At 70.9% G+C, this 56599-nt stretch carries 48 protein-coding genes (1 of these 48 cut by a window edge); 21 read left to right on the plus strand and 27 right to left on the minus strand.

Going from position 1 to position 56599, the window contains the following annotated elements; genetic code table 11:
* Positions 1-472: 472 nt before the first annotated feature.
* Positions 473-1729, minus strand: coding sequence for a tyrosine--tRNA ligase (tyrS, locus tag ACGFJ7_RS14305; RefSeq protein WP_392642427.1), 1257 nt, complete (start codon positions 1727-1729; stop codon positions 473-475).
* Positions 1730-1806: 77 nt separating this feature from the next.
* On the opposite strand from tyrS, the gene ACGFJ7_RS14310 reads away from it, so the two are divergent.
* The gene (locus tag ACGFJ7_RS14310; RefSeq protein ID WP_360238925.1) at positions 1807-2556 is read left to right on the plus strand and encodes a UDP-galactose-lipid carrier transferase; all 750 of its coding nucleotides are present in this window, start codon (positions 1807-1809) and stop codon (positions 2554-2556) included.
* Here ACGFJ7_RS14310 and ACGFJ7_RS14315 read toward each other — a convergent pair.
* Entirely contained in the window at positions 2544-3440 is an 897-nt protein-coding gene (locus tag ACGFJ7_RS14315) for a LysR family transcriptional regulator (protein WP_392642428.1), read from the minus strand. The genes ACGFJ7_RS14310 and ACGFJ7_RS14315 overlap by 13 nt on opposite strands.
* Positions 3441-3507: 67 nt before the next feature.
* On the opposite strand from ACGFJ7_RS14315, the gene ACGFJ7_RS14320 reads away from it, so the two are divergent.
* Positions 3508-4878 (plus strand): MFS transporter, encoded by a 1371-nt coding sequence (locus ACGFJ7_RS14320; protein WP_392642429.1) that lies wholly within the window; start codon positions 3508-3510, stop codon positions 4876-4878.
* On the opposite strand, the gene ACGFJ7_RS14325 is transcribed toward ACGFJ7_RS14320, so the two are convergent.
* From ACGFJ7_RS14325 to ACGFJ7_RS14335, 3 genes are read right to left on the minus strand one after another with little or no spacing between them, the layout of a single operon-like run.
* Positions 4860-5513 (minus strand): nucleoside monophosphate kinase, encoded by a 654-nt coding sequence (locus tag ACGFJ7_RS14325; RefSeq protein WP_360238934.1) that lies wholly within the window; start codon positions 5511-5513, stop codon positions 4860-4862. The two genes, ACGFJ7_RS14320 and ACGFJ7_RS14325, sit on opposite strands and share 19 nt — an antisense overlap.
* Before the next feature lies 1 nt (position 5514).
* Positions 5515-6120, minus strand: coding sequence for a hypothetical protein (locus ACGFJ7_RS14330; protein WP_360238937.1), 606 nt, complete (start codon positions 6118-6120; stop codon positions 5515-5517).
* Positions 6121-6144: 24 nt separating this feature from the next.
* Positions 6145-6621 carry a type II toxin-antitoxin system PemK/MazF family toxin gene (locus tag ACGFJ7_RS14335; protein ID WP_392642730.1) on the minus strand — a complete coding sequence of 159 codons (477 nt, stop codon included), beginning with the start codon at positions 6619-6621 and terminating at the stop codon, positions 6145-6147.
* Between the two features lie 31 nt (positions 6622-6652).
* Between ACGFJ7_RS14335 and ACGFJ7_RS14340 the strand changes: the two genes are divergently transcribed.
* Positions 6653-7237 (plus strand): nucleotidyltransferase domain-containing protein, encoded by a 585-nt coding sequence (locus ACGFJ7_RS14340; protein WP_360238944.1) that lies wholly within the window; start codon positions 6653-6655, stop codon positions 7235-7237.
* Here ACGFJ7_RS14340 and ACGFJ7_RS14345 read toward each other — a convergent pair.
* The 3 genes from ACGFJ7_RS14345 to ACGFJ7_RS14355 all read right to left on the minus strand — a co-directional run bounded on the left by ACGFJ7_RS14345 (position 7234) and on the right by ACGFJ7_RS14355 (position 9172).
* Positions 7234-7998 (minus strand): CAP domain-containing protein, encoded by a 765-nt coding sequence (locus ACGFJ7_RS14345; RefSeq protein WP_392642430.1) that lies wholly within the window; start codon positions 7996-7998, stop codon positions 7234-7236. The two genes, ACGFJ7_RS14340 and ACGFJ7_RS14345, sit on opposite strands and share 4 nt — an antisense overlap.
* A 102-nt stretch (positions 7999-8100) precedes the next feature.
* Positions 8101-8304: a DUF397 domain-containing protein gene (locus ACGFJ7_RS14350; RefSeq protein ID WP_360238950.1), complete on the minus strand. Its 204-nt coding sequence runs from the start codon at positions 8302-8304 to the stop codon at positions 8101-8103.
* On the minus strand, positions 8297-9172 hold the full coding sequence (locus ACGFJ7_RS14355; RefSeq protein WP_392642431.1) for a helix-turn-helix domain-containing protein: 876 nt from the start codon (positions 9170-9172) through the stop codon (positions 8297-8299). Before ACGFJ7_RS14355 ends, ACGFJ7_RS14350 begins: the two co-directional genes overlap by 8 nt.
* Positions 9173-9326: 154 nt before the next feature.
* On the opposite strand from ACGFJ7_RS14355, the gene ACGFJ7_RS14360 reads away from it, so the two are divergent.
* The 4 genes from ACGFJ7_RS14360 to ACGFJ7_RS14375 all read left to right on the plus strand — a co-directional run bounded on the left by ACGFJ7_RS14360 (position 9327) and on the right by ACGFJ7_RS14375 (position 11847).
* Entirely contained in the window at positions 9327-9557 is a 231-nt protein-coding gene (locus ACGFJ7_RS14360; RefSeq protein ID WP_392642432.1) for a hypothetical protein, read from the plus strand.
* Positions 9558-9561: 4 nt separating this feature from the next.
* Positions 9562-10365 (plus strand): SAM-dependent methyltransferase, encoded by an 804-nt coding sequence (locus ACGFJ7_RS14365; protein WP_392642433.1) that lies wholly within the window; start codon positions 9562-9564, stop codon positions 10363-10365.
* Between the two features lie 112 nt (positions 10366-10477).
* Positions 10478-11089 carry a DNA-3-methyladenine glycosylase gene (locus tag ACGFJ7_RS14370; protein ID WP_360238962.1) on the plus strand — a complete coding sequence of 204 codons (612 nt, stop codon included), beginning with the start codon at positions 10478-10480 and terminating at the stop codon, positions 11087-11089.
* Positions 11086-11847: a dihydrofolate reductase family protein gene (locus ACGFJ7_RS14375; protein WP_360238965.1), complete on the plus strand. Its 762-nt coding sequence runs from the start codon at positions 11086-11088 to the stop codon at positions 11845-11847. Before ACGFJ7_RS14370 ends, ACGFJ7_RS14375 begins: the two co-directional genes overlap by 4 nt.
* Here ACGFJ7_RS14375 and ACGFJ7_RS14380 read toward each other — a convergent pair.
* Complete coding sequence (locus tag ACGFJ7_RS14380; protein ID WP_360238968.1) at positions 11797-12264, minus strand: hypothetical protein; 468 nt, start codon at positions 12262-12264, stop codon at positions 11797-11799. The two genes, ACGFJ7_RS14375 and ACGFJ7_RS14380, sit on opposite strands and share 51 nt — an antisense overlap.
* A 92-nt stretch (positions 12265-12356) precedes the next feature.
* Between ACGFJ7_RS14380 and ACGFJ7_RS14385 the strand changes: the two genes are divergently transcribed.
* Entirely contained in the window at positions 12357-12911 is a 555-nt protein-coding gene (locus ACGFJ7_RS14385; RefSeq protein WP_360238971.1) for a hypothetical protein, read from the plus strand.
* 60 nt (positions 12912-12971) lie between these two features.
* Positions 12972-13640 carry an MBL fold metallo-hydrolase gene (locus tag ACGFJ7_RS14390; protein WP_360238974.1) on the plus strand — a complete coding sequence of 223 codons (669 nt, stop codon included), beginning with the start codon at positions 12972-12974 and terminating at the stop codon, positions 13638-13640.
* Between the two features lie 2 nt (positions 13641-13642).
* Here ACGFJ7_RS14390 and ACGFJ7_RS14395 read toward each other — a convergent pair whose 3' ends face one another.
* A complete protein-coding gene (locus tag ACGFJ7_RS14395; RefSeq protein WP_392642434.1) occupies positions 13643-16339 on the minus strand; it encodes a LuxR C-terminal-related transcriptional regulator in 2697 nt (898 codons plus the stop codon).
* Positions 16332-18932, minus strand: a complete 2601-nt coding sequence (locus tag ACGFJ7_RS14400) for an AAA family ATPase (protein ID WP_392642435.1) — start codon at positions 18930-18932, stop codon at positions 16332-16334. The genes ACGFJ7_RS14395 and ACGFJ7_RS14400 overlap by 8 nt, the downstream gene beginning before the upstream one ends.
* A gap of 150 nt (positions 18933-19082) precedes the next feature.
* Here ACGFJ7_RS14400 and ACGFJ7_RS14405 point away from each other — a divergent pair, with 150 nt between their 5' ends.
* Positions 19083-21323 (plus strand): ATP-binding protein, encoded by a 2241-nt coding sequence (locus ACGFJ7_RS14405; RefSeq protein ID WP_392642436.1) that lies wholly within the window; start codon positions 19083-19085, stop codon positions 21321-21323.
* Here ACGFJ7_RS14405 and ACGFJ7_RS14410 read toward each other — a convergent pair.
* From ACGFJ7_RS14410 to ACGFJ7_RS14425, 4 genes are all read right to left on the minus strand, one after another.
* A complete protein-coding gene (locus ACGFJ7_RS14410; protein ID WP_360238984.1) occupies positions 21320-21730 on the minus strand; it encodes a MarR family transcriptional regulator in 411 nt (136 codons plus the stop codon). The genes ACGFJ7_RS14405 and ACGFJ7_RS14410 overlap by 4 nt on opposite strands.
* Before the next feature lie 115 nt (positions 21731-21845).
* On the minus strand, positions 21846-22577 hold the full coding sequence (locus tag ACGFJ7_RS14415) for a hypothetical protein (protein WP_392642437.1): 732 nt from the start codon (positions 22575-22577) through the stop codon (positions 21846-21848).
* Positions 22574-23095: a SigE family RNA polymerase sigma factor gene (locus tag ACGFJ7_RS14420; RefSeq protein WP_360238990.1), complete on the minus strand. Its 522-nt coding sequence runs from the start codon at positions 23093-23095 to the stop codon at positions 22574-22576. Before ACGFJ7_RS14420 ends, ACGFJ7_RS14415 begins: the two co-directional genes overlap by 4 nt.
* Before the next feature lie 63 nt (positions 23096-23158).
* Positions 23159-25006, minus strand: coding sequence for an ATP-binding protein (locus ACGFJ7_RS14425; RefSeq protein ID WP_360238993.1), 1848 nt, complete (start codon positions 25004-25006; stop codon positions 23159-23161).
* A gap of 103 nt (positions 25007-25109) precedes the next feature.
* Here ACGFJ7_RS14425 and ACGFJ7_RS14430 point away from each other — a divergent pair, with 103 nt between their 5' ends.
* From ACGFJ7_RS14430 to ACGFJ7_RS14445, 4 genes are all read left to right on the plus strand, one after another.
* Complete coding sequence (locus ACGFJ7_RS14430) at positions 25110-26510, plus strand: MFS transporter (protein ID WP_360238996.1); 1401 nt, start codon at positions 25110-25112, stop codon at positions 26508-26510.
* A gap of 124 nt (positions 26511-26634) precedes the next feature.
* Positions 26635-28530, plus strand: coding sequence for a GTP-binding protein (locus ACGFJ7_RS14435; RefSeq protein ID WP_392642438.1), 1896 nt, complete (start codon positions 26635-26637; stop codon positions 28528-28530).
* Positions 28531-28569: 39 nt separating this feature from the next.
* Positions 28570-29163: a TetR/AcrR family transcriptional regulator gene (locus ACGFJ7_RS14440; RefSeq protein ID WP_360239002.1), complete on the plus strand. Its 594-nt coding sequence runs from the start codon at positions 28570-28572 to the stop codon at positions 29161-29163.
* Between the two features lie 117 nt (positions 29164-29280).
* On the plus strand, positions 29281-30777 hold the full coding sequence (locus tag ACGFJ7_RS14445; protein WP_392642439.1) for an MFS transporter: 1497 nt from the start codon (positions 29281-29283) through the stop codon (positions 30775-30777).
* A gap of 375 nt (positions 30778-31152) precedes the next feature.
* On the opposite strand, the gene ACGFJ7_RS14450 is transcribed toward ACGFJ7_RS14445, so the two are convergent.
* The 6 genes from ACGFJ7_RS14450 to ACGFJ7_RS14475 all read right to left on the minus strand — a co-directional run bounded on the left by ACGFJ7_RS14450 (position 31153) and on the right by ACGFJ7_RS14475 (position 36478).
* Positions 31153-33000 (minus strand): RecQ family ATP-dependent DNA helicase, encoded by a 1848-nt coding sequence (locus ACGFJ7_RS14450; protein ID WP_392642440.1) that lies wholly within the window; start codon positions 32998-33000, stop codon positions 31153-31155.
* Between the two features lie 73 nt (positions 33001-33073).
* Positions 33074-34051, minus strand: a complete 978-nt coding sequence (locus ACGFJ7_RS14455; protein ID WP_360239011.1) for a permease prefix domain 1-containing protein — start codon at positions 34049-34051, stop codon at positions 33074-33076.
* On the minus strand, positions 34048-34398 hold the full coding sequence (locus ACGFJ7_RS14460) for a PadR family transcriptional regulator (protein ID WP_360239014.1): 351 nt from the start codon (positions 34396-34398) through the stop codon (positions 34048-34050). Before ACGFJ7_RS14460 ends, ACGFJ7_RS14455 begins: the two co-directional genes overlap by 4 nt.
* Before the next feature lie 112 nt (positions 34399-34510).
* Positions 34511-34924, minus strand: coding sequence for a CBS domain-containing protein (locus ACGFJ7_RS14465; protein WP_360239017.1), 414 nt, complete (start codon positions 34922-34924; stop codon positions 34511-34513).
* Positions 34925-34965: 41 nt separating this feature from the next.
* Positions 34966-35778 (minus strand): NAD(P)H-hydrate dehydratase, encoded by an 813-nt coding sequence (locus tag ACGFJ7_RS14470; protein WP_392642441.1) that lies wholly within the window; start codon positions 35776-35778, stop codon positions 34966-34968.
* Positions 35753-36478 carry a histidine phosphatase family protein gene (locus ACGFJ7_RS14475; RefSeq protein ID WP_392642442.1) on the minus strand — a complete coding sequence of 242 codons (726 nt, stop codon included), beginning with the start codon at positions 36476-36478 and terminating at the stop codon, positions 35753-35755. Before ACGFJ7_RS14475 ends, ACGFJ7_RS14470 begins: the two co-directional genes overlap by 26 nt.
* 116 nt (positions 36479-36594) lie before the next feature.
* Between ACGFJ7_RS14475 and ACGFJ7_RS14480 the strand changes: the two genes are divergently transcribed.
* Complete coding sequence (locus tag ACGFJ7_RS14480) at positions 36595-37527, plus strand: sulfite exporter TauE/SafE family protein (protein WP_392642443.1); 933 nt, start codon at positions 36595-36597, stop codon at positions 37525-37527.
* Here the strand turns inward: ACGFJ7_RS14480 and pulA are convergent.
* Genes pulA through ACGFJ7_RS14505 form a run of 5 tightly spaced genes read right to left on the minus strand, consistent with a single transcriptional unit; the run spans position 37484 to position 48207 of the window.
* The gene (gene pulA, locus ACGFJ7_RS14485; protein ID WP_392642444.1) at positions 37484-42814 is read right to left on the minus strand and encodes a pullulanase-type alpha-1,6-glucosidase; all 5331 of its coding nucleotides are present in this window, start codon (positions 42812-42814) and stop codon (positions 37484-37486) included. The two genes, ACGFJ7_RS14480 and pulA, sit on opposite strands and share 44 nt — an antisense overlap.
* Positions 42815-42824: 10 nt before the next feature.
* The gene (locus tag ACGFJ7_RS14490; RefSeq protein WP_392642445.1) at positions 42825-44576 is read right to left on the minus strand and encodes a glycoside hydrolase family 13 protein; all 1752 of its coding nucleotides are present in this window, start codon (positions 44574-44576) and stop codon (positions 42825-42827) included.
* Positions 44573-45415, minus strand: coding sequence for an ABC transporter permease subunit (locus ACGFJ7_RS14495; RefSeq protein ID WP_360239035.1), 843 nt, complete (start codon positions 45413-45415; stop codon positions 44573-44575). The genes ACGFJ7_RS14490 and ACGFJ7_RS14495 overlap by 4 nt, the downstream gene beginning before the upstream one ends.
* On the minus strand, positions 45412-46992 hold the full coding sequence (locus ACGFJ7_RS14500) for an ABC transporter permease subunit (protein WP_392642446.1): 1581 nt from the start codon (positions 46990-46992) through the stop codon (positions 45412-45414). The genes ACGFJ7_RS14495 and ACGFJ7_RS14500 overlap by 4 nt, the downstream gene beginning before the upstream one ends.
* Complete coding sequence (locus ACGFJ7_RS14505) at positions 46993-48207, minus strand: extracellular solute-binding protein (protein ID WP_392642447.1); 1215 nt, start codon at positions 48205-48207, stop codon at positions 46993-46995.
* A 217-nt stretch (positions 48208-48424) separates the two neighbouring features.
* Between ACGFJ7_RS14505 and ACGFJ7_RS14510 the strand changes: the two genes are divergently transcribed.
* Positions 48425-49474 (plus strand): LacI family DNA-binding transcriptional regulator, encoded by a 1050-nt coding sequence (locus ACGFJ7_RS14510; RefSeq protein ID WP_392642448.1) that lies wholly within the window; start codon positions 48425-48427, stop codon positions 49472-49474.
* Between the two features lie 323 nt (positions 49475-49797).
* Entirely contained in the window at positions 49798-50094 is a 297-nt protein-coding gene (locus ACGFJ7_RS14515) for a hypothetical protein (protein WP_392642449.1), read from the plus strand.
* Here ACGFJ7_RS14515 and ACGFJ7_RS14520 read toward each other — a convergent pair.
* A complete protein-coding gene (locus tag ACGFJ7_RS14520) occupies positions 50091-51101 on the minus strand; it encodes a GNAT family N-acetyltransferase (RefSeq protein ID WP_392642450.1) in 1011 nt (336 codons plus the stop codon). The genes ACGFJ7_RS14515 and ACGFJ7_RS14520 overlap by 4 nt on opposite strands.
* Positions 51102-51246: 145 nt before the next feature.
* Here ACGFJ7_RS14520 and ACGFJ7_RS14525 point away from each other — a divergent pair, with 145 nt between their 5' ends.
* The 4 genes in view from ACGFJ7_RS14525 to ACGFJ7_RS14540 are tightly spaced (at most 7 nt apart) and all read left to right on the plus strand, a layout consistent with a single transcriptional unit that may run on beyond the window.
* The gene (locus ACGFJ7_RS14525) at positions 51247-52017 is read left to right on the plus strand and encodes a polysaccharide deacetylase family protein (protein ID WP_392642451.1); all 771 of its coding nucleotides are present in this window, start codon (positions 51247-51249) and stop codon (positions 52015-52017) included.
* Entirely contained in the window at positions 52010-53152 is a 1143-nt protein-coding gene (locus ACGFJ7_RS14530) for an aminotransferase class I/II-fold pyridoxal phosphate-dependent enzyme (RefSeq protein ID WP_392642452.1), read from the plus strand. Before ACGFJ7_RS14525 ends, ACGFJ7_RS14530 begins: the two co-directional genes overlap by 8 nt.
* Positions 53153-53159: 7 nt before the next feature.
* Complete coding sequence (locus ACGFJ7_RS14535) at positions 53160-54359, plus strand: glycosyltransferase family 4 protein (RefSeq protein WP_392642453.1); 1200 nt, start codon at positions 53160-53162, stop codon at positions 54357-54359.
* A 1-nt stretch (position 54360) separates the two neighbouring features.
* Positions 54361-56599, plus strand: the 5' portion of a protein-coding gene (locus ACGFJ7_RS14540) for a polysaccharide biosynthesis tyrosine autokinase (protein ID WP_392642454.1). It continues 59 nt past the right edge of the window; only the first 2239 of its 2298 coding nucleotides appear in the window; it begins with the start codon at positions 54361-54363; its stop codon lies off the right edge, out of view.

Below are 56599 nucleotides of genomic sequence, written 5' to 3' on the forward strand. Positions count from 1 at the left end.
ACAAAATCTTTGGAAAAGCGTCCCGGCAACAAAAAGTGTTGCCAAAGGAATCTCCCACCGACTCTCCGCAAAGAGAAGCCGGCCGGGGTATTACTAATTGGCACTGGCTTATCAAGCACCCTGTTGAGTTCTCAAAGAACAACCGCTACCCGGTTAACCACCCCGGGGCACTCGCTCAACTTTACTCTCGCTTTTCCGCTTCGTCAACTCCCGGAAATTTCCCGGTAATCGACCAAACAAATCGCTCGAGCCCCAAGAAATTAGCACGGCTATTCGCCGAGCGAATTTCAGGGGTTCCGTCAGGACGGCCGCTCCGGGCCCCGTGTGGGTCCCGCTCGCTCGCCCGTCTCCCTGGCGGCTTGGAAAACATTACAGGCGTCTGAACCCGGATGCCAAATCGGCCCCCTGCGAGCCCGATCACAGGAGGCCGATCATGGAGAAGCTAAAGGTCAGAGCCGGTTTGCCGAGGGGGTCATCCCTCGTACGAGACCCCCGCGAACGACCTCTTCCCCCGGCGAAGCACGAGGAACCGCCCGTGCAACAGCGAGGAAACGGCCGGCACGGCCTCGCCATCGGTGATCCGCTCGTTGTTCACGTACGCACCACCCTCGTTGATCGTCCGCCGCGCCTCGTTGGCCGAGGCCACCAGACCCGACTCCTTCAGCAACGTGGTGAAGGACGGCAGCTCACCCCGGAACGTCTGCAACCCCGCCTCGGAGAGCGCCGCCTCCAACGTCGACGGCGCCAGCTCCTCCAGCGACCCCCGCCCGAACAGCGCCTGACTGGCCGCCACCGCCTGCCGCGCCTCCTCCTCGCCGTGCACGAGGGAGGTGATCTCCAGAGCGAGCGCTCGCTGGGCCAGGCGCGCCTGCGGTTTCTCGGCCGTCGCCTTTTCCAGTTCCTCGAGCTCTTCACGGCTCTTGAAGCTGAAGTAGCGCAGGTAGTTGTTGACGTCGCGGTCGTCCGAGTTGATCCAGAACTGGTAGAACGCGTACGGCGTGGTCATCTCGGGGTCGAGCCAGACCGCCCCGCCCTCGGTCTTGCCGAATTTGGTGCCGTCGGCCTTCAGAACCAGGGGCGTCACGAACGCGTGCACCGGGCCGGCGCCGCGCCGGCGTACGAAATCGACTCCGGCCGTGATGTTTCCCCACTGATCGGAGCCGCCGAATTGCAGTGCGCAATCGTGGCGGACGTGCAGTTGGTAGAAGTCGTTGGACTGGAGCAGCTGGTACGCGAACTCGGTGAAGCTGATGCCGCTCTCGAGCCTGTTCTTCACGACGTCGCGGGCGAGCATCTTGTTGATGGGGAAATGCTTGCCGACGTCGCGCAGGAATTCGATGACCGAGGTCGGCCCGGTCCAGTCGAGGTTGTTGACCAGGGTTGCCGCGTTGTCACCCTCGTACGTCACGAAGGGCGAGAGCTGCGCGCGGATGCGCTCCACCCAGCCCTGCACGACCTCGGGCGGGTTGAGGGTGCGCTCGCTGGACTCGCGCGGGTCGCCGATCTGGCCGGTGGCCCCGCCGACCAGCAGCAGCGGCCGGTGGCCGGCCTGCTGGAGCCGGCGCGCGGTCATGACCTGCATGAGGTGACCGACGTGCAGGGACGCGGCGGTGGGGTCGAAGCCCACATAGAACGTGATGGACCCGCCGGTCAGTGCTGCGGCCAGGGCGGCCGGGTCGGTCGAGTCCTGTATCAGTCCACGCCACGTCAGGTCGTCTACGAGAGTCACCTCGGCATTGTCCCTCACTCGGCGGGCGCGATCACACTGGGTTTCCTCGGCGGAGCGGCACGGGTAGAACACAAGGAATGAGTCGCCTGGGTAGCGGTGCGCCGCCGATCGAGATCTCCAAGAAGAAGGCTGTGGCCCGGCTGGAGGAGGCGCAGCAGCGCCTGTTGCGGCTGCGCCTGATCCTGGGCGGCCAGATCGGCGAGAAGCGGATCGGGCCGCCGCTGACCTGTGTCTTCGAGGGGTGGGACGCGTCCGGTAAGGGCGGCGCCATCAAGCGGCTCGTCGCTCCGCTCGACCCCCGGTTCGTGCGGGTCTCGCAGTTCGCCGCGCCGACGTACGACGAGAAGCGCCACCATTTCCTCTGGCGTTTCTGGCCGAAGCTGCCGGGCTGGGGCGGCATGGCGGTCTTCGACCGGTCCTGGTACGGCCGGGTGCTGGTCGAGCGGGTCGAGGGTTTCGCCACCAAGGAGCAGTGGAAACGGGCGTACAACGAAATCGTGGAATTCGAACGGACCCTGACCGCCGAGGGCATGATCATGGTCAAGTTCTGGATGCACGTGTCGGCCGACGAGCAGGCGCGCCGGTTCGAGGACCGGGCGAACGATCCGTTGCGGCAGTGGAAGCTGACCGATGAGGACTGGCGCAACCGCGAGAAGCGTCCCGCCTACGAGGCCGCGATCGGCGAAATGCTCGAGCGCTGCGATCCGACGTGGGCCCCCTGGCACGTCATTCAGGGCGACGACAAGCATTACGCCCGGTTCGCCGTGGTCGAGACGGTGTGTGAGGCCATCGAGGCCGAGCTCACCAAGCGTGGTCACAAGTTCTGATCAAAGGTTTCCCGTACGCGGTCACGCAGCCACCCATGTGCCCCGTCCGCGTCGTAGCGCTGGTGCCAGGACATGCTGATCTCGATCGACGGCAGTTCCATCGGCGGATCGAGTGCGACCAGTCCCAGCGCCGCGACGGTGGGCCCGCCGAGCCGCCACGGCATGAGGCCCACCAGGTCGGTGCCGGCGACCACGAACATGGCGGCGGAGAACGTGGGCACGGCCATGGCCACCGTGCGGCGCAGCCCGTGCGCGGCCAGGTCGTCGTCGATCGGCCCGGTGAGGTGGCCCCGGCGTGACGCGCTGACGTGCTGGGCCGCCGCGAACCGCTCCCGGGTCAGCGGGCCCGCGGCGAGCGGGTGCCCGGGCCGGACGACGGCCACCACGTGGTCGGTGAGCAGCGGTTCGACCCGGATCTCGGGGAGCGTACGGTCGGCCACCCCGATGTCCAGGTCGGCGACGCCGTCCCGCAGCTCGAACCCCTCGGTTCCGGATCCCTCGGCCAGGAACCGCAGCGCCACCTTCGGCGCCTCCGCCCGCACGCGGGCCAGCAGCGCGGGGCCGACCGAGATCGCCACGTCCGAGGCGAGCAGCGTGAACGTGCGCTCCAGCGACGACGGGTCGGGCGCTCCGGGCGGGGTGAAGACGGCCTGGGCCCGTTCGACGAGCGCGTGCACCTCCGTACGGATGGCCTGGGCTCTCGGGGTGGGAACCATCGACCGGCCGGAGCGCACCAGGATCGGGTCGCCGGTGGCGGCCCGGATCCGCCCGAGCGCTCGGCTGGTCGCCGGCTCGCTGAGATGAAGCCGACGGGCGGCCCCGCCGACGCTGCCCTCCTCGAGCAGCGCGTCCAGCGCGACCAGCAGGTTCAGATCGAACTGCATCAGACGCAACTCTCTCTTGTGAAGCTTGCATTTGACGTTAGATTAGGCGCTTCCTAGCGTCGAATCCATGGTCAAGAACAAGACGCTGCTGCTCATGTGCGCGGCCGCGGTGACGTTGCAGGCGCTGGTCGCCGGGATCAACCTGGCGCTGCCACAGCTCGCCGCGAGCGATCTGCACCCCTCCGGCGGTCAGCTGGTGTGGATCGTCGACACGTACGTCATCGTCTTCGCCGCGCTGCTGATCCCGGCCGGCGCGCTCGGCGACCGTTTCGGGCGCAAGGGGGTGCTGATCGCCGGCCTGGTGCTGTTCGCCGTGGCGAACATGGTCAGCGCGCTCGCCCCGAACGTGGCCGTGCTCGAGACCGGCCGCGCCCTGGCCGGCGTCGCGGCCGCGCTCGCGCAACCGGCCACCCTCGCCCTGCTCGTCAACGCGACCGAGCCGCGGCGCCGCCCGCAGGCGATCGCCGTCTGGACGGCGGCCATGGGGATGGGCGGCATGGCCGGCAACCTGGTCGCCGGGGTGGTGCTGCGGTGGGCCGGCTGGAGCTGGCTCTTCGCGCTCTTCGTGCCGGTGGCGCTGCTGCTGGCGGCCGGGGTCGCCGCCTTCGTGCCCAGGGCGCCGCGACACCACGCGAGCCTCGACCCGGCCGGTACCGCGCTGCTCACCGGCGGGGTGTTCGCACTGCTCTTCGGCATCATCGAGGGGCCCGGGCGCGGGTGGGGCGACGTGGCCGTGCTGGGCGGGTTCGGCCTCGGGCTGCTTCTGATCACGGTCTTCATCGCGTACGCCGCAAGGGCCTCCGACCCTCTGCTCGACCCGCGGGTGTTCCGGATTCCGACGGTTCGGGCGGGCGCCCTCGGGGTGGGGTTCGGGTTCCTGGTGCTTTTCGGGCTGTTCTACGTCAACGCGCAGTTCCTGCAGGACGTGAAGGGCTACTCGGTGCTGGTGACCGGGTTGGCGATCGCGCCGCTGGCGGTCGGCATGGGCCTGGTGACGCGGCGGGCGGTGCCGCTGGCCGAGAGGTTCGGCGCGCGGTGGATCGTCGGGGCCGGGCTCGGGATGATCGCGCTCGGGCTCGGGGCGCTGTCAACGGCGACGGCTTCGACGCCGTACGGGATCTACGCGCTGTACCTGCTGGTGACGGCGGCCGGCATGGGTCTGTGCACGCCGGCGCTCACCCACGGCATCATGACCGGGCTCCCGCACGCCCGGGCCGGCCTCGGCGCGGGCGTCAACTCGTCGGCCCGGGAGATCGGCGCCGCGCTCGGGGTGGCGATCATCGGCACGGTGCTCAACTCGCACCACGCGCTGCGGTCCACGGCCGACTTCACGGCCGGCATGCACTTCGGGTATCGCCTGCTGGCGGGCGGTCTGGTGATCGCCGCGGCGGCCGTCGTGGCCATGTGGCGCCCGGCGCCTCAGCTCGCCGCCTTGTAGTCGGGCAGCCCCAGCGCATCGCGGATCCGCTGCTGCACCTCGTCGGCCGACGGGCTCGCGTCGATGTCGTGGACGAACTCCTTGCGCCGGAACAGCTCGAGGACCGGCCGGGTCTTCTCGTTGTAGTCGCGCAGGCGGGCGTCGAGGGCCTCGGGCGTGTCGTCGGCGCGGGTGATCAGCTCGTGGCCGCAGATGTCGCACCGGCCCTCGACCTGGGGCCGGTCGGCGATCAGGTTGTAGTCCATGCCGCAGTTCGGGCACAGCCGGCGGCTGAGCACCCGGCGGCGGACCTCGTCCTCGGCCAGCTCGAGATGGATCACCCCGTCGATGTCGAAGCTCTCCATGAAGAACTCGGCCTGCCGGCCGTTGCGCGGGAAGCCGTCGATGACGAAGCCGTAGTTCCAGTCGTGCCCGTCCAGGCGCTCGCGCACGATCTTCTCGACCAGGTCGTCGCCGACCAGGTCGCCCGCGTTCATCGTGCGCCGCACCTGGGCGCCGATCTTGGTGTGGTTCTTGACGTGCCAGCGGAAGATGTCACCGACCGCGATGTGCACGAGGTCGAGGTCGTCGCAGAGCAGCTGCGACTGGGTGCCCTTGCCGCTGCCCTGCACTCCCATGATCACGTACTTGCGCATGTCAGCCCTCTCCGTCGGCGGCGCCGATTCGCAGCGGTCCCGGCGCGGGCCGCCCGGTCAGCGTGGTGGGGTCGATGCTCCAGGCACGGGCGACCGAAAGCACGTCCTTCTCCCCCACCAGGACGGTCGTGTCCTCGGTCAGCTCGCCGGGCAGGCCGGCCTCGCGCTCGGCCGGGTCGGGATCGCCGTGCCAGGAGGTGACCTCGCCGGTCTGCCCCACATACCCGAAAGCGCGGATCAGCTCACCCTCGGCGGCGCGCTGCCACCGGTGCAGCTCGGTGACCCGGTGGGTGGCGAAGAACTGCACCTCGGTACCGAGCTCGGCCGAGAGGGCGATGACGTCGACCGGAGTGCCGGGGCGGATCAGCCAACGGCCGGCCACCAGCACCCACGCGGTGTCGCGGGCGCCCGGCAGCGGCGGCGTCACGGCGACCCGGTCGTCGGTCAGGTGGGCCAGGTCGATGCCGTCGCGCCACGGCACCGAGCCGAGGTCGCGCAGGCCGAGCGCGTCGATGACCCGGCCCGGGTCACGGTCGGCGCCCGGCTCGCTGCGGACGGCCAGCCATGCCTGCTTGCCACCGAAACCGACCATTACGTCCTTCTGCATGGCGTCAACGCTATCCGGCTCGCCTCAGCGCCACCCGTAGTCCTGGCGCAGCTTCGCCGCGACCCGGTCGAAACGGGTGCGGTCGAGCACGGCGCCCTCGCGGCGGATGCCGTCGTGGTCGACCTCGATCACCCGATCGAGGCGGATCCAGCTCGGCCGGTTCTCCTTGTCCCACGAGCCGGCGCCCAGGCCCATCCAGTTGCGCTGACCGTCACGGTCGCTCTGGGAGGAGAGCATCAGTCCGAGGACGGTACGGCCGGAGCGCCCGACCACGAGCACGGGGCGGTCCTTGCCCTGGGCGGGGTCGTCCTCGTACGGCACCCAGGTCCACACGACCTCACCGGGGTCGGCGTCGCCGTCGAGGTTCGGCGAGTACTCGACGTGCCGGCCGCGCTCGTGGGTGGGAACGTGCCGCACCGGTTTCGGCTGCGGCTGCGGGGCGCGCGGCGCCGGCGCCGGGGTCGCCTTGCCGGTGATCCGGCGGAGAAGGGTCTTGAGAATCTTGGCCACGGCTGCACTTTAGGCTGCCGCTATGACACCGGACATCGAAGCCTGGCAGTCGTGGCACCCGTCGCTGGTCGCCGAGCGGCTGGCCGGCGTCGAAACCCCCTGGTACGTGGCCGGCGGCTGGGCGATCGACCTGCACCTGGGCGGGCAGCTCCGCGAGCACGAGGACACCGAGATCGCCGTGCCGGAGAGCCGGTTCGCCGAGATCGCCGGGCGCTTCCCCGAGCTGGCTTTCTACGCCCCGGCCGGGGCGGGCGTGCTCGTGCCGGCCACGCCGCGGGCGCTGGCCGAGCACCACCAGACCTGGGCACTCGACCCGAGCGAGGACGTGTGGCGGCTGGACGTGTTCCGGGAGCCGCACGACGGCGACATCTGGATCTCCCGTCGCCACGAGAGCCTGCGCCGCCCGTACGGCGAAATCATCCGCCGGACCCCGGATGGCATCCCCTACCTGAGCCCCGACGTGACCCTGCTCTTCAAGGCCAAGCACGCGCGCGAGAAGGACCAGCAGGACTATCTCGCCGCCGCCCCGCATCTGACCGCCGCGGAGCGGGACTGGCTCGACCGGGCGCTCGACCTCGTGCACCCCGGCCACGCCTGGCGGTCCTAACCCACGAAGTCCTGGGTCATCCAGGTGATGCCCTTGCTGTCACGGACGATGCTCAGGCCGATGCGCTTGAAACCGGTGCTGAGCAGGTTCTTGCGGTGGCCGTCGTTCGGCGGGGTCTCGGCCAGCATGCTGTCGGTGAGGCCGTTGGCCGCGTTCACCTTCGCCGAGTCGCTGGAGCCGCTCGAGCCGAAGCCGATGTTCTCGCCGGCCGAGGACCACTTGACGCCCTGCGCGCTGAACCGGGTGCCGATGCCGCCCTCGCCCGAGCACTGGTGGGAGAGGCCGCAGCCGTCGATCATCAGCTGGTTGTGGAGGGCGGCGGCCTTGGACAGGTCCTCGTCGAGGGTGAGGGCGGACAGGCCCTCGTCCTCGCGGGCGGCGTTGATGTGCGCCAGCACCTGCTCGACGACCGACCCGCTGGTCTGGGGCGCCGTCGTCGCCGGGGCCGCCTGCGCCGTCTTCTTCACCCTGGTCCGGCTCGGGGTGGGCTTCGGCGTCGCCTTCGGCTTCGGCTTCGCGCTCGGTGACTTCGAGGGGGACGGCTTCGGGGCCGGCGCGGTGGTCGCCGGCGTGGTGGCGGGCGGGGGCGTGGTCGTCTCGGCCGTGGCCGGCGGCGGCGCCAGGGGCTGTTCGGCGGCGCTGGGCGCTGTCGTCTCGGCTTCGGCGCCCCGGGACAGGCCCACGAACGTAAAGCCCGAGCCGATCACGACAGAGGTGACTCCGGCCACCAGCGTGTAGCGGACGCGGGCAGCAGCATTCATCGAGATCACCTTCGGGACGGGGGACGGCCAACCCCACTATGGGGTCGTCCACCCACGGCGTCCCGTCGGCTAACGAACGCTTAAGGATCGGCACACGCAGATCTAAAGGTCGAACTCCCCGTCGCGGACGCCGCCGAGGAAAGCGACCCACTCGGCGTGCGTGAAGATCAGAGCCGCGCCCTCGCGGTCCTTGGTGTCGCGGACCGCGACGATCCCCGGCAGGTTGACCGCGACCTCGACGCAGTCGCCACCGTTGCCGCCGCTGCGTGTGCTCTTGTGCCAGACGGCACCGGTCAGGTCAGTCATCGCTCTCCTTGATGATCGTCGCGATGAGATCGTCGGACTCGGCCTGCCCCAGAGCAACCGACTCCAGTTCCCCCCAGATCGATTCATATGTCTGTACTTCCGCGAGCTTATCCAGATAGAGAGCGCCGGTGAGGTTCTCGCAATAGATCGTTGTCGGCTCCGGCGAGGCGGTGCCGACAGCCGGGAACTCCAGGATCGTGAACTGCCCGGAGCTGGCCGCCTTGTGCGGGCCGGCGGCGAACGGGATGACCCGCACGCTGACGTTGGGCCGGGTCGAGACGTTCACCAGATGGGCGAGTTGCCGCTGCATACCGAGGGTGTCGGGGACCGATCGGCGCAGCACGCCCTCGTCGATCAGCACCTCCAGATCGGGGGCGCCGGGCCGGGTGCGGGTCAGCAGCGACTGGCGTTCCAGGCGCATGCCGACCGCGTTCCGCACGGCCGGCTCGTCGTCGCCGATCCACTTCCGGAAGATCCAGTCGGCGTACTCGGCGGTCTGCAGGAGGCCCGGAATCACGCTGGGCGCGAAGGAACGCAGACGGCTCGCGGCCTGCTCCATGCCGACATAGAGCTCGAACCACGCCGGCACGACGTCGCCGTACGCGTGCCACCAGCCCTTGGCCTTGGACTCGTGGGCGAGGCCGATGAGCACCTCGGTAATCCGGGGCGTGGCCCGGTAGACGCCGCACATCGCGATGACGTCGTGCTTGCGGACGGCCACCTCGCCCTTCTCGATGCGATACATCCGGGCCCGGGAGAACTCCAGCTCCTCGGCGGCGCCCATCAGGGACACACCGGCCTGCTCGCGGAGCTGTTTCAGCAGGCGGCCGACCTGGCGCCGCGGAACCGTCGAACCCGTCTCGGTCATCGATCACTCTCTTTCGGTGTTCCGTTCGAGACAGTTCGACCGCCTCGAGCGAGACAGCGAGAATCCATTCGCGGGAATCTCGCCGGGAACCGTTGAGCAATCAGCGTAAGCCATCGAGACTGCTCTCTGTAAGAGATCGAACGCGGGGAGTAGCGTGACGGAACACCTCGGCTCGCGGCCGGCCTGGGAATGCGTGGCCTGCGGGCAGCACTGGCCGTGCGCCTCGGCCAAAGTGGAGCTCGCCGAGGAGTACCGAGGTCAGCAGCCGGCACTGGTGTTCTTCCTCGGCTCGTGCATGCTGTCGGCCATCGACGACTGCGCGGCCGGAGGCTCGCCGGCGCCCGCCGACCTGTACGAGAGGTTCCTCGGATGGGCGTCCACATGATCCAATGAGGACCGTGACCGACAAGTTCGACACCGGAGTCCCCCACCCGGCGCGGCGCTACAACTACTGGCTGGGCGGCAAGGACAACTTCGCCGCCGACCGTGAGTCCGGCGACCTGCTCGCGAAGTCCTACCCGGCCGCGCGGATCGCGGCCCGGGCCAACCGGGCGTTTCTGGGCCGGGCCGTACGCTACGTCGCCGCCGACGCCGGCGTGCGGCAGTTCCTCGACATCGGCACCGGCCTGCCCACGGCCGGCAACACGCACGAGGTCGCGCAGCGCGTCGCGCCGGACTCCAAGATCGTGTACGTCGACCACGACCCGATGGTGATGGCCCACGCGAGGGCGCTGCTGGCCAGCACCCCGGACGGGGAGACCCGCTACCTCGAGGAGGACCTGCGCCACCCGGCGACGATCCTCGAGCAGGCGGCCCAGGTGCTCGACCTCAGCCGGCCGGTGGGGCTCATCCTGGTCGCGGTGGTGCACTTCCTGCCCTCGCAGGAGGAGTCGCCGGCGATCGTGCGGACGCTGCTGGACTCGCTCGCGCCGGGCAGCCACCTGATCGCCACGATGGCGACGACCGACCTGCTCACCCCCGCCCTCAAAGAGGCGTGGGACGAGTCGCTGCGGACGGGACGCTCGGACGTTCATCCCCGTACGAGGGACGAGTTCGCGGCCCATTTCGCCGGCCTGTCGCTCGTCGCGCCCGGCATCGCGCCGGTGGCGGACTGGCGGCCCGACCCCTCGGCCGACGAACACCCGAGCCCGGTCGAGGCCTCTATCTTCGGAGCAGTAGGCCGGAAGAACTGACCAGGCGCTGCGCGACCCCCGGGCGTGGGCACGCCCTCGAGCGCGACCTGCCGTTGCAGCAGGCCGGGATCGGGGCGCATAGCCACATGATCCCGTGTGATTGGCTGGACCGGTGACTGTTTCGTGGCTGGACCTGCCGGCGAACGAGGTGGACGAGGCGGCTCGGCTGCTGCTGGGATGGCGGCTGACCGCCAACGGGGTGACCGTGCGGCTCACCGAGGTGGAGGCGTACAGCGGGCTGGGCGAGGACCCGGCCAGCCACGCCCACCGGGGGATGACGGCCCGCAACGAGGTGATGTTCGGCCCGGCCGGCCACCTGTACGTCTATCAGATCTACGGCATGCACTTCTGCGCCAACATCGTCTGCGGCGAGGAAGGCCGGCCGGCGGCGGTCCTGCTCCGGGCCGGATCGGTCGTCTCGGGCCTCCCGGTCGCCCGTTCCCGCCGGCCGGCGACCCGGCGCGACAGCGATCTGGCGGCCGGCCCGGCCAAACTGATGCAGGTACTGGCCCTGAACCGCTCCGCCAACGGCACGTCGGTGATCGACGGAACCGGGCCGTTGACCGTCTCTCCCCCCGACTCGACGGACTTCGCGGTCGCGGCGGGTCCCCGCGTGGGCGTCACCTCGGCCCATGACGTTCCCTGGCGCTTCTGGATCGAGGACGACCCCTCGGTCAGCGCCTACCGCCGCCACACGCCCCGCCGGGGAAGGACCTCCGCATGACCGCGCCCCGCCCCCGTGTCGTGGTCTCGGCGCAGATGTCGCTCGACGGGCGGATCACGCTGCGCCGTGACCATCTGCTGATGACCTCGCCGCGGATCTGGGCGTCGTTGCGCCCGCCCGGCGCCGACGCGGTGGAGGCCGCGCGTACGGCTCAGCTGGCGCTTCAGCAACCCACGGCCGTGCTCGAGGGAAGCGGGTCGCTGGTGCCCTCCACGGCCGGGCCGCTGTTCGGCGCGTCGCCGGCCTCGCCCGCGTTGTACGAGGATTTCGTCATTCCGGCCGCCAAATGGTTCACCGTGGTGGACAGGCGGGGACGGGTCCGCTGGACGATGACGGAGAACGACGGCTACCACCTGCTCGTTCTCGTCTCCCCCACCACACCGGCGGGCTACCTGTCCTATCTGCGCGAGGAGAAGATCTCGTATCTCGTCGGCGAGGACCTTCGCGAAGCTCTGGAGAAGATGCGGTCGCGTCTCGGCGTCTCGTGCGTCGTGTCGAACGCCGGCGGCGGGGTGAACGGGGCGCTGCTGCGGGCCGGGCTGGTCGACGAGGTCCAGGTGGTCATCTATCCGGCGCTGATCGGGGGCGCGGGCACGCCGACCCTGTTCGACGGGGATCCGCTGGCCCCGGGCGAGATGCCGGCGTCGCTGCGGTTGCTGGCCACGCACGCCACCGCGGACGGCACGGTCTGGCTGCGCTACGAGGTCCTACAGGTGGATGAGGATCTGCCGTACGGGGTGGCCGAGGAGGATGGCTAGCTCGGCCAGCTCGTCGTCGGCGAACCGGGCGTCGTCGCGGGCCGGGTTGAGGACGGCGATCTCGAAGCGGGCGAAGCCGCACGGCCAGTCGAAGATCAGGGTGTCGAGCTGGAGCTCCGCGGTGCAGCAGGGCACGACGACGGCGAGATCGTCGAACTCGTGCTCGGACTCCTCGGAGAGCTCGGCCCACCACTCCAGCGGGATGTCGGCGCCGCAGCGCGGGCAGGTGATCCGCGAAAGGTTCTCGCCGGCGTCGACGGCGGTGATCCGGTCGTAGAACTCGGTGGTGATCTCCTGACCGGAGCCGTCCGGGTCGAGGAAGACGCTGCGTACGTAATCCTCGGCGCGCTCGGCCGCCTCGCCCTCCGGCTGCCAGGTGGGGTCGGTGGGGATCACGCACGCATACGAATCGCTCATCTCGCGCCAGATCATACGACCGTTCCGGTCGCGGCGGACGGTCCGGCGGAAACCACCGCGCGTGAGGTCCGGGGCGGCTAGCGTCCGGACTGATGGTTCCCCAGCGGTGGTTGATCGTGTGCGGCGCGATGTGCTCCGCCGGCCTGCTCTGGTCGGCCGTGCTCATCGCAGGCCTGCTGGCCGGCGTACGCCTTCTCCCGACACCGGCCGCGGTGGGCGTGGCGGCGGCCATGGCGGTGCCCGGGGTGATCGCGGGAGTGATCGGCAACCGCTGGTATTACCGGACCACCCGACCGCGCCGTGCCTGGAGCCTGACCGCGTGGGTGCCGCCGCACGTGCCGCACTGGGCGAGCATGCTGGCCGGGGTGATGTTCTTCGCCTTCTGGCTGGCGGTGGTGCTGGCTTTCGCCGGCCTGAACGGCGACACCGAGATTCGCGACGGCCAGTACGTCCTGAACGACAACGGCCGCCTGACGGTCGTGAACGAGTCGGACTACGAGCGCCAGCGGGACCTGGAACAGCAGATCTCGCTGGGCATCCTGGGCGCCCTGGCCGTGGGCGGCACCTTCATGACGGGCGCGGTGCTGACGCATCACGCCGCCCCCGTGCCGACGGAGACCCAGTCCGCCGGTCAGCCCCTCGCCTGACCCTTTCTCCTCTATACACAGCAAGACTGTACAGTTGCGCTGTACCTGAGGAGGCACCGAATGAAGCTCACGAAGTACGACCACGCCTGCGTCACCCTCACCGAGGACGGCCGCACGGTCCTTCTCGACCCGGGAACCTTCACCCCCGACGCACCCCGCCTGATCACCGAGGCCGACGCGGTGCTGATCACCCACGAGCACTTCGACCACTTCGACGACGGCATCGTGCTGGCCGCCATGCGGAACCGTCCCGGCCTGCACGTCTACGGCCCGGCGGCGGTCACCGCCAAACTGGCCGAGCAGACCCCGCCCGAGGCCGCCGGCGACCTGAGCGAGCGCCTGATCACCGTCCGCCCGGGCGACAGCTTCGAGGCGGCCGGCTTCGCGGTCACCGCCCACGGCGGCGAACACGCCCTGATCCACCGCGACATCCCGCAGGTCGGCAACGTCGGCTACCTCATCGACGGCTCGGTCTACCACCCCGGCGACGCCTACTTCGCCCCCGGCGTCCCCGTGCCCACCCTGCTCCTGCCGACCAGCGGCCCCTGGACCAAGTTCGGCGAGGCGGCCGATTTCGTACGGTCGGTACGCCCCGACCGCGTCATCCAGATCCATGAGCTCATGCTCAGCGAACTAGGGCAGAACTCCGCCGCCATGCTCCTGGGCGAGAACGGCCTGACCGGCCTCCCCCTGCACCGCCTCACACCCGGCGACAGTCTCGACGCCTGAGCTCACCGCGGGAGCGCGTCTCCCAACTGTCCTCGGCCGCTGACGCCGAGCTTGGGATAGACGCTGCGCAGGTGGGCGGCCACTGTGCGAACCGAGATGAACAGCCGTTCGGCGATCTCCTTGTTCCGCAGACCGCGAGCCGCCAGCTCGGCCACCTGCCGTTCCTGCGCGGTGAGCGGGCCCTCGCCCCCGCTTCTCTGCCCGCCCGCACGCAGCTCACGGCCGGCCAGTTCGGCGGCGTGGACCGCACCGAGCCGATGGAAGGCGTCCTCGGCCCGGGACAACACGGTCCTGGCGTCGCGCGGGCGACGGGCCCGGCGGAGCCATTCCCCATAGTGCAGCCAGGCGACGGCCCGCTCGTACGGCCATTCGCCGGCGGCCGGATCGCCGGTCGCCCGCCGGAAATGCTCCTCGGCCCGTTCGCCGTAGCCCAGCAGGGCCTCGGCAAGGTCCAGCAACAGCGTCAGCCGGACACTCGGCCGATCTCCGGCGCCCAGCCGGACCCGGTCGACGATGACGCGGGCATCGGCCGCCCGGCCACTCCGGACCGCCGCGGCCGCCAGATCGGCGACGTGCCGCGGCGCCAGGAAGGAATGCAGGGGGCGGCCCTTGCCGTCGAACATCGACCGCAGGTGGCGGTAGGCGTTCTCGTAGTCGCCGTCGATCGTGGACGCGAGGCTTTCCGCGCGCAGCAGGCGGACGTGAATGGCCCGGTGCTGCCGGATGTCGATCCGGGTCACCGTCTGCCGGGCCAGGCGACGGGCCCGCGCGGCGTCGCCCCGCAGCGCGTGCACCTGGGCTCGCAGAGCAGCCATGCCGGCGGCCAGCACGGGCAGCCCGGCCCCGTCGACCGCTTGCGCCTGCCGCTCGGCCTCCGCCCAGTCCCCGACGTCGATCAGCGCACCGACGAGGGTCGGCATCATCTCGATGCCGGTCAGGGACGAGCGCGGGTCGGGCTCACCGCCCATCGACGACCGCAGCAGGCCGACCGCGAGCCGGGAGCGATTCTCGTACGCGGCGATCGTGCCGACGATGTTGAGGCGGTACCGGTCGGCCGGGGTGAGCACGGCATCACCGGCCGGGACGGGGGTGGCGTCGCAGACCGCGCGGCCGGCGTGCGACGCCGGCTCCAGGACCAGCCGGACGAAGGCAACCACCAGCGGGTCGGCGTCCGGGGCGGTCTCGGCCAGCATCGGCGCGAGACCGAGCCGGTGCTCCTCGTCGCCGGACGTGGCGGCGACGACAGCGGCCAGCCCGGCCAGCGCCGACGCGGTCCGCGGATCGGCCGGCGAACCGGCCCGGCGGGCGGCGGCCACCATCCCGTACGCCTCGTGCTGACGTCCGGCCCGGGACAGCGCGGTGGCCGCCGCGTGCGCCGCCAGGTTGACCGTGTCCGGGTCGCTGGTGAGGCGCCGCACCTGGGCGTACAGCTCGCCGGTCCATTCGGGCTCCCCCAGGTTCCGGGCGTCCATGGCCGCCTGCGCATAGCGCCGGGCGGCGGCGGGGAAAGCGGGCGACCGCTCGGCCGCCTGTTCCATGGCCGTCGCGGCCTCGAACAGCGCGCCGCGGGCCCGGAAGACGGCGGCGGCCGACTCCAGCGCCGACGCGATCGGCTCGTCGGGGCCGGAGGTCACGGCGGCGAGGTGAAGTGCGTACTCCGCGGAGGCGGGCGGCAGCTTCGCGGCCAGATTGTGATGCGCCTGGTGGCGCTGGTGGACGGAGCCGCTGCGATACGCCGCCTCGGCCGCGAGCGGATGAGCGAAGCGGGCGACCGCGCCGGTCCGGGACACCAGGCCCGCCCGCTCGGCGGGCGGCCAGGTCTCATCTCCGGCGGCCGCGGCGACTCTTTCCGGATCGGCCGGCGGGACGGCGACGGCAAGATGCAGCAGCAGCCGGCGGGTGGGTTCAGGCAGCGCCGCCAGCTTCGAGCCGAACTCGGTCTGCAGGATGCGGGCCGCGGGCAGACCGGCGCAGAGCTCGACCAGGGCGGCCGGGTTGCCGGCGGCCCGGTGCAGGATCTCGGCCCGGCGCCGCCCGAGGGGCGGGTCGGCCTGAGCCTCGACCAGGCGTACGGCGCTCTCGCGGTCGAGCGGCCCCAGCTCGACGACGGGAAGTCCGGCCAGCGCGGCCGGGATCCGTCCTCCGCACCCGGCGGCGACCAGTGCGCGGGCCGCCCCGCCGAGCTCGGCCAGCAGGGCCGCCTCGTCCGGGGCGAGACGGTCCACGTCGTCCGCGATGATCAGCACCGGCCGGCGCCGGTCGATCGCGGCCACCACCGCGCACAGCGCGGAACGCATCGAGATGTCCCCGCCCGTCGGCGGCGCGGCGGCCGGGGCCTGATCCGTGTGCAGACCGAGGGCGGCTCGGGCGGCTCGCGCGGCCGGGCCGGGAAGGCCCGGCAAATCGTGGCGCAGGGCCAGGAGCAGCCGCCGGATCAGGGCCGGCGCGCCGACCAGCGGACCGGCCTGCGGATCGGGCGGCGGACCGGCCTGCGGATCGGGCGGGACGTGCACTTGGACGATGCGGTGGCCGTCCCTTCGGGCCTGTCCGGCCGCCGCGTCGAGGAGCCGGGACTTGCCGATCCCCCGCTCGCCGGTGAAAAGCACGGCGCCGCCGCCGCTCAGGCACTCCGCGAGCCGGTCCTGTTCGCGTTCGCGGCCGATCAGACCCGGGCCGGGGACGCCGAGGATGTCAGGCATCGCGCCGGCCGCCGAGCAGGACGCGCAGCTGGTTGCGGTTGCTCACGCGCAGCTGCGGATAGATGCCGTACAGGTGGGAGCCGACCGTGCGCGGGGACAGGGCGAGACGCCGGCCGATCTCCCGGTTGGTCATTCCGCCGGCGGCCAGCCGGGCGATCGCCTGCTTCTGCGCGGTCAGCGCGGCGAACGCGCGCGCCGGGTCGGAGCGCTCGTCGTCCTGGGGCAGATATTTGAGCGCCTGCTCGGCGTGCGGGTTCGCCCCCAGCCGCCGGAACGTCTCGAGCGCGGGCGGCAGATGCCGGCGGGCCTCGACCGGCCGCCGTCGCCGTCGTAGCCACACCGCGAAGTTGAGTTGTGCCTCGGCATACTCCAACGGCCATTGCGCCGCCAGGTCCGGATCGCTCAGCGCGTCGCGGAAGTGCCCGGCGGCTGCTTCGGTGTCGTCGAGCACAGCCTCGGAGTGGGCCAACAGCATCGCCAGACGCGCGGTGACGTTCTCGCCGGCCCGTTGGCGGCAGGCTCGCAGGATCCGCCGCGCCTGCGCGCGCCGCACCCCGCCGGTGGCGGACAGCGCCAACTGGGGAAGCGAGCGCGGGCCGAGGAAATAGTGGATCGGCCCGCCGTCCGAACCGAACATCGCACGGAAGTGCCCGTACGCCGTCTCGTAGTCGCCCGCCGTCAGAGCGATCGTCCCGAACGCCCGCCGCCGGAGGCTCTCGGTGAAGGCGTCGCCGGTCGGCCACGGCCGGACCCGCACCGGGGCGGCACCGCCGTGCCGTAGCGCGTCCAACGTGGAACGCAGGGCCGGCAGCGCGTTCAGCAGCAGGGTCATGTCGCCCACGGCGGCCACGCCGTCGGCTTGTTCGAGCGCCTCGTCGGCCTCGGCCCACCGGCCGCTGTCGATCATCGCGAGGATCATCACGGGGACCCGGGCGGCCAGCGCACCCGGCGCCCCGTAGGCGCGGAAGCCCTGCCAGAGCGCGGACAGCTCGGCGGCGGCACGCGCTGAGTCGTCCCGCAGCCAGGCGACCGTGCTGGTGCCCATCAGCCGCGCGTGTTCGGCGATCGCGGAGAGCGGAGCGGGGTCGTCGTCGTGTCCTGGGCCGCCGAGGCCGGCGACGGCGAGCACGGAGGCCCGGGTGGCGGGGTTCGCCGATCCGGGAATCATGGCCTCGCCGAGCTCGCCGCCGGTGCCGTCGACGACCAGATCGAGCAGGGCGGGCAGCTGCTCGCGGTGCGCGGCCACGCCGGAGAGCATCGCCGCGTTGGCCGCCGCGGCCACCGCGACCATGGCCACCTGCCCGTCGCCGGGCCGGCCGAGCACCGCCGCCCGGAGCAGCTCGAACGCCTCGGTCAGCCGGCCCAGGTGAATCATCGCGATCCCGGCACCGACACTGGCGGCACCGAGGACGTCCGGGTCGCTGGTCAGCGCGGCCACCGCCCGATAGAGCTCGATCGCCCAGGCCGGCTCGCCCGAGCGGTAAGCGGCGACGACGGCTTTGGCGTAGCGCCGCGCCGCGTCGGCGGGAGCGGGGCTGCGCTCCGCCGCTGTCCGCATCGCCTGCGCCTCGGCCACGAAGTCGGCCCGCCGGCCGAGGTGGTCGGCGTTCTCCTCGATCGCCGCGGCCGCCGGTTCGTCCGGCCGGTCGGCGGCCAGGGCGCGATGCAGCGCCCGATGGTACGGATCGTCGGTGCGGGCGGCGAGGTCGTGGTGGGCCCGCCGTACCTCCGCCTCGCCCGCCGCCTCGGTGCAGGCCTCCCGGATCAGCGGATGCCGGAAGCTGACCCGCCCGTCGACCACGCTGATCAGGCCGATGTCCTCGGCCGGTTGCCAGTCACGCAGGTCAGCGGCGCCCGCGCCGGCCCGGTTGAGCACGGCGAGAGGCTCGGTGTCCGCGGCGACCGCCGCACACAGCAGCAGCCGGCGGGTGGCGTGCGGAAGGCCGTCGAGCCGCTGCCGGAACTCCACCGGCGCCCGGGTGGAGAGCAGAGCCAGCGGGTTGCCGGCCGCTCGGCGCAGGGCCACGCTGCGGGGTGCGCCCGCCTCGAGGCCGGCCCGGCTGGTGAGCAACCGGGCCGCGGCCCGGCTCTCCAGGGGCCCCACCGGATATCGATTGATCTCGGCGCCGAGCCCCGGTGGCCCCTCATCGCCGCGGGCGGCCAGCAGCACGCCGACGGGGCTGGTTCCGGCGTGCCGCAGTACCTCGGTCAACAGGCGCATCGTCGCGGGGTCGCACCGGCCGGCGCGGTCGATCAGCAGGAGCGCCGGCCGCCGTGCGGTGAGCCGGTCGAGGCCGAGCAGCAGCGCCGTGAGCAGCGCCGGATCGAGCCTTTGGCCGGTGGCGAGCCAGGCCCGCGCCGCCGGGTCGAGGCGCGGGGTGCACAGCGCGCGGAGCAACGCCCACGGCAGCGGGCGGCCCGGATGGAGGGCGAAAACCCGGAAGCCACGCGCCCGGGCCAGCGACGCGGCCGCGCCGAGCAGCGCGGACTTGCCGATGCCGGCTTCGCCGAGCAGCACGAGCGATCGCGGCCCGGTCGTCGACGATTCGACGAAGGCGCCGAGGTGGGCGAGCTCGCGCTCACGTCCGGCCAACGTTGGTGACCCCATGCGATCCCCTCCGGCACGACGCTGTGGTACGGGCACGTCATTCGATCAACCGGGCCGATCTCCCCGCCACGAAGAAAGGATGAAGAAACGAACCGTGAGAGGGTGGACCCTTCGCGTGAGCTGGGGAGATGGCATATGGCAGACGATGGTGCCTCGTTCGGGACGCTGCTGCGCCGGCTGCGCGTCACCGCCGGGCTCACCCTGGACCAACTGGCCGAGGCGTCAGGGGTCACCGGCCGGGCGATCAGCGACATGGAACGCGGCGTCAGCCGCCGCCCTCGGGTCAGCACGGTGCAGTTGATCGCGGACGGGCTTCGGCTCGATCCCGATCAGCGGGCCGCTCTGGCCGCGGCGGCCCGGGCTCCGCGGTCCCCGGCGGTCGTGGGAGGGCTTCCGCTGCCTCGGGCGGCGCTCGACTTCACCGGTCGAGACGACGACCTCGCCCGCATCGCGGGCTGGGCCGAGCTGACGCCGGCGCTGGTGGTGATCTCCGGCGCCCCGGGTATCGGCAAGACCTCTCTCGCGGTACAGGCCGCTCAGGCGTGGACGGCCGAGGAGCGGCTCTTCGTCGACCTGCGTGGCCTGGACACCCGGCCTCTCACACCGGACGCGGTGCTCGGCCGGCTGATCCGCGCGGTCAGCCCGGCGCAGCGGGCGGTTCCGCGCAAGACCGAGGAGGCGGCGGCGCTGTGGCACTCCCTGGTCCGCGAACGGCGGCTCGTCGTCGTGCTGGACAACGCCGTGGACGAGGACCAGGTGCGCCCGGTGATTCCGCCGAACGGCCCGGTCGTCGTGCTGGTGACCAGCCGGCGGCGGTTGAGCGGCCTCGAGGGCGTCCACCGGGTGCGCTTGGGCGCGCTGCCCGATCCGGACGCGCTGACGTTGCTCACGCGCATCCTCGATGAGGACAGCCCGCCGGAGGGCCTGCGCCGCATCGCCGAGCTGTGTGTCAACGTCCCCCTCGCGCTGCGGATCGCCGGCAACAGGCTGGCCAGCCGGCCCGGGTGGACGCCGGAGGACCTCATCGTCCGGCTGGCCGCGCAAGAACGGCGACTCGACGCGCTGACCGCCGGCGATCTGCGGATCGAGGCCGCCTTCACGCTGTCGTACGAGCAGCTGTCCGGGATCGCGCGCCGGCTGTTCCGGCGGCTGGCCCTGGTGGCCGGCCCGTCGACCGGTACGGAACTGGCCGGCGTACTGGTGGGCGAGCCGGCGCCGGTGACCGAGACGGCGCTCGACGAGTTGGTGGAGCTCAGTCTGCTCCAGCTGCGGCCGGACGGGCGCTTCGAGTTCCACGACCTGCTGCGGTTGTACGCCGGCGTCCAGTTGGGCCGGGAGGAGAGCGCCGCCGAGCGGGAGCGCCTGACGCGCCGCCGGGACGTCTGGCTGCTGGACACCGCCATGATGGCCGGCCGGTTCTTCGAACCCGAATTCCACGCCACCCGGCCGGATGCCGCCGTGGCGGCCGGGCTGACCACCGAGGCGCGGGCCGGTGACTGGCTGCGCGCCGAGGCCGAGAACTGGTTGCCCGCGCTCCGGCAGGCCGCGGAGGACGGCGATGACCGGCGGGTGGTCGACGTCGCCGAGTCACTGCACTGGTTCTCCGACGGCTGGGCGTCGTGGCCGCAATGGGAGGACGTCTTCACGCTCTCCAGCCGGGCCGCGGAGCGACTGGATGACGACGCTCTGCGCGCCGTTCACCTCGGATATCTGGCCTGGGTCCACATCGTCTGCCTGAGACAGCCGGAGCAGGCGATCGAGCCGGCCCGGCGGGCGCTGGAGTGCGCCGTGCGGTCCGGCGACCGGAGACAGATCGCGTGGGCCGAGTACTACGCCGCATGGGCGTCGCACGAGGCGCGGCAGTGGTCCGCATCGCTGGAGCACGCCCGGGCCGCGGTCGCCGGTTTCCGCGCCACCGGCGACCGGGAGGGCTTGCCCAACGGGTTGACCCTGTGCGCGATGGCGGTCCGCGGCATGGGCTCGGCCGACGACGCCGTTCCGCTCTTCGAGGACGTCATCGAGGCGGTGACAGACCCGGCCACCGCCCCGTCCCCGCGCATCGCGCTGTACATCGTCGCAGGCGTCCGGGGCTTCCTGACGGAGATCGAGGTGGAGGCCGAGCGCTGGCCGGCGGCGCTGCGGCGGGCCGGCGACTCGATCGCGGCCGCCGAGCGACTGGAGCAGCCGCACGATGTTCTGCTGACGGCACGGGTGGACCGGGCGCTCGTGTACGCGCGGCTCGGCGAGACGGCGTCCGGACGGGCCGACCTCGAGGCGGCGCGAGAGCTGCTGGCCGAGTTGGGCGCCGAGGCCCCGCGGCTCGGCCCGGTGCGGGCCCGGATGGCCGAGTTGGAACGGCAGCTGGGCCCGGGCTAGACCCGGAGTTTGCCCAGGATCTCGGGGATCCGGCGCACCACCTCGCGCTCCTGTTCGTTGAGGTCGTCACGGAGGGCCCGGGTGATGCCGTCGGCCCGGTGGCGGCGCTCGTCCGCCAGGGCCGCGCGGCCGGCTGCGGAGATCTCCACGGCGAGCTGGCGCTTGTCGGCCTCGTGCGGGCTCAGCGTGACGTGGCCCCGGTCGTGCAGCAGGTGGACGGTGCGGGTCATGGACTGGTGCCGGACCTGGTCACGACGGGCGAGATCGGCGATGGAGAGCGGCCCCTCCCGGTCGAGGTGCCCGAGAACGGCGGCCTGGCCCGGCGGCATGCGATCGCCGGCGCGGGCCCGTCGCACGAAGTCGCCGATCGCGGCCCGGAGCGCTTCCGCGAGCTCGCTGTCCTCCATGAGCCGAGTCTACAGCGAGCCTGTAGAAGTGATGTCGGGTGCGGCCGGCGCCGGCGCCGGGGCCGGCTGGCGCTGGCCGCGTCCAACCTGGGCGACTCGGCGGCGTGAACCCGGCTCATCCGCCGGCGTGCTGTGGGGTGCCCTTGCTGTCGTACGCGGTCAGATCGGTCAGGGTGGCCGGAGGCCGCCCTTCGGCGAAGTCGAACCAGAAGATCTGTGCCTCGTCCGTGGCGGCGAAGCCGCTCCAGGGCGCCCGTTTCGCTTCGACGGTCCGGCCGGTGGCGGTGTCGCGGGCGGTGATCCGGGCGGCGTCGCCGACGTAGTAGCCGAAAGTCGGAGTGGTATGGCCGTCGAGCAGCCGGCCGGCGGTGATCGCGTGGAAGCCGGGTGCCATCCGATCGGTTTGCGCGTCACTGCTGACGATCTCGCGGCGGAAGTCGTCGATCGTGCCGGTCCGGGTACGCCCCAGCACCAGGGTGAGCGTCTCGTCGAGCCGGTCCGGGTCGGCCGTCTCGACGTAGAGGATCCATCGCCGGCCCTCGCTCTGGCGGCCGGTCTCGACGATCGGGCCGAGCACGCCGGCGGCCGGGGAACCACCGGAGGGACCGTCGGCTGACGGCGCCGATCGGCCGGCCGCCGGCAGGGAGCCGGCCGGACCGCCGAGGCCGGCCAGCTGGCTGCCGCCGATCAGCAGAGCCGCCACCGTCAGCGCGGACGCGCCACCGACGGCGAACCGGCGCCGGCGCCGCATCCGCCCACCGGCGGCCATCACCCGCTCCAGGTCCACAGGGGCGGGCCGGAAATCCGGTGGCGAGTGCATCGCGTCCTTCAGGTCCTGCAGCGTCACAGCCCTACCCCTGCTTCCGTCTCGGTGCGCAGCGGCGGGACGAGGCCGGCCGTGATGCGCAGTTTCGCCAGGGCGCGCGAGTTGAGGCTTTTCACGGTGCCCGCCGGCAGGCCGAGTTCGCGGGCCACCTCCGCCTCGCTGGCGTCGAAGAAGTGCCGGAGCACGATCACCGCCCGTTCCCGCGGTGACAACGCCCGCAGAGCGCCGATCAGCCAGCGCCGTTTCGACACCACGTCGGCCACGTCCTCGGACGCCGGCGGTTCCGGCATGGTCTCGGTCGCGTACTCCCGCATCGGCCGGCGCCACTGGTCGGTGACCAGGTTGGTGAGCACCACACGGGCGTACGCGTAAGGGTCCTTGCGGCGGACCCGCCCCCAGGCCGCGTACACCCGGACCAGGGTGGCCTGGGCCGCCTCCTCGGCCTGGTGCTGGTCGCCGGTGAGCAGGTACGCCGCACGTTGCAGCCGTGAGGAACTCGCCTGGGCGAACGCGATGAAGTCGTCGTCACCGCGGGCCATCTGACGCCTCTCGTCGTTTCATGAGCACCAAGACGAGCGAACCCTACGTTCGGTTGCGCCTTTTCAGTCGCGGTGCCGGGGCAGGCGGACCGTCACCTTCGTCCCGGCCGCCTCCTGGGAGGCCAGGGTGATCGAGCCGTGGTGGCGTTCGACCACCACGCGGCACAGGGCCAGGCCCAGGCCGGCGCCCGGGATGCCGGTGTGCCGGGCGTTGCCGCCGCGGTAGAGGCGGCGGAACAGGCGGGCCTGTTCGCTCGGGGCCACGCCGACGCCCTGGTCGGCCACGGTCATGACGGCCGCTTCGCCGTGTTCGTCGGTGAGGGTGATGGCCACCGTGGAGTCGGTGCCGCTGAATTTCACCGCGTTGCCGAGCAGGGCGTCGACCACCTGGCGCAGGCGGTCGCGGTCGCCGGGGACGGTCAGCTCGGCCGGCATCGTGGTCTCGATCGTGATCCGCCGTTCACCGGCGGCGGACGAGATGGCGACGATCGCGGCCGCCACCACCTCGACCAGGTCGACCGGGACGATGGTGAGCTGGGCGTGCCCGGACTCCAGGGCGGCCAGGTCGAGCAGCTTCTCGACCAGGTCGCGCAGGCGCACGTTGTTGCGCTGCACCACGTCGAGCATCTCGCGGACCTCGCCCATCGGCGTCTCGTCGGGCGATTCGGCGATCAGGTCGACGTAGGCGCCGATCGAGGTCAGCGGGGTGCGCAGCTCGTGGCCGACCAGCGCGATGTACTCGTCGGTGGCGGCGGCCAGGTGCAGGGCCAGCACCTCGGCCCGGCGCTGCTCCAGGAAGGCGCCGATCAGCCCGGCCACGCCGGTCAGCAGCACGGCCAGGGCCGGGTCGGGCTCCTGCCGGGTGTGCGTGAAGAAGCTCAGCACCCCGATCACCCGGTCGCCGCTGCGCACGGGCACCGCGCCGCCGGCCTGGAAGGCGCTTTCCGAGGCCACGTACGGAAGGACCGGTGAGTCGTGGGCGTGGATGTCCGGGATCCACAGCGGCTCCATCGTGGCCCAGCACGATCCGGCCAGGCCGGAGCCGCGGGACATGCTGGCCGGAGTGGGCAGCGAGCGCTCCCCCGGCGCGGTGTAGTTGCCGGCCGGGCGCAGCACGTCGGTGACCTCGTCGACCAGCCAGAGCCGGACGTACGGCCAGCCGAGCGTCGAACCGATGGCGTGCAGGATGCGGTCGGTGGCGTCGAGGGCGTGGGTGTGGTCGGCCAGCACGCGCAGGACCTCGGTCTCGCACTGCTGGTACTCGCGGGAGCGGTGCTCGTACGTGCGGTCGTGGAAGGTGGCCACGGCCCCGGTGATCGTGCCGTCCGCCGTGGTGACGGGGGTGGCGTTCACGGCGTACCACCGGTCCCGGCCGATCACCTCGACATCGCGGAGCTTCTCCCCGGCGAGAGCTCGGGACAGGATTTCGCCGTACGCCTCGGGGACGGCCAGGTTGGTCGCGGTGATCCGCCCGGTCGCGTCGCAGATGATCACTCCGGCGTCGAGCGTGTCGAGCAGCGCCTGGACGGTCACGTCGACCGCATTGTCCAACTTCTCGAGGACCAGACCCAGCCTCTGGGTCAATTCCGGCACGCTGAACGGCTTGCCGATCACGTCGAGCGCGCCGGTGCCGGCCAGGCGCTGATCGCCGGGCAGCAGATAGGCGGTGATCAGCACCACCGGTGTCGCGGCCAGCTCCGGATCCTCGCGCAGCGCGCGGCACAGCTCCAGCCCGTCCATCTCCGGCATGTCGACGTCGGCCACCAGCAGGACCGGCCGGTGCGCGGCGACCGCCTCCAGCCCGGCCCGGCCGTCCCCGGCCACCACCACCTCATGACCGAGACGGCGGATGACCTGCGCGATCACCCTCTGGTGATCAAGATTGTCCTCGGCCACGACAACAAGCGACACAAGTGACCACGCTAGGCACGCGGTGGTCAGGAAAGGGGTGATACTGCACTCTTCTCCCCCGCCCGAGTGTGCGCCGGGCCACGGCGAGGGGTAGACGATCAGGGTGGTTAACAACGTTGGACTGAGGTCCGAGCGCGGGCCCGTCCTCGGCGCCGTCATGCTCTCCACCGCGCTGATCGCGATCGACTCGACGATTCTCGCGACCGCGGTGCCCTCGATCGTCGACGACATCGGCGGCTTCACCGAGTTCCCCTGGCTGTTCACGGTCTACCTGCTGGCCCAGGCCGTCTCGGTGCCCATCTACGGCAAGCTCAACGACCTGTTCGGCCGCAAGCCGGTGATCCTCTGGGGCATCGGGCTGTTCCTGGTCGGCTCCATCCTGTGCGGCCTGGCCTGGGGCATGCTCCCGCTGATCGTCTTCCGGATCGTGCAGGGCCTGGGCGCGGGCGCCATCGCGCCGACGACCATCACGATCGTGGGCGACCTCTACTCCGTACAGGAAAGAGCGAAGGTCCAGGGTTATGTGGCCAGCGTGTGGGGCGTGGCGTCGGTCGTGGGCCCGACCCTGGGCGGCGTGTTCAGCGAGTGGGTCGACTGGCGGTGGATCTTCTGGGTGAACATCCCGCTCTGCCTGGCCGCGGGCGCGGTGATGTTCCGCCGCTTCCACGAGCGGGTCGAACGCGGCCACCCGGTGATCGACTATCGCGGGGCGGCCCTGCTGACCGCGGGCCTCACGCTGCTGGTGCTGGGCGTGCTCGAGGGCGGGCAGGCCTGGGCCTGGGACTCGACGACGAGCTTCGCGGTGCTCGGGCTCGGCGTCATCCTTCTGGTGATCTTCGGGTTCGTCGAGCGTACGGCTAACGCCCCCATCCTGCCGCTGTGGGTGTTCCGCCGGCGGCTGCTGGTCACGAGCGGCCAACTCGCGGTCGGTGTCGGGGCGATCCTGCTGGGGCTTTCGTCGTACGTCCCCACGTACGCCCAGGACGTGCTGGGCACCGGCCCGCTGGTGGCCGGGTTCGCGCTGGCCGCCCTGACCCTGGGCTGGCCGATCTCGGCCAGCCAGGCCGGCCGGGTCTACCTGCGCCTGGGATTCCGGATGTGCGCGCTGATCGGCACGACGCTGGTGCTGATCGGCTCGGCCCTGCTGTTGCTGCTGGACGAGACCTCGTCGATCTGGGCGGTCGGCGCGTACTGCCTGGTCATCGGCCTGGGCATGGGCCTGACGGCGGCGCCGACGCTGATCGCGGCCCAGTCGTCGGTCGGCTGGTCGGAACGCGGCGTGGTGACGGCGAACAACATCTTCCTGCGCTCGCTGGGCAGCGCCCTGGGCGCGGCGGTGTTCGGCGCGCTGGCCAACGCGGTCATCGGCTCGGGCGACGTGGTCGACCCGGCGAAGCTGACCGAGGCGGTGCACCGCATCTTCATCGGCATGGTGCTGGTCGCGATCGTGATGGTGGGGCTGGCGGCGATGATCCCGCGGGCGGCCGACGAGGCCACTAAATAGGAAGCGCCCGGCTTTCGCGGGCGCTACGGTGCCGGGGTCAGGTCTTGTTCTTGAGGAGGAGAGATGCGCGGTTTCCGGTCCCACCCGAAGCCCACCGTCGCCGCCTCGAAGGACCTGACTCCGCGTGCCCTTTCTCAACCTGGGCGTCGTCGCGCACGTCGACGCCGGTAAGACCAGCCTGACCGAACGCCTGCTCCACGAGGGCGGGGTGACCGACCACATCGGCAGCGTCGACGCGGGCGACACCCAGACCGATTCGCTCGACCTCGAACGCCGCCGCGGCATCACCATCAAGACGGCGGTGGCGTCGTTCCCGGTGGGCCAGGTGACGGTCAACCTCATCGACACTCCCGGCCACCCGGACTTCATCGCCGAGGTGGAACGGGCCCTGCGCATCCTTGACGGGGCCGTGCTGGTGGTGTCGGCGGTCGAGGGTGTACAGGCGCAGACCCGCATCCTGATGCGCACCCTGCGCCGCCTCGGCATCCCCACCCTGATCTTCGTCAACAAGATCGACCGCCCCGGCGCCCGCGAACAGTCCCTCCTGCGCGAGTTGGCAGCCCGCCTGACCCCGAACATCCTCCCCACCGCCACGGTCCTCGACGCGGGCACCGCCAACGCCACGATCCGCCTGCTCGGCGCGGCCCCGGCGGACGCGGACTTCATCGCTCGACTGGTCGATGTTTCGGGCGATCCCGTCCTGCTTTCGGACTGGGCGCGGGACGAACGGTCCGTGCCGTACGACCGCTTGCGGGACGTTCTGACCGCCCGGACCCGCGCGGGGCTCCTGCATCCGGTCTTCTTCGGGTCGGCGGTGACCGGTGCCGGCGTCGGCGAGCTGATGGCCGCCCTGCCGACCCTGCTGCCCACGACGCCCGGCCGCGCGGACGGGCCCCTGAGCGGGACGGTCTTCAAAGTCGACCGGGACGACCACGGGCGGCGGGTCGCCTACGTCCGCATGTTCTCCGGTGCTGTCCACGTCCGTGATCGGGTGCCGGCTGTGGTCACCGCGATCGAGGCGATCGAGGGTGGCGGCGGTGTACGGCGGCCCGCTCTGGTGGCGGGGCAGATCGGGAAGGTGCACGGGCTTCGGGAAGCGCGGATCGGGGACACCCTGGGGGCCGGGACGGTGGGTGGGCAGATCTTCGCGCCGCCGACCCTGGAATCCGTGGTGCGGCCCCGGGATCCGGCCGAGGGGCGGCGGCTGCACGCGGCACTGAGCGAACTGGCGGGGCAGGATCCGCTGATCGATCTGCGGCAGGACGGCGCCGAGCTCTCCGTGTCGCTCTACGGCGAGGTGCAGAAGGAGGTCATCGGGGCCACGCTCGCCGAGGCGTACGGCATCGAAGTGGTCTTTGCCGAGACCCGGACGATCCACGTCGAGCGGCCGGCCGGAACCGGGTGTGCCGGCCGGACGCTCGGGAAGGACGGCAACCCGACGCTGGCGACGCTCGACCTGCGGGTCGAGCCGGGCACGGGCGTGACCTTCGCGCTTCAGGTGCCGGTGGAGCAGGTGCCGATCCACGTGTTCAAGGCGGTCGAGCTGTTTCGGGAGTCGCTCACGGCGTACGTCAATGAGGCCTTGACCTTCGGTCTTTTCGGCTGGCGGGTGACTGATGTGCACGTGACGGCGACGCGGACGGGGTTCGTCTCGCCGGCGACGCGGGCCGCCGATTTTCGCAAGCTGGTGCCGATCGTGCTGCGGGAGGCGCTGGAGCGGGCCGGGACCGTGGTGTGCGAGCCGATCTCCCGCTTTCGGCTCGAAGTGCCCGAATCCACGCTGGGTGCGGTGCTGGCCGCCCTCGGGAAGTTCGGCGCGGTTCCCGAGAGCTCCACAGCGGCGCTGGTCGAGGGGCTGGTGCCGGCGGCGTGGGTCCGGGCACTGGAGCAGGCGATTCCTGGTCTCACGCACGGCGAGGGCGTGCTGGAGACGACCTTCGAGCGGTACGACCCTCGGCCCCGTACGTCGGCTGCGTCACAATCGCCTTCGGAGATCGCGTCGTTTGAGCGGGAGGCGTAGTGTACGAAACAGTTTCGTTTCGCAGAGGGGGTGACCGCCGTGGCTGACCAGGCTGCGCGCACCCGCAAACTCGACCAGGAACGGGAGCAGGCGATCCTGCGCGCGACCTACGAGTTGCTCGGCGAGACGGGCTATCAAGGGCTTCGGGTGGACGCGGTGGCCGCCCGGGCCCAGGCGAGCAAGGCCACCCTCTATCGTCACTGGCCCACCAAGGCGGAGCTGGTGGCGGACGCCGTACGGGTGTGCAAGGCCGTCGACAAGCCGCTTCCCGACACCGGGACGCTGCGCGGCGACCTGACAGCCTGGTTCTGCGACATGGCCACCATGATCGGCAGCGACCAGGGGCCGATCCTCGCCGGCCTGTTCATGGCCCTGCACACCGAGCCCGAGCTCGCCATGCAGCTGCGCCAGATGCAGGAGTCCAAACTGCCGCTCGCGGAATCCATCTGCGAGCGGGCCGTGGCCCGGGGCGAACTCCGGCCCGGTTACGACGCCCGGCTGATCGAGGAGATCGTGCCGGCCATGGTCTTCATGCGGCGGTTCGCGCTGGGCGAGCCGCTCGACCAGGCCTTCATCGACCACCTCGTCGACGACATCGTCCTGCCCTTGCTCACCCGGGAGCCGCGCTCCTAACCCTTCACCCCTACTTCCTCCCACCCTTCAGCTTGCGGCCCGGCCGCCGGCTCGACCTTCCACGCCCTCGCCTTCCGCCCTGGGTGGATCTCCGCGTGCCCTGAAAGGGGACCCCTCATGTCCATCACGACCTCTGACGCTCACCGTACGCCGGATATATCGCCTAAATCACGATCGCGATGGCTGGCGCTGGCCGTGATCGCGGTGGCGCAGCTCCTCATCGTGCTCGACGCCACGATCGTCAACATCGCCCTGCCGACAGCCCAGAAGGCACTGCACATCAGCGACGCCGACCGGCAGTGGATGATCACGGCGTACACCCTGGCCTTCGGCGGTCTTCTGCTGCTGGGCGGGCGCATCGCCGACTTCACCGGCCGCAAACGGGCGTTCATCATCGGCCTGCTCGGCTTCGCCGCCGCCTCCGCCCTCGGCGGCCTGGCCACCAACGCGTTCATGCTCTTCTCGGCCCGCGCGCTGCAGGGCGCCTTCGGAGCGTTGATGGCCCCGGCCGCGTTGTCGCTGCTCACGGTCACCTTCACGGAGCCGCGTGAGCGGGCCCGCGCCTTCGGCGTCTACGGCGCCATCGCCGGCGGCGGCGGCGCGGTCGGCCTGCTGATGGGCGGTTTGCTGACCGAGTACGCCTCCTGGCGCTGGACCCTGCTCGTCAGCACCCCGATCGCCATCATCGCCGCGCTGGCCGCCGCCCGTTTCGTCGGCGAGAGCCGCGCCGAAGGCAACACCCACTACGACCTGCCCGGCGCGCTGACGTCCACGGCCGGCCTGGTGGCTTTGGTGTACGGGTTCACGAAGGCCAGCGAGGACGGCTGGGACTCACCCACGACGATCGGCTTCCTGGTCGCGGCCGTGCTGCTGCTGGTTGCTTTCGTCGTCATCGAACTGCGTTCGTCGCACCCGCTGCTGCCGATGCGCGTGATCCTCGACCGCAACCGGGGCGGCTCGTTCCTGGCGGCGCTGCTGATCGGCTCGGGCCTGTTCGGCGTCTTCCTGTTCCTGACGTTCTACCTGCAGATCACGCTGGGCTATTCGGCGCTGATGACCGGCGTGGCGTTCCTGCCGTTCACGCTGGGCATCATCCTGGGCGCCGGCGTGTCGGCCCAGCTGCAGACCCGCGTCGGCCCGCGCCTGCTGATGTTCGGCGGCCTGCTGATGTCGACGATCGGCATGGTGATGCTGACCCGCATCGGCGTCGACACGGGCTTCTGGACCCACGTCTTCCCCGCCGAGTTGGTCATCAGCTTCGGCATGGGCGTCACCTTCGGCCCCATGTCGAACACGGCCCTGGTCGGAGTGGCCGACCACGACGCCGGCGTGGCCAGCGCCCTGATCAACACCACCCAGCAGATCGGCGGTTCCCTGGGCACGGCCCTGCTGAACACCATCTTCACCTCAGCGGTGGCGGCCTACATCGTCGACCACCAGGCAACAGCCTCCGACCCGGCATCCTTGACGGCCGCGGCAACGGTCCACAGTTACACGGTCGCGTTCTGGTGGAGCGCCGCCCTGATCGGCTTGGCCGCCATCATCGCCCTGGTCCTGGTCAAAGCCGGCCGCGAGGAGGCCAACGCCAACGCAGGAACCGCAGTCATGGTCTAACCCTCCCCCACCGGAACCGTCCGCACTCAAAGCCGTCCGCGGCCCGCTCCTCCAGCGGGCCGCGGACGCGCTTCATCCAGCGCCGGCGACCCATCGCGCAGCGCCATAGCGATCAGTTAGCGGCACTAACACTCACCCGCGAGTCAGCCGCCCCGATCAGCTCGCGCCGCAGAAATCGGTTGGTCGCACCAACCCTCAACCACAACCCAGCCGCTCCGGCGAGCCGGCACCGCAACGATCAGTTCGTCACGCTAACGATCCCTCGCGTCAGCCGCCCTCACCGGACCTCGTTGGCGGAATCGTCAGCCTCACTAACGCTCGCGCTCATGCCGACCCACTCGGCCGCGCCGGACGATCAGTTAGTCCCACTAACGGTCACTCCAGGGTCAGTAGACCGTTGGTCAGAGCCGCTGCGACGAGGTGGCGATAGCCGACTGAGTCGAAGGCGACCACCAGCTCGTGATCGTCCTGGCTGAGCAGGGTGCCCGGTCCCCACAATCGGTGACGGACACGCTTCGCCTGGGTCTGGTAGGCGCGCCCGGCGCTCTGGTCGTCGCGAGACTGGGCGGCGGAATCGTCCACGCGGGAGAGGGCGGCGGGATCGTCCACGCGGGAGAGGGACGCAGGCTCGTCCACGGGGGAAGAGGAGGCCGAGTCGTGCGCGCCGGAAGAAGAAGCCGAATCGGTGGCCCGCGAAGAGGAAGCCGAATCGGCTCCGCGCGAAGAGGGGGGCGGATTGGTGGCGGGGGTATAGGCGGCGCGGGCTGGTGGGATGGGGGCGGCCGGGGTGGTGGGGTGCTTGTCGTTGTCGCACGAGCCGCAAGGTGGGGTGTAGTGCTCGCCGAAGTAGGCCAGTAGGTCGGCTCGGCGGCAACGGGTGGTTTCGGCGTAACCTCGGGCGGACTCTATGCGGGAGCGCAGGATGGCCTGGCGGCGGTTGCCGGCGGCCGTCACCTGGCGGAAGGCGTCGCCCATGGGGGCGGGCAGGATGGCGTTGTTGCCGTCGGGGTGGACCAGGCCCAAGTCCAGCAGCTCGTCGACCACGCGTTCGGCGGCGGAGCGGCCCACCTGCGCCGACTCGGCCAGGTCCTTCACCGTTGTTCGGCCCTGGGCGGCCTCGATGGCGTCTATCACCGCGTGGACCGTGGCGGCGCCCATGCGGGAGCGGGCGGCCAGCAGGCGGGGGATCCGTACCGTGCGGGGGTCGTAGACCAGCACCGCTGTGGCCGGGTGGCCGTCGCGGCCGGCTCGGCCGATCTCCTGGTAGTACTCGTCCAGGCTGCCGGGGACGCCGGCGTGGACCACCGTGCGTACGTCTGGCTTGTCGATGCCCATGCCGAAGGCGCTTGTGGCCACCACGACGTCCAGCCGGCCGGCGAAGAAGGCGTCCTGGATTTCGCTGCGGCGGGCCGCGGGCAGGCCCGCATGGTAGGGCTCGGCCCGGTAGGCGTCGAGGCGCAGCCTTTCCGCGAGGCTTTCGCAGCGGGCGTGGCTGAGCGCGTAGACCAGGGCCGGGCCCTCATGGGCGAGGACCACTTCCACCGTACGGTCGTCGACCGCCTGCGCCTCGGGCCGGTCGCGCCGGGTGCGCCGCACCGCGAGGGAGATGTTCGGGCGGTCGAAGTCGGCCACGATGACCTGGGGGTCGCGCATCCGCAGCTGCCGCGTGATGTCGGCCTGCACGGGTGGCGCCGCGGTGGCGGTCAACGCCAGCACCGGTGGCCGGCCGGCCGCCTCGACGACGTCGGCCAGGCGCAGGTATTCGGGCCGGAAGTCGTGGCCCCACTCGCTGACCAGGTGGGCCTCGTCGACGGCGACCAGGGTGATGGGGCGCGGGCTGCCGGTGATGGCCGCCATCGTCTCCGCGTTGGCCAGCTGTTCGGGGCCGAGCATGACGAAGTCGACCCGTCCGCCGGCCAGTTCGGCCAGGGCGTCCGCCCGGTCGGCGTGATGCTGGGAGGAGTTGAGCATCACCGCCCGTACGGAATCCCGGGCCGTCATCGACCTCAGCTGGTCCCGTTGCAGCGCGATCAGCGGCGAGACGACCACCGTGAGGCCGCCCAGGGCGAGCCCGCCGACCTGGTAGATCGCGCTCTTGCCGCTGCCGGTGGGCAGGACGGCCAGGGTGTCGCCGTGCCCGGTCAGCGCTTCCAGGGCGCGCCGCTGCGCCGGGCGCAGGGTGACGCCGAGCACGTCAGCGGCGATTCGATCAAGCTTGTCCATCCCGCCGGATGCTACCCGCGCCGGACGCGTGGAAAGGGCGCCCCCGGACGAGGAGCGCCCTTTCCTGGCGGTGTCAGCCGAACTTGTAGGTGTTTCCGGAGCCGGGGACCTTTGTGGGCAGGCCCCGGCGAGCCCGCTCGCCCCGGATCGTGGGCTCGATGATGTCCCAGAGGGTGCCGGCGATGGTGGTGACGATGGCGGCGGGGGTGATCCAGTCGAGCAGGTCGGTGTTGTTGTCGGTGATCCAGTCGAAGGCGGGGTTGAAGAAGTTGCCGGACGCCAGCATCCCGACCAGGACGGCGCCGAGAGCCAGGGCCAGCACGGCGTTGACGATCAGGACCGGGCGGGTCCAGCCCTGGTGGTACAGCCAGGACGCCCAGATCGCCTTCAGGGCGATCAGCACGATGACCAGGGGCCACCAGAACGACCAGCCGGCGGGGTCGAGGACGGGCACGTCGGTGAAGGTGAAGCGCTGCAGGACGATCGCGGCGATCAGCAGGACCGGCCACACGATGTAGGTGACGAGTTGACCGACGCTGACCGCGCCCGACTCGTACTTGGGAAGGTCCTTGAGGGTCCAGGGAGCGCCGCGCAGGTCCTCGCGGCCCAGGCCGGTGCGTTCGATGACGGCGAACGTGGCGGTGGTCCAGAAGGCCAGGTGGACGGCGACCGTGAGGGCCGTGCCGATCGCGTTGCCGATGATGGCGCCGACGTCGGGGTTGTCGTCGAAGACGCGGCCGATGCTGGTGGCCACGACCACGATGGGCAGGACCGTGGAGAAGAGCATGAGCATGAAGCGGCGCCAGACGCCGTACAGCTCCGGGCCTATCAGGAAGTTGCGTCTGTCGGCGTAGCTGTCGGCGAGTTTGTCGGGATCGCCCAGTTCGAGCAGCGTGCTCTCCACCGCCGCGTCGCGCGGCTCGCCGGACTCGACGCGGGCGTCGACCGCGTCGTCGATGGAGGCGCGTAGCTCGCGGTCGATGTCGGCGCGCTGCTGCTCGGGGATGCGGCGGAGGGCGGTGTACACGTAGCGGTCGACGAGGCTGGTCATTTGTCGCTCCCGGGGTGGGTGAAGGAGAGGTCGTTGATGGCGCGGTCGATGCGGGTCCACTCGCCGCGCAGCGTCTCGGCGACGGCGTCGCCCTGGCCGGTGGTCCGGTAGAACTTGCGCGGGCGGGCCTCGTCGGTGTTCCACTCGCTGACCAGCAGGCCCTGGGATTCGAGCCGGCGCAGCAGCGGGTAGAGCGTGTTGGCCTCGACGTCGAAACCGGCCTCACTGAGCGTCTCCAGCAGCGAGTAGCCGTACCCCGGCGTGCGCAGAGCGATGAGGCTGGCGACGACGACCGTTCCCCGGCGCAGCTCCTGTAGGTGGCTGGCTAGTGTCACGTCCGTTGTCATGTGACTCACGATAGTGTGCGACGCACACTATGGCAACCCATTACACCGAAGTGCTTTGCACATCGAAGCGCCCCGCGCGGCACGAGGCCGGCGGGGCGCGGTTTCCGGAGAGCTATTCGCTGATGGCGTCGATCAGGTCACCCACCGGGCGGTCCGGGAGGGCGCGGGCCACGTCGGCCACCGCGACGATGCCGATCAGCTGGTGGCCGTCGATGACGGGCAGACGGCGGACCTTGTGCTGGGACATCGTGCGCAGGATGGCGGCCGTGTCGTCGTCGGCACCGATCGTGACCGGCTTGCCCGCACCGAGCTCGCCGGCCGTCACCTCACCCGGGTTGCGCCCCTTGGCCAGGGCCTTCACCACGATGTCCCGGTCGGTGACCATGCCCTTGAGGCGGTTGTCCTCGCCGCAGATGGGCAGCGAGCCGACGCCCAGATCGGCCATCTTCCGGGCGGCGTCCGCGAGCGTCTCCCGCTCCCCCACGCAGGTGACGTCGGGAGTCATGATTTCGCGAGCGGTGGTCATGAGTGGTTCCTCCCTTTCTGTTGAAGAAGGGGGTACCCGTATCAAAGAGTCGCAATCGTGTGGGCCACCTCGTCGACGAGCTCGCGCGCCAGGAAGCCCGTACGGCCGTGGCGCGGCGTCAGGCGCTGGCCGCTCACCGCGTGCACGTACGCGGCCCAGCACGCGGCCTGCGCCGGGTCGGCGCCCCGGGCCAGCAGGCCGGCCACGATCCCGGCACGCGCGTCGCCGCTGCCGGACGTTCCCAGGCCGACGTCGCCGCTCTCCTCGACCCAGCGCCGGCCGTCGGGGGCCGCGATGTGACCGAACAGCGAGACCACCGCGCCGTACTTCCCGGCCAGCTCGACGGCGGCGGCGCCCGGGTCGTCGCCGGGCGAGTGGCCCAGCAGGTGCTCGGCCTCCACCATGTTCGGCGTCAGCACCGCCCGTTCCGGGGCCGGCAGCAGGCTCGCGTCCTTGCTGAGCGCGCCCAGGGCGTACGCGTCGAGCACCACCGCCGTCTCCGGCCCGGCCTTGCCCAGCACCTCGCGCATCAGGTTGGTGGTCTCGTCGATGTCGTCGAGACCCGGCCCGAGCGCGATCACGTCGGCCCCGGCGGCCAGGTCGGCGCCGGGCAGGCCGACCACCTTCGCCTCGGGCACCGCGATGCTCAGCGCGATGGTCGTCTCCTCGGCCACCGCCAGCTGCAGGCGGCCGGCGCCGGCGCGCAGCGCGGCCACCCCGGCCAGCAGAACGGCGCCGGGGGTGAACTTGGAGCCGCCCACCACCAGAACCGTGCCGCGGGACTCCTTGCCGCCCTCCGGATCGGGCAGCGGCCACTCGCGCAGGACCTTAGGGGTGATGACTTGCTGAAGCATTGACGTCCTCCTGCCTGGTCGGCTGCGTACCCTCGCGGTGCAGGTGGTCGACGGCGTTGAACGCCTCCGGCACGAGCAGGTCGCCCTCGCGGCGCCAGCTGCTGATCGAGCAGTTCGCGATGGTGGTGCGGTGCGCGATCGCCATCAGCTCGGCCTCGTCCAGCCGCTCGGCCAGATAGCGGACCAGCAGCACGGTGGCCTCGTGCGCGAAAAGCACGACCCGGCCCTCCGGATAGTCCTCGCGAACCTCCCGGAGCAGCGCCCGCAGCCGCAGCAGCACGTCGGCCCACGACTCGCCGCCCGGCGGCCGGTAGTAGAACTTGCCCAACCGGCTGCGCCGGCGCGCCTCGTCGGGCAGCCGGGCCTGCACGCCACGACCGGTGAGCAGGTCGAGAACGCCCAGCTCACGGTCGCGCAGCCGCTCGTCGACGATCAACGGCACACCCCGGTCGCCCAGGGCCAGCCGGGCGGTCTGGCGGGTGCGGAGGTACGGCGAGACGACCGCCACGTCCGGCGCCTGGCGGCCCAGGTGTTCGCCGACCGCCTCGGCCTGCTCACGCCCGAGGTCCGACAGCGGAACGTCGGCGTCCCGTTCGGGGATCTCGATGACCTCGGCGCCGCCCTCCTCGGCGGCCTGCGCGGTGACGTTGCCGGTGCTCTGCCCGTGCCGGACCACGGCGAGCCACTGGAGCTCCTTCATGCCGACGCCATACCCCAGCGCCGGATCCGTAACCCCACTGCCACGCACGGGCGGAAACTCGACAAAATCCACCGTCTTAGTAGACAAGGCAGGGGATCGTCTCGCAGGATCGTCCGATGGACCTCACGCTAGCGCTGGCCGGGCTGGGCGTCGGTGTCGTCGTCGGGCTCACCGGGATGGGCGGCGGGGCGCTGATGACGCCGATTCTCGTCCTCGTCTTCGGGGTGCCTCCGGTGGCGGCCGTGTCCAGCGACCTGGCGGCCAGTGCGGTCATGAAGCCGTTCGGCGGGGCGGTGCACGCCCGCCGGGGGACCGTGAACTGGGCTCTCGTGCGGTGGCTGTGCGTGGGCAGTGTGCCGGCGGCCTTCCTCGGGGTGCTGCTGCTGCGGCTGCTCGGGGACGACGAGACGGTGCAGCGGGCGATCCGGCTCGCGCTCGGTGTGGCCCTGCTGCTCGCGGCGGGCGGGCTGGTGCTCAAGTCGTGGGCGGCCCGCCGGCGCGGGAACCACGACGGGCCGCCGGAGCCGATCGTGGTCCGGCCGCTGCCCACCGCGCTGCTCGGAGCGGCCGGCGGGCTGGTGGTCGGCCTCACGTCGGTCGGGTCGGGTTCGCTGATCATCGTGGCTCTGCTCGCCATGTATCCGAAGCTGCGCGCCAACGACCTCGTCGGCACCGATCTGGTGCAGGCGATCCCGCTCGTGAGCGCGGCCGCGCTGGGCCACGCGCTCTTCGGCGACCTTCAGCTCGACCTGGCCGGGGCCGTGCTGCTCGGCTCGATCCCGGGCGTGCTGATCGGGTCGCGCATCTCGTCGCGGGCCCCGGCCGGGCTGGTGCGCACCGCGCTGGTGGTCGTGCTGCTGGCCAGCGCGCTCAAGCTCTTCGACCTGCCGACCGCGATGGTCGGCCTCGCCTCGGGCATCGCCGTGCTCATGGCGATCATCCCGGTGCTGCTCCGCCGGCACGCCCAGGACTCCCCGGGCGTACCGGCTTCGGAGGGTCAGCTCGTCACTTCTGTACGAACACAGCGGTCGTCCGCGCCGGGACGGTGAACGTTCCGGTCGCGGGAGCGAAGCTTGCGGTACGGACGAGCGGGTCGGCCGAGGTGCGCTGCACCGGGTGCGGCGCGACCGTCTTGCCCCGAAGGGCGGGGACGGTCTGAGCGGTTGCCGCCGAGGTGCCGTTGAAGACGACGGTCACCGACTTCCACCGGCGGTCGATACCCCGTCCGTCCAGGGTCATCGTGATGACCCCCGGGGTCTCGGCCGCGCCGGAAAGCGGGAACGACAGTCGCTTCTGCACCTCGGCGGCGGTCGGCAGGCCGAACACCGGCGAGGAGCCGCGAATCGCGAGCAGCTCTTTGTACCGGGCGTCGGCCAGATTGACGGCCTCGCAGGAAGGCACGAGCGCGGCCGAAGCCAACAGGGGCCGCGCGTAATCCCACTTGTCGGCATTGTCAGCGGCGGCTGGCAACCCGCGGCCGAAGCCGTTGCCTTTCGAACAATCCCAGATGATCTCGTTGAACCAGTCACCCGAGTTGAACGAGTTGCGGTCGAGCGACTTCGACCGCAACCGCTCGCTGCCGAGCGCGAAGAATCCCACACCCTGCCCCAGAGCCGTGGTGGACAAGGCCACCGACTGCAGCCGGGCCCGATCGACGGCCGAGGTGGTGGAGGGCAACTTGTAGGCGAGGGCGTCGTACAGCACCTCGTTGTCGTGCGCGTCGACGTAGGTGATCGCCTCGCCGGGTGCCGCCGTGTAGCCGGCCGGCGAGCCGTTGTAGTCGACCTGCGCCCCGGTGACCGTGCTTCCGGACGACGACACGAAGCGATAGGACGCCAGGTTGCCGCTCAGCCCGACCTTGATGAGGTCCTGGTAGTGCGGCAGCCGGGTGGCCGCGTCGGCGTTCACGGCGTCCCCGTTCGGCGCCGACAGCAGCCCCGAGCCGAACCCCTGCACGCGCGGATTGGCGTCGAACGGCCCGCCACCGCGTACGGCGTCGCGAAGCCGGTCGTTGAACGTGCCGATCCCGGTGCCCGCCATGTTCGCCTGGGTCGCCTGCTCGAAGCGCGCGCCGCCCGCCACCTCGCCGAAGTCCCAGCCCTCGCCGTACAGATAGATGTTCTTGCCGTCGACGCCGTCCCTGGCCACCGTCAGCCGGTCGAGGGCGGCCCGCACGGCCAGGATGTTGGCCTTCGGGTGGTGGCCCATCAGGTCGAAACGGAAGCCGTCGACCTTGTACGCCTTGGCCCACGTGACGACCGAGTCGACGATCAGTTTGCCCATCATCGTGTTCTCGGGGGCCGTGTTGGCGCAGCAGGTCGAGTTGGCGACCGTCCCGTCGGCCAGCAGCCGCTGGTAGTAGCCGGGGACGATCTGGTCGAGAACCGAGTTCGGGTCGGTGCCGGCGGCCGAGGTGTGGTTGTAGACGACGTCCATCACGACGCGCAGCCCCGCTTTGTTGACGCCGCCGACCATCTCGCGGAATTCGCGGGTGCGCTGGGCCGGATCGACCGCGTAGCCGCCCTCGGGCACGGTGTAATGCAGCGGGTCGTAGCCCCAGTTGTAGCCGTCGGTCGCAGCCACCGCCGCGACGCACTCCTGTTGCCGCGAAGAGTCCGGGGGCAGCGCGGCCAGGTCGCAGTCCGGCTGCTTCTGGTCGGCCCGGTTCTCGGGGATGGTCGCGAAATCGAAGACCGGCAGCAGATGAAGGTGGGTGACCCCGGCCTTCGCCAGGGACGACAGCTGCTTCATTCCAGCAGACTGAGAAGCGGTGAATGCCCGATATGTTCCACGGGCGGCAATCGGCACCGAGGAGTCGGCGATCGAGAAGTCCCGAACAGAAGCCTCGGCAATCTGGATCTTGGCGGCGGGAACGGCGGCCGGCTTGCGCAGCGACGACCAACCGGCGGGCACGGCCGAAGGGTCGGACAGGTCGACGATCCGGCTCAGCTTGGAGTCGGTCGAGAGGGCGAGGCTGTACGGGTCGGTGACCGCGGCCGTGACGACCTTCTGGGCCGCCGGCTGCCACGCCGTGACGGAGTACTTGTAGTACTTGCCTTTCCACGACGAGGGCCCGCGCACGGACCACACGCCCGTACGGTCGTCGCGCTTCATGGCCACTGTGGACGGCGAGGCGGTCACCGTGTCGTACAGCTGCAACGCGACGTTCTGGGCGGTCGGCGCCCACACCGACAGCGTCGTGCCGACCGGACCCAGCGTGGCCGAGGCGGCGGCCGCGTAGACGTCGTCGAGCACGCCGGCCGTCTGCACGCCCGTGGCCGCGAGCAGTTTGCCGGCCGCGTCCCGCTCGGTGATGGTGACCTGCCCGCGCAGGAGGGCCTTCACGTCGACGCCGGCCGGAAGGCGGAAGGCGTCGTACTGCCACAGGTGCGGGAACTTCGCCCGCTGCGCCTCGGTCAGCCCGTCCCGCCGTACGGTCAGGCGAATCGGCCCGGAGGCCGGGTCCACCAGGTCGTAGACCTTGCCGTCGGTGTCGCCGCCCGGCTTCCAGGCCACCGTGGTCCGGTCGATCCAGACCGCCGACGACTTGGCCGGGTCGACGACTCCCCCGGCGCCGGTCCTCTTCACCACCGGCACGATCCTCGGCGAGACGCCGGCCAGCAACCAGATCTCGCGGCCGCCGTCGGCGAACGTCAGCTTCTGGTCGTCGGGCAGATCCTTCGCGTCTCCCTTGTGGATGATGTAGTTCAGCGCGGTGGCCCCGGCTGCCAGCGGCACCCGGAAATAGACCCCGAACGCGTCAGTGCCCGCGGGCGGGAGCGGCGCCGCCCAGTCGGTCGGGGTGGCGGCCCCGTCCCAGACGTGCAGACCCCAGCCGTCGTAGTTCCCGTCGGCGCGGCGGTAGTGGATGACCGCCGTGTTCTGGTCCTGCGGCGGATCCGGCTGCCCCGTCGCCGCCTGCCGTGTCGGATACACCGTGGCGTCGCCCTGTTTCAGCCACACCTCGGGCGTGACCGACGGGTCGAGGAACCGGTCCGCGTCGACGTCCTTCACCCCGTCCTTGCCGACCACGATGAAACCCATGTTCCTGGCGTTCGGGGTCAACTTCACATAGGCGAAGCGGCCGTACGAGTCCTCGCCCGCGAACGGCTGCCCGGCCGGCCACGTCGTCGTCATCGACGGGTCGACGTCACCGAAGACGTACAGCCCCTGGTCGTCGTAGCCGCCTGCCGGCCGCTGGTAGTGCACGATCGCGTAGTCCGGGCTGGTGGCCACCTCGGGCGTGCCCACCTTCGTCGAGCTCGTCGCCGAGGCGAGCCGCCCCTTGCCGTCGCGCACGACCGCCTTGTACTTCACCGCCGTTCCCCCGGCCAGGCCGGTGAGGTCGTGGTAGACGGTGTAGGGGGCGCGCGCCGCCGTCCCGATCGGCTTCCACGGCCCGTCGCCCACCTGCGCGGCGAACGTGACGGTGGACAGCGGGTCCCCGGTCACCGTCGCGGTCAGCTCGGTGCGGGCCGGCACGGCATCGGGAGTGTTCAGCGAGACGGCCGGCGCGGCCGGCGGCACCGCGATCGGCCGGTCGGCCCGCAGCGCCACCGACGACAGCGCGGGCACGGTGATCGTCAGTCTGCCGTCATCGCCGGCCGCCGTGACCGTGTTCGTGCCATAGACACCGCGAAACGTCTGGCCGGCCGACCAGGTGTCCAGGGTGACGGTCTGCGGGGTGGTCGCGCTGTTGGACGCGACGACGTATTCGTTGCGCTGCCGCTGGTCGACGCGGGAGGCGGCGAAGACGCCGGGACCGTCGGCCGCGTACCGGGTCACCTGGACGCCGTCGCGCAGGGCCGGATGCGCCTTGCGGAGCGCCCCCAGGGCGGCGATCGTCTGGTAGAGCGGGTGCGCGGTGTTGTAGTTGTCCACCGCGTGCGTGCGGCCGGTGCCGATCAGGTCGTCGTCGAGGTAGTCGGCGGTCTTCGAGGCGAACAGGTCCTGCCGGGCGTCCTTGTCGCCGCCCGGGCCGGTGAAGCCCTGCTCGTCACCGGAGTAGACGACCGGCTGCCCCCGGGTCAGGAACATCAGCTCGTGCGCGAGCTGGTCGCGCCGCAGCTTCGCGGCGTCGTCGGCGCCGGTGGCGGCGATGAACGAGCCGATGCGGCCCATGTCGTGGTTGCCGAGGAACGTCGGCAGGCTCGCGGCGGAGGTGTCGCGCGCGGTGTAGAGGTCGTCCTTGGCGTACAGGTCGGAGAGCGCCTTGGCCGAACCGTTGCCGGCCACGAACCCCTGGGCGGCGGCCTGGAAGGAGAAGTCGAGGGTGGCCGGGAGGCCGCCCTGGCGTACGTACGTGGACTCGATCTCCTGGTCGGCGCTGTACACCTCGCCGAACATGAAGAAGTCCTTCTTGCCCGCGGCTTTCTCGATGCCGGCGGCGAACTGGGGCCAGAAGTCGAGGTTCACGTGCTTGACGGTGTCGAGGCGGTAGCCGTCGATGCCGGCGTAGCCGATCCAGTGGGCGTAGATGTCGGTGAGGCCGCGGACGACCTCGGGCCGCTCGGTCCACAGGTCGTCGAGGCCGTAGAAGTCGCCGTACTCGCTGTTCTCACCGGCGAACGTCGAGTTGCCGCGGTTGTGGTACATCGTCGGGTCGTTCAGCCACGACGGCACCTTCACGTTGCGGTCGGCGGGGGCGACGACCGGCGTGTAGGGGAACGACTTCGTGGAGACGCGCGGGAAGCCGTTCCGCGAGTCGGCGTAGTTGCGGTCCTCGAACGGGCGGCCGCGCGAGTCCTCGTACGGGCTGGTGGCCTTGTCTATGTAGTCGTATTTGTTCTCGGCGTACTTGATGACGTCGGCCGTGTGGTTGGTGATGATGTCGAGGTAGACCTTCAGGCCGCGCTGGTGGGCGAGCCGGACCAGCTTCCGCAGCTCCTCGTTGGTGCCGAAGTGCGGGTCGACCTGGGTGAAGTCGGTGATCCAGTATCCGTGGTAGCCGGCCGAGATGTCGCTGCCGCTGCCCTGCACGGGCCGGTTCTTGAAGACCGGGGCCAGCCAGATCGCGGTGGTGCCGAGGCCCTGGATGTAGTCCAGCTTGTCGATGACGCCGGCCAGGTCACCACCGTGGTAGAAGCCCTTGTCGGTGGTGTCCAGGCCGGTCGTGAGCCGGTCGCCGGTCAGGCCGCCCTTGTCGTTGGCGGTGGAGCCGTTGGCGAAGCGGTCGGGCAGCACGAAGTAGTACTGCTCGCCCGGGTTCACCGTGTCGGCGCCCCACCGGGCTATCAGGGAATCGGCGGGAGCGGCCGCCGAAACCGGTGTGGCTATGAGGAAAGGAACGAGAAGCGAGAGTACGGCGGCGAACAGCCCCCGGCGCTTTGAGACCACTACGTCTCCTTCAACTGCGGACGGACCAGACCTGGAAGGTCGGGCCATAGCCATCGATGACTGTGGAACCATCGGGTTCGGTGTACAGCGGCCGCGCGCCGCCGTAAATGTTCTCGGAGGTCGTGCCGGGGATCAGGCCGGCCAGCCTGAACGGCGGGCCGGGCGACCGGCGGGCCAGGACCAGCAGGCTCTGATCGGCGCTCTCGCGCAGGAACATCAGGCTGTCCCCGTCGGCGTGCGCCCAGCGCAGGCCGCCGCTTCGGAGCGCCGGCGACGACCGGCGCAGCGCGATCAGGTCGCGGTAGAAGCCGAGCACCGGGGCGTCCCAGCGCATCGGCACGCGGGCCGACTCGTTGTCGGCGCCGGTCAGCCCGAGCTCGTCGCCGGCGAAGACCATCGGCGTGCCGGGCAGGGTGAAGAGCAGACCGGCCGCGACCTCCTGCCGCTGCTCGGAGCCGACGACAGTACGGATGCGGGCCGTGTCGTGCGAGCCCAGCAGCTGCCACGAGGTCGTCCACGACCGCCACGACATCTGGGCCGCGAACGCCGACATGGTCGCCGACACCGCGGCCGCGTCGGCCACCGGCACCTCCTCGGGGACGCCCAGGAAGCTGTCGAAGGGCAGGTCGGCGGCGCGCAGCCAGCTCCACACCGGACGGGTGAATCCGGAGTAGTTCATCGTGCCGTGCCAGCCGTCGCGGTCGAGGTCGCTGGACGCGTCGTGGGTGTGCTCGGCGATGAGCAGACCGTCCGGATGGACGTCGTGCATGGCCTGGCGGAGCAGGGTGGCGACCTCGTGGGTGAAGTCGTCGGCGCCGAGGCGGGCTGTCATGTTGGCCACGTCGATGCGCCAGCCGTCCAGCGAGTACGGCTCGGACAGCCAGTGCCGGACGATCCGCGCGAACCGGCGGCGGAGCTCGTCGCTGCCCCAGTTGAGCTTGGGCAGTGTCGGTTCGCCGCGCCACGACTCGTAACCGCCGTCCGGGCGTATGTAATAGAGCTCCTTCTCGTGCGGGAACCACTCGTGGGCGTCGCCGGTGTGGTTGGTGGTCAGGTCGCCGAGCAGGCGGACGCCGCGATCGCGGGCGGCCGCGGAGAGCCGCTCGAGCGCGCGGTCGCCGCCCAGCAGCGGATCGACGTGGTCGAAGGTGGTGGCGTCGTAGCGGTGGTTGGACCGGGCCGGGAAGAACGGGGTCAGATAGACGGTGTTGGCGCCGAGGCCGGTGATGTGGTCGAGATGCCGCACGATGCCGTCCAGGTCGCCGCCGTACATCGTGCGCAGCGCGTCCGGCCCGCGCACCACTGGATCGTTCCAGTCGGCGGCGACGGCCCAGTCCGGAAGCGCGCGCTCGGTCGACGCGGCGAACCGATCGGGGAAGATCTGGTAGACCACGGCGCCGCGCGACCACGACGGCGGCGGTGGGTGGGCGACCACCCGGAAGTCAGTCGCGTCGGGCACGTCGTGCGTGGTCAGCCCCATCCCGGTCAGCCACCGCATGCCGCGGGTGGTGCCGAGCAGGAAGCGGTACGTGGTGACGGGATTGTGCACCGGCAGATCGGCCCGCCACCACGTGTCGCCGCCCGGCCCACGGCGATCCACGACGGCCGACGTGAAGACGGGCTCGCCGTCCCGGACCCAGCGCATGTGCACCCGCGACACCCCGGTGCCGCGCGGCACCCGCACGAAGACACTGACCGTGTCGCCGAGCCCGGGCGCCGGGTCGCTCACGTACAGCTCGCTGCCGTCGTGGTGTGGTCTCATCCCTTGACCGCCCCCGCGGTGAGACCGTCGGTGATGTAGCGCTGCAACAACTGGAAGACGAGCACGGTCGGGATCGCGGTGAGCAACGTGCCCGCGCAGAACATGCCGAAGTTGGCGTCCCGCTCCCCGGCGACCAGGCCCCACAGCCCGATCGACAATGTCTTGGCCCCGGTGTCGGTCAGGAAGACGTTGGCGATGAGGAACTCGTTGATGGTGCCGATGAAGGCCAGCAGCCCGGTCACGGCCAGGATCGGCGCCACCAGCGGCAGCAGGATCCGGAAGAACACCTGCGGATGGCTGGCCCCGTCGATGGTGGCCGACTCGTCGAGTTCCCGCGGCACGGTGTCGAAGAAACCCTTCATCAGCCACGTGTTCACGCCCAGCGCGCCGCCCAGGTAGAGCAGGATCAGGCCCCACCACGTGTTGAAGCCGATCGCCGGCCAGTAGTCGGTGATGGTGGAGAACATCAGGAAGATGGCCACGATGGCCAGGAACTGCGGGAACATCTGGATCAGCAGCAGCGACAGCAGCCCCACCCGCCGGCCGCGGAAACGGCGGCGGCTGAAGGCGTACGCGGCCAGCGCGCTCAGGAACACCGAGGCGGCCGAGGCGGTCGCCGCGATGACCACCGAGTTGAGGAACCAGCTGCCGAACGCGGTGTCGCCCAGCAGCCGGGTGAAGTTGCCGAACGAGGCCCCGCTCGGCACGAGCTGCGACGACGAGAGCGTGCCGAGCGGGTTGAGCGCGGCCGAGACGACGAAGACGATCGGCACCATCGCGAAGACCAGCATCAGGATCGCCACCCCGTGGCGCCAGCCGACCTGCTTGAGCCATTTCATGAGTAGACCTCCTCCTGACGCCGGGTGCGCCGGAAGCTGATCGCCGAGACGACCGCGACGATGAGGAAGATGAAGATCGATATAGCGGCCGCAAAGCCATACTGAGCGCCCGCGCCGCCGAACGCCAGCCGGTACGTGTAGGTGATCAGCAGGTCGGTGGCTCCGTTGGCCGGGTTGTCGGCCGGGAAGGGCGCGCCCTCGGTGGTCAGGTAGATCGCGTTGAAGTTGTTGAAGTTGAACGCGAACGACGAGATCAGCAGCGGGGTGAGCGCGACCATCAGCAACGGCAGCGTGATCTTCCGGAACGCCGACCACGGGCCGGCGCCGTCGATCCGGGACGCCTCGGTGAGCTCGCCCGGAATGGCCTGGAGGGCGCCCGTGGCGACCAGGAACATGTACGGATAGCCCAGCCACAACTGCACCAGGATCACCGCCAAGCGGGCCGACGCCGATCCGCCGAACCAGTCCACGTCCGTACCGAAAAGGTTGTTGATCAGGCCGAAGTCGGTGTTGAACATGTCCCGCCAGACCAGCAACATCGCGAACGACGGCATGGCGTACGGGAGGATGAGCAGCACCCGGTAGAAGGTGCGCCCCCGGACCCGCTTGGAGTGCAACGCGATCGCGCACAGCAGGCCGAGCACGAACGTTCCGCCGGTCGAGGCCAGGGCGAAACCGAAGTTCCAGACGAGGGTACGGAGGAAGGGGCCGGAGATCGCGGGATCGGTCAGCACCCGCGAGAAGTTGGCGAAACCGACTGTCACCTTCCAGCCCTGGGCCAGGCGCTCGCCGTCACCGGCCACGAACAGCCCCAGGCTCTCGTCGGCCCGCCACGACCGGCCGGTCGCCGTGTCCCGCACGCAGTCACACGCGGCGTCGTAGACCCGGCCGGCCTTGCCCTCGTACGCCCGGGAGAGACCGGACGAGCGGATGGCGCCGCCGGCCGTGGGCACGGCCAGGGCGGTGATCTCCTTGCTGCGCACGCTCGCCTGGCCGGTGGTGAGGATGGTGTAGCCGTCGGCCGCGGTGACCCGGCCCGCGCCGGTGACGGTGGCCTCGATCGGGGCGAGGCCGTTCGCGTCACCGGCGGACACCCGTTTCGTGGCCGGGTCGGTGATCAGGAAGACGAGCGGGCCGGTGGCCGCGTCGCCGGTGGTCGCGACCGTCAGGGCGTACTGAACCGAACCCGGCACCTGAGTGACCGACGCGGTCTGAATGGCCACGACGGCCTCGGCCTTGCTGCCGCGATGGCCGTCGCCGAAGTTGGTGAAGGCGGTGCTCGCGGTGTAGAGAACCGGGAAGATCTGGAAGGCGATCAGCAGGACGGTGCCGGGGGCCAGGTATTTCGCGGGGATGTGGCGCGGGGTCAGGTAGAGGTAGAGCAGGCCCGCCGTGGTGGCGGCCAGGATGGCCAGTCCTGTCCAGGCCTCGTTCTCGATCAGCGGGAACGAGGCCCAGACGGCGATGGCGACCGTGAAGCCGAGAAGGACGATCTTCACGATCGGGTACGTCCGCCGGGTCTCCTCGGCGGGACGGGCCTGCCTGTCGGTGGCAGGCCCGTCGAGCTGCATGACCATTTACTTGATCGCTGCCTGGATCGTCTGGCCGGCGGTGGTGATCGTCTTCGCCGGGTCGGCGCCGCCGACCACAGCGGCCTCGGCCTTGCCGAACGGGTCCCAGATCGCGGCCATCTCGGGGATCGCCGGCAGCGGGATGCCGTTCTTGCCGGCGTCGATGAACTTCTGCAGGTCGGGGTCGCCGCCCTTGACCTGGTCGAACGCGGCGGTCAGGGCCGGCGGCCGGGGCTCGGCCTGGTAGAGCGCGACCGCCAGCTCGGGCGTGGTCACGTAGTTGGTGACGAACTCCTGCGCGAGGGCGTTGTTCTTGCCCTTCGAGGCGACGTAGAACGTCTGCACGCCGAGGAACGGCTGCGCGGGCTTGCCACCGGCGAATCCGGGTACGGGGCTGATGTCGTACTTGATGTTCGCCTTCTTGACGTCGGTGATCGCCCACGGGCCGGAGATCAGGTAGCCGCACTTCTTCGAGGTGAAGGTGGCGATCGAGTTCTCCGGGGTGATCGAGCGCTTCAGCAGGCCGCTGCCCTTCTCACCGATGGTGGCGATCTTCTTGAAGGCGGCCACCGACTCGGGCTTGCCGACGCCCAGGTCCTTGGGGTCGTAGTCGCCGCCGGCCGTGGTCCCGAACAGGTAGCCGCCGGCGCTCGAGTACAGCGGGTACAGGTGGTAGGCGTCGCCGTTCTGGCCGACCTGCACGCACAGCTTCGCCGTGGCCAGCTCCTCGACGGTGGCCGGAGCCTTCGGGGCCAGATCGGTGTTGCGGATCAGGGCCAGGTTCTCCATGGCGTACGGGACGCCGTAGGTCTGGCCGTTGAAGGTGACCGCCTTGAGGGCGTTCGGGGCCAGGCCGGCGGTCTGCTCGGCCGACAGCTGTACGGGATCGACGGCGCCGTTCTGGACGAGGTTGCCGATCCAGTCGTGCGCGCCGACCATCACATCCGGGCCGCTGCCCTGCTGGGAGGCGGTGACGAAGGTGGTCTGCTGGTCCTTGGAGATGGCCTGGACCTTGACGGTCACGCCGTTCTCGGCGCCGAACTTGTCGGCGAAGGGCTTGAGGGCGGCCGAGCGCTTGTCGTCGGCCCAGATGACGAGCTCACCCTTCGCGGCGGCCTCGGCCGACGGCTTGGTGGAACTGGCGTCGGTCTTGTCGCCACAGCCCGTCATGAGCAGAGCGCAGGTCATAGTGGCGGCTACACCCACTGCACGGAGGCGCATGGTGGTCTCCCTTTGAAGGATCTTGCGTCAAATGCAAGCCAGCAACGTAAGGACTTGCCGGCCTGTTGATCGTCATATACGAATAAGCGCAGCTCACTGCCTCTTCATAGAGATCGGCTTGTGTCGCTGGCGTTGCGGGGACGTTAGCAAGTCCTTGCAATCAATGGAAGAGCTTGCAGGAACTCGCCGGAAACCCGGCGGCACTAGAGTTGTCGCCATGCGTGCACGGATGGCCGACATCGCCCGTCAGGCCCAGGTCAGTGAGGCGACGGTCTCGCGTGTCATCAACGACCGCCCGGGGGTCTCCCACGAGACCCGCCAGGCGGTGCTCACCGCTCTCGACGTCCTCGGCTACGAGCGGCCCGAAAGGCTGCGCAAACGCAGCGCCGGCCTGGTCGGCCTGGTCGTGCCCGAGCTCGACAACCCGATCTTCCCGGCCTTCGCCCAGGTGATCGAGTCGACGCTGGCCCAGCAGGGCTACACGCCGGTGCTGTGCACCCAGTCCCCCGGCGGCGTCACCGAGGACGAGTACGTGGAGATGCTGCTCGACCGGCAGGTCTCCGGCATCGTGTTCGTGTCCGGCCTGTCCGCCGACACCACCGCCGACCACGCCCGCTACCAGCGCCTGCTCGACCGCCCGCTGCCCATCGTGCTGGTGAACGGCTACGCCGAGGGCATCGAGGCGCCGTTCGTCTCGTGCGACGACCGCCTCGCGGGCGACCTGGCGGTGACCCATCTGGTCGCGCTGGGGCACCGGCGGATCGGCATGATCTCGGGCCCGCACCGGTTCATCTCGACCCAGCGCAAGCTGGCCGGCTACCGGCAGGCGCTGCAGCGCGAGCTGAAGGTGCCCGACTCCTCGATCGACGACTTCGTGTCGCTGACCCTGTTCGGCGTCGAGGGCGGCGAGGTGGCGGCCGACCGCCTGCTCGCGATGGGCGTGACCGGCCTGGTGTGCGGCTCCGACCTGATGGCCCTGGGCGCGATCCGCGCCGCCCGCCGCCGCGGCCTGTCGGTGCCCGGCGACGTCTCGGTGATCGGCTTCGACGACTCACCGCTGATCGCCTTCACCGACCCGCCCCTGACCACCCTGCGCCAGCCGGTCCCGGCCATGGCGGTGGCCGCCGTCCGCTCCCTGATGGACGAGATCAACGGCCACGGCGCCCCCCACTCGGAATACCTGTTCCGTCCCGAACTCGTCGCCCGCGACTCCACCGCGATCGCCCCGGCCCGCCGAGCCGTTCCCGTGGGCACACCCACCTCCTGAAACTTCTTGCAGATTCTGCCGAATCTCTCCGCCCTCTCGCCGGGACGGCCGTGACACGCTGCCTTCATGGACGACGCGGAATGGCTCGACTCTCCTGCCGACCCTGAGGATGGGGACGACAATCCCTCGCCCGAAGTTCCAAGCTGGGATGCCTACGATGACACTGGGATCTTTCCCGACCAATCGAATTCCGAAAGGGTGCCGGACAGCCTCGGGCAGGAAGCGCGAGAGAGCCCACCCATGTTCAAGGATCGTGTCCCCTCGGCAAAGGGTTCAACCTCGAACTGGCTATACCTGTGCCGCAGGGCCGTCAATTCCTAGTGTTGGTCCGGCTCGGCAGGCACCGCGATGGTGGGTTCGACTTCAAGGTCGAGATTCAGAAGGTCGAGGACCGGTCCGATGAGGTGGACGTCGGGGAGGTTGCCGAGCTCTACGACGGGAAACGGCAGACGCTGCTCGGCGTTCCGACCGTCGTCGAAGGTGCGGAGCCGGGATCGTCCGATCCTTGGGAAGAATGGTTGGCGTTCTTGGGGCGCCGGCTGATCGACAACCGGGCCGACGTGATCTCGCAAGCGCCTGATCTGGCCTTTGTCATAACAGACCGCCGGAGTGACGCCTAGCGAGCGCGGATCAGGCGGGCCGTGGCTCGCTGCTTCAAGGCGAAGCCCTGCTTGGCGGTGTCGCGCAGGCGGGCCACCAGCGGGGAGCGGGAGCGGCGGGCCCAGGGGACGGGGACGTCGGTGGTGCCGTACTTCGCCTTGTAAGCGTTGCCGCCTACGAAGTCGAACTCGGTCAGGGATCGGGTGCGGGCCCAGCGCAGGGCGTGCCAGATCAGGGCCTCGTTGGGTCGGGACAACTGGTCGGCGCGGTAGCTGGCGCCGCCCCAGAAGTACATCGTGCGGTGATGCCAGGGTAGGACCGCGGTGGCCACGCAGCGGCCGGTGGTGTCGCGGGCGCGCAGCAGGAGCAGGTTTCCGGAGGGGCCCAGGCACGACATCAGTGATCGAACTCGGTCAATGGAATAAGTGGGTACGAGATTCTGCTTGGCGAATACGTCGCGGAGCTGATCATAGAATTCGGCGGCGAATGACGGATCGTCCGGGGACGCCTCCTCGATGACTATGCCGGACTTTCCCGCCTTGCGGATATTGCGGCGGCAGGCACTCGTCATCGCGGCGAACAGTTCGTCCTCGGTGGGGGTCAGGGAGATCACCGCGGTCGGGGCGGTGTCCCAGCGCAAGGCCAGGCCGTCCAGGTCGCCGGGGGTCAGGTGGCGGTCGCGGATCTCCACGTGGGCGCAGCCCAGATCGTCGAAGGCGAACGGCGTCAGGGCCTCGAGGGCGGCCCGGCGCGAGATCCCGGGCTGGAGCAGGAAGCCCATGTACGACGTGGTCCAGCCGGCCATCGGGCTGCCGAGGATACGCAGGCCGAAGCGCCGGCTGACCAGGCCGGTGAAGTGGCCCACGGTGTCGCGGCCGTCCTCGACCACGGCCAGCACGGGTGACGCGCCCTGAGCCTCGGCGACGAAGCGCAGCCAGGGGCGGGTGTGGAAGATCAGTCGGTCGTCGTAGGTGGCCCGGTCGGACCAGAGCGCGGCCGTCGGGTCCACCCTTCGCAGTCGCAGCATGGGCCTCACGATGCGCCGGGGCGTGTCGGCAAATCAAGACACTGAAGGATTCTCACGTTCTTGATGACAAATGCCACTGATGCTCGCGGACGGCCGTTTGGGAAGGTCGAGACATTCCCGGTCAACGATCTTTCGGGAGGGTCCGATGCAGACGCCGACCACGATCAAACGGCGCCTGAACGAGCTGGAGTTGCGCAGCCGGCTGCGGGCGCGGCCGCGTTTGCAGGGCCGGATCCTCGCGCCGGCCGGCATTCTCAAACGGCTGCCGGACACGGCCGGGCTCTACTTTCCCTTCTACCACGACGTTCCGGGCCGGTACGCGGACGACCTGCGCCGGCACCTGTGCGCCTTCCGGCAGCGCGGCCCGATGGTGAGCTGGGACGACGCGCTCGACATCCTGGCCGGCCGGCGAGACCCCGACGGGCCGGTCTTCTGCCTGTCCTTCGACGACGGCCACCTGAGCTGGCGCGACGTCGTCGTGCCCATCCTCGCCGCCGAGAAGGTGCCGGCCACCTTCTTCCTCACCACCGGGCTCGTCGGGCGGCCGGGCAACCTCACCTGGCCCGACTGCCGGGCCATCGCCGCCGCCGGCTTCGCCTTCGGCTCGCACACCGTCACCCACCAACGGCTCGCCGATCAGACCGGGTCCGAGGTCGTACGGGAACTGGTCGCCTCCAAACGGGAGATCGAGGACGAGGTGGCCGTCGAGGTGCGGGACTTCGCCGCCCCGTACGGGAACCCGGCCGTCGACTTCGGCGAGCGGGAGGTGACCGCGGCGCGCGAGGCCGGCTACCGGAGCTTCGCCACCACGCTGCGCCCGGCGATGCACCCGGGCGGGCCCGTGATGGGTATCCACCGGCAGGGCCTGCACCCGGCGTGGCCACTGTGGGCCGTGAGGACGCGGGTCCATGCCTGACACCCGGATCTACCTTTCCCCGCCCGACGTCGGCGACGTCGAGCGAAAGCTGCTGCTGGAGGCGTTCGACTCCAACTGGGTGGCGCCGGTCGGCCCCGACCTGGACGCGTTCGAGGCCCAGGTGGCCGAATTGACAGGCGTACGGCACGCGGTAGCCCTCAGCAGCGGCACCGCCGCCCTGCACCTGGCGCTGGTCGCGGCCGGGGTCCGGCACGGCGACACGGTTCTGGTGCCGTCGTTCACCTTCGCCGCCACCGCCAACGCGGTGATGTACCTCGGCGCCCGGCCGGTCTTCATCGACAGCACGGCCGAAAGCTGGAACGTCGACCCGGCGCTGGTCGTCGAGGAGCTGCGCCGCCGCTGCGCCAAGGGAAAACCGCCGCGGGCGGTGATCGCCGTCGACATGTACGGGCAGTGCGCCGACTACGATCCCCTGCTCGACGCGTGCGACCGCTACGGCGTGGCGCTGATCGAGGACGCGGCGGAAGCGCTCGGGGCCTCGTACCACCGCAAGCCCGCCGGGTCTTTCGGCCTGGCCGGGATCCTTTCGTTCAACGGCAACAAAATCATCACCACCGGCGGGGGCGGCATGCTCGTCACCGACGACGACCGGACCGCCGCGCGCACCCGCCACCTGGCCACCCAGGCGCGCGAACCGCTGCCGTACTACGAACATCGCGCCGTCGGCTACAACTACCGCCTCAGCAACCTGCTGGCCGCGGTCGGCCGGGGACAGCTCCAGCGCCTCGGCGCGATGATCGCCGCGCGCCGCGAGACCGGCCGCCACTACCGCGCCGCCCTCGGCGACCTGCCCGGGCTGAGCTTCATGCCGATGGCCGCCTACGGCGAGTCGAACTGGTGGCTCACCTGCCTGCTGGTCGACGCCGAACGGTTCGGCGCGAGCCGCGACCGGATCCTCGACCGGCTGGCCGCGCACGACATCGAGGCCCGGCCCACCTGGAAGCCGATGCACCTGCAGCCGGTCTTCTCCGACTGCGTGACACGCGGCGGCGAGGTCAGTGCCGGCCTGTTCCGCCGCGGGCTGTGCCTGCCGAGCGGATCGGCGCTCACCGAGCACGACCGGGAGCGCGTCGTGGACGTCGTCCGCGCGGTAGCGGCCGAGCAGAAGGGGTGAGCGCGGGGTGCGCATCGTCTACATCCACCAGTACTACTGCAATCCGCGGATGGCCGGCGGCATCCGCTCCTACGAACAGGCCCGGCGGCTCGTCGCCCGCGGGCACGAGGTCCACGTCATCACGACCGACATCACCGGCGTCTCAAAATCCTTGACCTGGCGGCGTACGGACGACGACGGCATCCAGGTGCACTGGTTCGCCGTTCCGTACAACAACGAGATGTCGTACGGCCGCCGGATCTGGGCCTTCGCGGAATTCATGGTGCTGGCCGCGGCGAAGGCGGCCGCCCTCAAAGCGGACCTGGTCTTCGCGACCAGCACGCCGCTCACCGTCGCGGTACCCGGCGTGGTCGCCGCCAAGCTGCGCCGGGTGCCGTTCGTCTTCGAGGTGCGCGACCTCTGGCCCGAAGTGCCGATCGAGATGGGCGCGCTGCGCAACCCGGTCACGCGGCGGCTCGCCGGCGCGCTGGCCGGCTTCGCCTACCGCAACGCCCGCGAAGTGGTGGCGCTCTCGCCCGGGATGGCGGCCGGGATAGCGGCGCGGCGCCCGTCCACGCGGACGACGGTCATCCCGAACGCGGCCGACCTCGCCCTCTTCCAGGTGGACGAGTTGGAGGTGAAGAAGTTCCGCACGGAGCACCGCTGGCTCGCCGACCGGCCGCTGATCGTCTACACCGGAGCGCTGGGCGCGGTGAACGGCGTCTCGTACCTGGTCGAGGCGGCACGGGAGATGGACCCCTCGATCCAGGTGCTCATCGTCGGGCACGGCCGCGAATGGGAGTCCACCAAGGCGCTCGCGCGAACCCATGGGCTGCTCGACGTGTCGGTGCACATGTGGGAGAAGGTCCCGAAGTCCGAACTGCCGGTGATCCTGGGCGCGGCCACGCTGTCGACCAGCTTCGTCCGGCCGATCCCCGCCCTGTGGGACAACTCGGCCAACAAGTTCTTCGACGCCCTGGCCGCCGGGCGGCCGATCGCCGTCAACTACGGCGGGTGGCAGGCCGACCTGTTGCGCTCGACCGGGGCCGGGCTCGTGCTGGACCCGGTGGACACGTCCGCGGCCGCGGCGACCCTCGAAGCGCACTGCCGGGACGAGGAATGGCTGACCCGGGCGCGCGCGGCCGCGTACACCATGGCGGTCGAAAGGTTCTCCCGCGACAAACTCTTCGAGCAGTTCGCGGCCGTGCTCGACCGAGCGGCGGCCTGACGTGGAACTGCGCGAATACGCGAGGGCGTGCCGGCGCGGCTGGATCTGGATCGTCGTGCCGGTACTGCTGGCGGCCGGGACGGCCGCCGCGCTCACGTTGAGCCGGCCGCCCGCGTACCGGTCGTCGATGGTGTTGTTCGTGACCACCGGGGCGGACGACGCCGACACCGGGGCGAGCCGGCTCAACTCCTACATCGTGCTGCTCACCGGCCCGCGGGTGGCGCAGGGCGTGGTCGCGAAAGTAGGACAGGGCCTCACGGTCGACGGGGTGACCGACCACCTGACGGCACAGGTCCAGGACGGCACGGACCTGCTGATGGTGACGGCAACCGACCCGTCGGCGGAACGAAGCCGGGCCATCGTGCGCACGGCCACGGCCGAACTGGTGGCGCTGGTGAAAAGGCTCGGGCCGGCGCCGGCGGTCTCGATCGCCCAGGACGCGGTGACGACGAAAGAGCCGGACGGTCTCGTCCGCAACGCCGGCTTCTCGGCGGTCCTCGGCCTCCTGATCGGCGCGATCGTGGTGGCGGTCCGCGAGATGACCCGCAAGAAGGTGAGCGAGGAGGACGACCTGCGCCGCCTCGGCATCGGAACCGTGGGCGTCATCGCGATCGGAAACCGCTACGGCCGTACGGCGAAACCGGACGAGGAACTGGCCGAGGCGTTCCGGAGGTTACGCAGCCTGCTGCCGTCCCTGGACGGGGGCAGCTCGCTGCTGCTGACCGGGGCCACCCGTAAAGAGGGAACGACGGCGGTGGCCTGCGGCCTGGCGATAGCGATGGCCGAGACGGGCGCCCGGGTGCTGCTGGTCGACGCGAACCTGCGCTCGCCCGGGGTGGGACGCTACCTGTCGCTGGAGCCCGGCCCGGGCCTGGCCGAGGTGCTGGCGGGCACGGCGACGGTGGCGGAGGTGCTGCACAACCCGCTCGACGGCCGCCTGACGGTGCTGCCGCCGGGCACGCACATCCCCGACCCGGGCGAGGCGCTGGCATCGCCCCGGCTGGGCGCGACGATGGACGACCTGACCCGCCGCTTCGACGTCGTGCTGGTCGACGCGCCGCCCCTGGCCGGCACGGCCGACGCCACGGTCCTGAGCAAGGTGACCGACGGCGCCCTGCTGGTGGTACGGGCCAACCGAACCCGGGCGGCGGAGGTCCAGCGCGCGGCCGACCTGCTGGAGAGGGTGGGCGCCCACCTGGTCGGCGCGGTCCTGAACGCCCTGCCCCGCCGCCTGCCGACGGGCGCGATCCGGCATCGCCCACCGCAGGTACCGGCCGACAGCCCCAGCCTGATCCAGACGTTGGTCGGCGGCCCCTCCGACGACGAGGAGACGTCGGTGGGCCTGATCCCGGCCTATCCCGCCACGGTCCAGGGCCGAGCCCGCGTCACCGACACCCCGCAAACGCCACCGCCGGCCGCTCCCGGCGACTCCACGCCTTCGCCGACCACTTCCGAGGGCGCCGCGCCGACGCCCACCGCTTTGCCAGGCTCAGCGCCACCATCGACCACCTTCCCGGGCGCCGCGCCACCACCGACCGCGTTCCCGGGCACCGCGCCACCACCGACCGCGTTCCCGGGCACCGCGCCACCACCGACCGCGTTCCCGGACTCCGTGCTACCGCCGGCCGATGCCGAGCAGCCGGTTTCCACCTCGCCCGCCATCCCGGCAGGCATTCCGCCGTTTGTTCCCACGGTCGTCCGGGCGACCGCCCACGTCTCCGCCTCCAGCGCCGCCGCCGAGAGCGAGGCGCCACCGATCGCGCGCGGCACGGCGCACGTACGGGAGCCCGGCGATTCCGCCTCGCCGAATAAATCCGATATGGGCGGAACGGAGGCGGAGGAAGGTGCGGTCCATAAGGAAGAAGGCGGCCTCTCCTCATCGGATAAATCCGATTTAGGAGCCTTGCCGGGGCTCGCGGGAAGTACCGCCGCCGGAGCAAACGCGGGCACGAAGGAAGCCGGGGACGAGGTCGGCTCCTCCCGCGGGGAAGGCGCGGAGGCTGCGCGTGCCCACGAGGAAGGCGCTCGGGGCGACCGCGAGCGCGACGGCAACGGCAACGGCGACCGCGACGCCAACAGCAACCGCGACGGCAACGGCGACGCCAACAGCAACCGCGACGCCAACAGCAACCGCGACGCCAACAGCAACCGCGACGCCAACAGCAACCGCGACGCCAACAGCAATCGCGACGGCAACGGCAACGGCAACGGCGACCGCGACGGCAAGAGCAACAGCGACC

Source organism: Actinoplanes sp. NPDC048988, from assembly GCF_043197815.1.
GTDB lineage: Bacteria > Actinomycetota > Actinomycetes > Mycobacteriales > Micromonosporaceae > Actinoplanes.

Bases quoted from the DNA above. Each gene is read 5' to 3' on its own strand.
- ACGFJ7_RS14310 (WP_360238925.1), top strand. From the start codon at position 1,807: ATGAGTCGCCTGGGTAGCGGTGCGCCGCCGATCGAGATCTCCAAGAAG.
- ACGFJ7_RS14315 (WP_392642428.1), bottom strand. From the start codon at position 3,440: ATGCAGTTCGATCTGAACCTGCTGGTCGCGCTGGACGCGCTGCTCGAG.
- ACGFJ7_RS14320 (WP_392642429.1), top strand. From the start codon at position 3,508: ATGGTCAAGAACAAGACGCTGCTGCTCATGTGCGCGGCCGCGGTGACG.
- ACGFJ7_RS14325 (WP_360238934.1), bottom strand. From the start codon at position 5,513: ATGCGCAAGTACGTGATCATGGGAGTGCAGGGCAGCGGCAAGGGCACC.
- ACGFJ7_RS14330 (WP_360238937.1), bottom strand. From the start codon at position 6,120: ATGCAGAAGGACGTAATGGTCGGTTTCGGTGGCAAGCAGGCATGGCTG.
- ACGFJ7_RS14340 (WP_360238944.1), top strand. From the start codon at position 6,653: ATGACACCGGACATCGAAGCCTGGCAGTCGTGGCACCCGTCGCTGGTC.
- ACGFJ7_RS14345 (WP_392642430.1), bottom strand. From the start codon at position 7,998: ATGAATGCTGCTGCCCGCGTCCGCTACACGCTGGTGGCCGGAGTCACC.
- ACGFJ7_RS14350 (WP_360238950.1), bottom strand. From the start codon at position 8,304: ATGACTGACCTGACCGGTGCCGTCTGGCACAAGAGCACACGCAGCGGC.
- ACGFJ7_RS14355 (WP_392642431.1), bottom strand. From the start codon at position 9,172: ATGACCGAGACGGGTTCGACGGTTCCGCGGCGCCAGGTCGGCCGCCTG.
- ACGFJ7_RS14365 (WP_392642433.1), top strand. From the start codon at position 9,562: ATGAGGACCGTGACCGACAAGTTCGACACCGGAGTCCCCCACCCGGCG.
- ACGFJ7_RS14375 (WP_360238965.1), top strand. From the start codon at position 11,086: ATGACCGCGCCCCGCCCCCGTGTCGTGGTCTCGGCGCAGATGTCGCTC.
- ACGFJ7_RS14380 (WP_360238968.1), bottom strand. From the start codon at position 12,264: ATGAGCGATTCGTATGCGTGCGTGATCCCCACCGACCCCACCTGGCAG.
- ACGFJ7_RS14385 (WP_360238971.1), top strand. From the start codon at position 12,357: ATGGTTCCCCAGCGGTGGTTGATCGTGTGCGGCGCGATGTGCTCCGCC.
- ACGFJ7_RS14390 (WP_360238974.1), top strand. From the start codon at position 12,972: ATGAAGCTCACGAAGTACGACCACGCCTGCGTCACCCTCACCGAGGAC.
- ACGFJ7_RS14395 (WP_392642434.1), bottom strand. From the start codon at position 16,339: ATGCCTGACATCCTCGGCGTCCCCGGCCCGGGTCTGATCGGCCGCGAA.
- ACGFJ7_RS14405 (WP_392642436.1), top strand. From the start codon at position 19,083: ATGGCAGACGATGGTGCCTCGTTCGGGACGCTGCTGCGCCGGCTGCGC.
- ACGFJ7_RS14410 (WP_360238984.1), bottom strand. From the start codon at position 21,730: ATGGAGGACAGCGAGCTCGCGGAAGCGCTCCGGGCCGCGATCGGCGAC.
- ACGFJ7_RS14420 (WP_360238990.1), bottom strand. From the start codon at position 23,095: ATGGCCCGCGGTGACGACGACTTCATCGCGTTCGCCCAGGCGAGTTCC.
- ACGFJ7_RS14445 (WP_392642439.1), top strand. From the start codon at position 29,281: ATGTCCATCACGACCTCTGACGCTCACCGTACGCCGGATATATCGCCT.
- ACGFJ7_RS14450 (WP_392642440.1), bottom strand. From the start codon at position 33,000: ATGGACAAGCTTGATCGAATCGCCGCTGACGTGCTCGGCGTCACCCTG.
- ACGFJ7_RS14455 (WP_360239011.1), bottom strand. From the start codon at position 34,051: ATGACCAGCCTCGTCGACCGCTACGTGTACACCGCCCTCCGCCGCATC.
- ACGFJ7_RS14460 (WP_360239014.1), bottom strand. From the start codon at position 34,398: ATGACAACGGACGTGACACTAGCCAGCCACCTACAGGAGCTGCGCCGG.
- ACGFJ7_RS14465 (WP_360239017.1), bottom strand. From the start codon at position 34,924: ATGACCACCGCTCGCGAAATCATGACTCCCGACGTCACCTGCGTGGGG.
- ACGFJ7_RS14470 (WP_392642441.1), bottom strand. From the start codon at position 35,778: ATGCTTCAGCAAGTCATCACCCCTAAGGTCCTGCGCGAGTGGCCGCTG.
- ACGFJ7_RS14475 (WP_392642442.1), bottom strand. From the start codon at position 36,478: ATGAAGGAGCTCCAGTGGCTCGCCGTGGTCCGGCACGGGCAGAGCACC.
- ACGFJ7_RS14480 (WP_392642443.1), top strand. From the start codon at position 36,595: ATGGACCTCACGCTAGCGCTGGCCGGGCTGGGCGTCGGTGTCGTCGTC.
- ACGFJ7_RS14490 (WP_392642445.1), bottom strand. From the start codon at position 44,576: ATGAGACCACACCACGACGGCAGCGAGCTGTACGTGAGCGACCCGGCG.
- ACGFJ7_RS14495 (WP_360239035.1), bottom strand. From the start codon at position 45,415: ATGAAATGGCTCAAGCAGGTCGGCTGGCGCCACGGGGTGGCGATCCTG.
- ACGFJ7_RS14500 (WP_392642446.1), bottom strand. From the start codon at position 46,992: ATGGTCATGCAGCTCGACGGGCCTGCCACCGACAGGCAGGCCCGTCCC.
- ACGFJ7_RS14505 (WP_392642447.1), bottom strand. From the start codon at position 48,207: ATGCGCCTCCGTGCAGTGGGTGTAGCCGCCACTATGACCTGCGCTCTG.
- ACGFJ7_RS14510 (WP_392642448.1), top strand. From the start codon at position 48,425: ATGCGTGCACGGATGGCCGACATCGCCCGTCAGGCCCAGGTCAGTGAG.
- ACGFJ7_RS14520 (WP_392642450.1), bottom strand. From the start codon at position 51,101: ATGCTGCGACTGCGAAGGGTGGACCCGACGGCCGCGCTCTGGTCCGAC.
- ACGFJ7_RS14525 (WP_392642451.1), top strand. From the start codon at position 51,247: ATGCAGACGCCGACCACGATCAAACGGCGCCTGAACGAGCTGGAGTTG.
- ACGFJ7_RS14530 (WP_392642452.1), top strand. From the start codon at position 52,010: ATGCCTGACACCCGGATCTACCTTTCCCCGCCCGACGTCGGCGACGTC.